The organism is Acinetobacter sp. OYA S30 (assembly GCF_033599315.1).
Taxonomy (GTDB): domain Bacteria; phylum Pseudomonadota; class Gammaproteobacteria; order Pseudomonadales; family Moraxellaceae; genus Acinetobacter; species Acinetobacter baumannii.
In genome coordinates, this window is record NZ_JAWVAV010000029.1 from 1 (window position 1) to 47586 (window position 47586).

Sequence of the window (47586 nt, forward strand, 5' to 3'; positions counted from 1 at the left end):
ATTCAAAAACCACTTAATTCGAAAGAATTAGGTGGTTTTTTATTGTTTATAGGTCAATTCAAAATTCGCATTAAAAAACGCTTTATATTTCCATTGCAGTACCATGAAATTTGGAGTGTTATTATGCAAAAGTCGGTTAAGCGCTGGGACGCGTGGCGCATCACTCTTCGTTACTTAGGCAAACGTTATACGGCTACTCGAGATACAGCGAATGAGTGTGAACAATGGGCCGCTAAAAAATTATTAGAATTAAAATCTGAACAGGCTAATCCTGAGTCTGAAAAATCCATATCTCCTTCTATGCCCTTTTTGAACAGTACTATCAAGAAGAAGGCAGAAAAATGAAGAGTGCCCGCTTAATTGTTCAAATGCTTAAATGCCTAAAGAAAAAAGAATAATGAAAATATAATTAATATTTTATGATTAAACCCATCATTAAGTTTTTATTGATATTGAAATTAAAAATTAGCTTAAAAGTATATTATCGCAAAGTCTCCCCCATTGAGGAGACTTTCTAAGTATTAAATGACTTAAGGATGAATTTTTTTCAATCCATCTTCTACAGCAAATTTAGCTTCCTCCCACTGTAAACGTGAACTGCCTTTAACTTGTTCCCATTTAGTTTTCAATTTAGATTCAACCTCGGAAAAATTAATTTCTGCATTATTATCTACACGATTTTCATAACCTAAACGATAAGCCGTCCGATAATCACGATCATATTCTAGATTCTTGTCTTCAATATAATATGGCATTTTTTTATAGTTTTCTCGCCAATAATTATCTTCTTCTTGCCAGTCATTACTATCATCTTTTTGATTATTTGTTTGAGCTATATCATTACCTGCTATTGCCCCTACCACACCACCAATAATCCCCCCAACAACAGCACCTGGAGGGCCGCCAACAACACCAAATGCAGCACCTACCGCCGCTCCTCCCAAAGTTCCTGCACCTGTAGCAACCAAATTCTCTCCCCCTTCATTCATATCGGGTACATGATTATTATTAATCGGTGGAGAGTTTAAATCTGGATGAGCATTATCAATTGTGGATGAAATGTCTTGTAATGGTTTGCTATTTGATACATTACCATTAGAAGATGGCTCTTTTTGAGTAGTATGACTACCAACTGAATTTGATTGTTTTGTATTTACCATTTTCTTACTCCCTATATTTTAAAATCTAGTGTCTTTCAAAAGAACTAGAATATTAAAAGAACTTTTGAAATATGCTTGACAATTATTATTATAATTCACCTTTAGGTTAGTTATGTTTCATAAACACCCCTATTAAGTAAGGAGATGTTATTAATTAAAGAAATTATTTCTCATCAATAAAAATTCTTATTCAAATAGTCTTCACAATTATATCATCCTTTACCCCATAATCATTATATTTCGCTAGATTAAATATTACCCATAACATTTTAGTTTTACACTGCCCTGCAGGAAATTATGATTTTATGTATATGCAATTTAAAAAGCCTAGTTAATTAATACTAGGCTTTTTAAATGTATTTTTAAAAGATAATAATTATATATTATTTCATATTTTTAAATATATCTTCAGCTGCTTTTAAGTGTTTCGCAACAGCATCACGTGTTTGTACGAGCATATTTTTTAATTCAGAACTTTTCGTGTTTGGTATTAACTGCTTATCAATTATCGTCAAAACTTTACGGTGAACTTTAACTTGACTCATCATATAATTTTTATCAGTATCTGATGTTATTTGATTAAGCTTATTAACAATTTTATCACTATCATTTTGCAATGATTTACTAAGATTACTGGTTTGTGAAATCAACTGTAACCGACTTGCCAACGCTTGTGCATTTTTTTCATTGGCTGAATGTTCTTTAATCATCATTTCAGCATATTTCTTAGCTTCATCCTTTTTTAATTTTGGCAATGCAGTTTTTGCCTGCTTAATTTCACCATTATTAGCTGTACTTAATATCTTGAAAATTTGACTATCAGTCAAATTTTCATGGTTTTCATTTAATATTTTAGAGTGATTCTTCCCATCATTTATAGTTTGTTGATTCGCTGCCATAATCTCAAATGCACTGAAACTTAAAACACCACTAATTGCGATACAGCTAATAATTTTCTTCGTTAAAATAGCTTTCATACCAATATCCTTTAACTTAATTCATGAGTATTTCTACCTATGGGTAGCTTTTTCACATTTCCAATCTATATCCCTACTTGTAAATTCAAGGTTGGGGTTATTTATTCATTATTTCAATCAACCATATTTATACCGCTCGTTGAATATTATTCGCAAAGGGTAAATAGCTTATTTAAAGTAGATGATATAAATTTAATAATGAATCATGCCTCTGTATCCAATCTTATTAATGTAAATATAAAATATATATAATTTTAAAAAACATTAACTTAAAAAAATTTTTATTTTTTATTTTTACGAAAATAACAATAAAGCTCGTTATATTAACTTATAGATACTAAAGCTAAAATTAAATATATTTAAAGAAAATTTAAACCAATTTAACTTATTCACCCATCTATAAAAAAGCGTTCTCCTAAAGACTTTAATTCACACACTGCACACAAACAGTGACATGCACTTTTGTAGATATCGTATGAGCTGTGCAACCTGAAAGTAGAATACACAGCGAAATCAGAACCTTCATAGTGAAACGCGGTTAGCGGATCCAACCATAAAAGAATTGCTCTTGGGTAGGATTTCGCTCACAAATTTCGATATAACATTGGCCTTGCATGATATTAAGAACCCGAACTAATACCTTCTCTCCTTCTTTACCGCGCTTAGCCAGTGTTAGTGAAGAGGTAAGTAAGAAATAAAGTTCTATCTTCCAACCTAAGCTAGCCATTTCCCCTAACACTCACATATTTTTAGCTAATTCTTTTGCCAAACATTGTTCATGCCACGTGGTTTGAAAATTCTCGACAGCTTTTGACTTAATGAGAGGGTCTTCAAATAGCTTTGAAGAATATGCAGATTTGATAAGCTCTTGATAAAGTTGTTTGGCTTGTTGCTCTTCAAGATGATTGGCGATGTCATGTAACTCTTTAGCTGGCACTTCATGTTGTCTAGCATCCATCACGCCACTCGCTGCTTTTTTCACAGTTTCACAGTAATGGAGTTCCATCGCTTCCGATGCTGCATAACATTGAATTGAAATTGCGCTTATAAAGAGGAATATAAATCTCATAATCTCACCTTAATTTGACGCGCAAGGTTAGCAACTAATCTCCCAAAATTTAAGTTAAAAAAGGTTAATTTTTCTATTCTCTTATTTTATTTGACCTTTTGCACATGGGTGTCAGAAGCATTAAGCACTTTTCCATCTGCTGTGACTGGTGCCATAAATGGAATTTGCTGACCTGTATTTTTATCAATTAATAGAGAATGGCGCTCACCACTTTCAAATAAGTTGTGTTCTCCCCATTGACGTAGAGCAACAATCACAGGAAATAAACTCTCCCCTTTAGTGGTCAACACATATTCCTGATAAGCCGTACCATCTGAAGCATCTTGCATTTCGAGAACACCTGCTTCCACCAACTTTTTCAGCCTGTCAGAAAGAATATTTCGTGCAACGCCTAAGCTCCGCTGGAAATCTCCAAAACGGCGCATTCCGTCAAATGCATCGCGCACAATAAGCAGTGACCAGCGATCTCCTATGAGATTGACGCAGCGTGCAACAGGACAAGGTTCTTCTTTCATCAATGTAGAGTTAGCCATTGAGTTTCCTTACCAATAATCAGTAACAAGATATCTAGTTGCATTTTAAAACCAGTCGATCTAACATTCAACTAGTTGCATTTTAAAACTAGATTGGATGGATTTAGAATAATGAAAGCCTCCCTTGTATCTTCAATGTCTCCGGTAGATAACAATAAAACGCATTCGAACCTACCTCGTAGCGTAGTTTTGCTATTTGCTATAGCAAGTGGTGCAAGCGTAGCAAACGTCTATTATGCACAGCCTTTGCTCGACATCTTGGCGAGTGACTTTAATGTGAGTCATGCCGCCATTGGTGGTGTGGTTACAGCCACTCAAATAGGTTGTGCACTTGCCCTCGTGTTTTTAGTGCCGTTAGGTGATCTTATAAATCGGCGTCGGTTAATGACACTGCAACTACTGGCTTTAATATCTGCATTGCTAATGGTTGCCTTTGCCCACTCTACGATTATTCTTTTGACAGGAATGCTTGCGGTTGGCCTACTCGGCACAGCCATGACACAAGGGCTTATTGCCTATGCTGCAAGTGCTGCGGCCCCACATGAGCAAGGGCATGTGGTTGGTACTGCACAGAGTGGTGTGTTCATTGGGTTACTGCTTGCCCGTGTATTTTCAGGAGGAATAAGTGATATAGGGGGTTGGCGCGGCGTGTACTTTTGCGCAGCTATCATTATGCTCATGATTACCTTACCACTTTGGAGGCGACTCCCTCATTTAAATGTTCAGCCCGTTACCATGCGCTACCCGCAACTTCTAGCTTCTATGTTAAAGCTATTGCGCCAAGAAAAAGTCCTACAAGTACGCGGTGTATTAGCCTTACTCATGTTCGCGGCATTTAATATTCTCTGGAGCGCATTGGTACTACCGTTAAGTGCACCACCCTATAACTTTTCGCATACTGTAATTGGGTCTTTTGGACTGTTCGGTGTAATCGGTGCTCTAGCCGCCACTCGTGCTGGCCAATGGGCCGACCGCGGCTATGCTCAGCGCACAAGCTTGGCAGCACTGTTAATATTGCTGCTCGCATGGTGGCCGCTTTCACTCATGACCTACTCACTTTGGGCGCTGGTGATTGGCATAGTATTGCTCGACTTAGGTGGACAAGCCCTGCATGTGACCAACCAAAGTATGATTTTTCGTACTCGCCCAGAAGCACATAGCCGGCTTGTGGGTCTATACATGCTCTTTTATGCAATAGGTAGTGGTCTGGGTGCAATCAGCACAACAGCGACTTATGCTTATGCAGGATGGCTCGGCGTATGTAGTCTAGGCGCATGTGTGAGTTTATTGGCATTATTATTTTGGTGGAGAACGATGAAGCTATAACCCAAGTATTTTAAAAGTTCGTTCATCTAATTCTCTCAATTCATCCAAAGTATAGAGCCGCCCCTTTGGATCAAAAAATTTATCAAAATCAAATTGCCCTTCTTTATATAACTTATAACGTTTAGGGCCTAACCATTCTTTTTGGAAAAAATTATCGGTCAGATTAAAAAATTCTTTGAAGGAGATATTTGCGTCTATTTGACCCATTAACTGAGTCCGCTCATCTTTAGGAATATCTCGTACTTTTCTTTCATCCATAACGAAAGATCTGTTCCCAATAAGCCTTCCATCCTTACTTACGGGAACCAGAATACTTCGGCAATTTGGATGCAAAGGTGGCACTCTTTTCGCCGAGTCATTCAGTTTCCAAATAGAACCATCAACGGCTGCACAGATTTTAGAAGTCCTGCCATCTAAAACACTCACGAACCTTACATATTCAAAATTAAAATTTTTGAAGTTATATAAATAGACCTGATTTGATATATGGCTACGTAGCGTTCTAATAATTCTTTCAATATCGATTTTGGTACTGTTGAGCAATCCATCTTCGTACTTAAGGCGTTTTGTACCAGTAATACGTTTGATGATTTGCTGAGGCGTCATTCCGGTATTCATACCATCCCGAATAGCATATTCAATGCGTTGAAGGGCATTTTCACTAATTTGAGCTAAGGATTCATCAACCAAGGCACCTCCAGCCAAAGGCACTCGTTTTATTGACTGATAAAGCCGCTCTCCCTTTAAATCTTTAATAACCTTACCAAATAATTTGGCAATATAGTTTGACTCATATATAGCCAAAGCAATTGCCGAGTGAGTAAACATTTCCGGTAAAACAGTATTAATTGAATTAAACCAGTTCGAAATAACAAGTTGGATGTTTTTTAGATGCTGAGTTGTATACTCACCACCAGCAAGAGCAAACCTCTCAGTTTCATTCAGCTCTTTCATTAAACCGCCTAACCGATCAAGCATAACCATCGTTTCACTATTAAAAAACTTATAAAGTTCATTTACCGATCGCGATGATGCTCGGTAGAGATAAGCTTGATGCTGAGTAAAAACATCAAAAAGTGATTTTTCAGTAATATTCTTCATGTAAGTTACCTCTACAAAGGTGCACTTTATTTTTCTTTTTATATCGCTGTTCTATAAAATTTATTAATAGTTTTGAGTAGTTAAAAAGTTTATAAAGCTAATTAAAATAGTACTTTTGTTTTACGAACTTTTTTTGCACACTAATATTTCTAATAAAATTAGTGAGCCACAAAATAAACTCATCTCTATACTCAAAACGAGGAAGTAGACTTAAGTCAACTTTTATCTCTCTTTCAGAAAGAGGCTTAGTTAAACATTCTTCAAAATCAATTTTGGTATATTTTAACTTTAAATCATTTTGTTCGGCTTCTTTTCTAATTTCTGCCATCACTCTATTGAGATTGGTTACAGGGTTATCCGTAATCTGGTACTTTTCATACATATTTTCGTATACATTTTCGGCAATATCTAAATATTTAATGAGTTCAGCATTCTCATTCATCTCTTCATCATCCTATTTTTTTGGAAATTATGTACCAGTAAATGTTTCTATACGTAATTTAAGATTATTTTTATGTGAAAAATATTTTAATAAGAATAATAATATAATCTCCAACTTATTATTTTTTATGTCATTATTAATTCTTTATAAAACATTTCCATATTTACTGACATTTTTGATAAGTTTTATATGCTGATCATTTAAGCCTGTTAAATAAAAAAACCGCCCCAGAAGGCGGTAGCTGAATATTATCAGCCAGATATAGAAGTAAGGTGGACAAATACTTCTATATTTAAGAGGATATTTTATTATTTTTAATGAAATCCTCAGATTTAAAGTAGTTAATAATCATCTCAGCATTTTCTTCTTTGCTTGGTTCAGCAGCCACAGGAATTTCGGCTTGATCAATTTTAAAGCCTTTTGGAATATAGTTTGAAATTGGAGGAAGCTTCTCTTTCCCTCCAATTGTCATTCGCTCAATAAAGCCTGCAAGCCACAAAATGAATTCATCTTCATTTTTAAACTTGGGCATAAGACTTAAATCAATATGCACTGATTTTTCTTTATTAAATTGATTTAAGCATTCTTCAAAATTTATAAAATTGTACTTAAGTTTGAACTCAGTACCTTTAATTGCTTTACGAATCAAGCTAATTAAACAATTTAAATTTTGAATGGTATCTTCAGTAAATAAATTATCTTTTTTAATTTCCTTGTATACTTTCTCCGCTATAGCTAAATACTTTGGCATTTCTTCCTCCTCAATATTATTATAAATAATTGAAAATAAAAAAATTCATCTTCTGATTATGAAGACTTAATTGTAATTGAGTGCAAATAAATTTAAAACAATGTAAGAACTACCCATATTATGTAAAATTGCACCATAACGGAACACAAATAGTCAAACTAATGTTAAATGTTTCACAATTTTATTTAATACTTTTAACTAATTGGAAATATTTTCTTTCAATTGTAAATGATTATTTTTCACACAACATGAGTAATAAATTATCATTAAAAAACAATGTAGAAATAATTTTTATAAGTACCTCTCATGCTTCTAGATTCACCATACTTTAGTCTTTTTTCAGTCATAAATTTGAAGAAAAACTTAATTAAAGATGAGGTTATAACACCTACCCATCTGTTATATTTTTTTGAAAAAATTCTGTATCTATGATTACACCTTGCCTTTCTTCATGATAGTAACTATCTAGACACGAGGTAGCTAACATGAGTTTTTTAAGAAAGAAAAATAAAGCTAGTTTTGTACTATTTATTATTACCCTCTATTCAATGCTAGGGTTCGGCTTAGGTTTTATTATTTGGGAGTATTTCCTACAAATTCCATAACTTGAGCTAATAATTAATTTTTAAAGTAGCCGTTTTGATGGTTCTTTGAAAGATAATGTTTGCTTTACCTTTATACGGCTAAACCAGGGTGGTTAAAAAAATACCTTCCAAATATAAGGTGTTAATATTTGGAAGGTACTTTGCAATCAACCAAAGCTAGTGTCTCGTAATTTCTGCATTAATTTCTAAGCTTATTTCTTTACTACGATGGTAAGCTGCTTTTAAAGCCAACCGAATATCATCAGAGAGGTTACCCAATTCAAACATTCGTAATGCAGACTCTGTAATACCATTCGCTAATGTGACCTTGCCACATAACTCACTAGGCTGAACATTACTTTTACGAACCATTTCTACAGCGCCTGATGCAGCTTGAAGTATTAGATCTAAAGCAAATTGCTTATCTAGCCCCATAGACACCCCTGTTTTCACCATACTGTCGAGAATATAGAAGAAGTAAGCTGGTCCTGAACCCGATAAAGCAATAATCGCATCACTTTGGGATTCTGAATTTGCCCAATAGGTTCGCCCTGTTGCTGAGTAAATTGTTTCTATCACTTCTTTATCTAAAGGCTCTAAATAGTCTGAACCAATTAACACATGAGTACCTGTATAGGTTAATACAGGGGGATTAGAAATGAATCTGATAATTTTTTTTGAACCCGTAATACTCATTAATTGTTTAATATTAACTCCGGCCATCATCGACACAATAGTTTTATCAGCTAACCATTTTTTTAAGGGCGCCAGTATAGCCTTTAAGTCTTTTGGGTCTAGTAATAGAACAACTATATCTGCCTTTTTCACCTCATGTTGCTTTTGCTTTAGAATGATTTGATTCTCAAATTTGACTTCCTCTATTAGATTAATTTTTTCTCTTTGAAAGCCTTTTAAAACTAAACCTCCAATTAAAGCTAAAGACAAATTACTGCTACCAATGAAGCAAATATTAGGCTGTACTATATTCAACATTTAGAATTATTTCCTTCCTTTAGATATACTACAAAAAGAAATATTATTTATGACGTAAGTCATGCACCGTTAAGACAAGAAAAATTTAATAAATTTTCATGAATGTTAAGTTTAATTTTACAACGATTTTAAATTCTGAGCTAAGATTACTCTTTACTTATGACTTTATGAATAACAAATTAATCTAAATTGTTAAAAATATGTAATTAAAAATAATTTTTAGCTTATCTCATTAAAGAAATAGACTTACCAGACTTAAAGTATTTAATTAAAATTTACTTAATAACAACTTTGCTCTTTTTTAAAGAAACTTTCAGCTATTCTGGAGGCTTCTTGAAAATTGATTTCATTACACACCCAAAATGATAAAAGCTTTCCATCCAAATGGAAATATTGCTTGTGATACTCCGTTACATCATCTGAATGAGGATTTCCTATAGAGAAATAATTTTCATTATTCTTTCTTACTTTACCGTTTAAAATACCGCCAATACAAATATCCATTTTTATACCAGTTATAAAGTCAACTTATACAACACAATTCTAATTTCTATATTATATAAAACAAATAATCAACTTATTTAATTATCCATATAAAAAACCCACAAAGGAAGAAGTGGGTTTTTTAACTATATTGATGATTAGAGCCGTTTAATTGAGCAAATCACTACAGATCAAATCGTCTAAAATCATCAAATTACTTTAGTTTAAGCATTCGTCACAATTGTGATATTCGAAGCTTGTGGGCCTTTTTTACCCTGTGTTACAGTAAACTGAACACGCTGACCTTCTAAAAGAACTTTAAAGCCTTGTGTTTGAATCTCAGAAAAATGTGCAAAAACATCTTTACCTTCATCAGTTTGAATAAAACCGAAACCTTTAGTTTCATTAAACCATTTTACTGTACCAGTAGTATTAGACATAAATTAATCCTAACTTTTAAAAACATTATAATTTATTATTGGGCAAACCAATAGAACTAAAAAATACACATTCTACTTAAATATCTAAAAATATACGGAGGATTATAAATAAAACTGCGAAAAGAGAGACTTTGGGTAACATGAATATTTTTGTAGTTAGTGTCGACTATACACGCTTCTTAACGAATTGCAATCGATATCTTAATTAATTCATTTCTTATTGAATACGAAGGTATCAAATTCTAACTTTCTATCTGATTTTCAATGATATTTAAATATAATTTTCTAACACTGTATCTATATATTAATTAAACATATTTAATGCTTTTTAAAGTATTGGATTTTTAATTTTCAAATTATTTAGAGTTAAAAAAAATAAGATTGTGTAGGAACTTTCAAATATTATCCTATTAATTTACTTTTTTATAAATTATACATACTTGTCTGTATACATAATTCCTATTCTGCTTTAAAGTAGGCATGCAATTAACATATTGATGATAAACAGGAAGTATCAACGTGAGCGGTCTTTTAGTTTTATAACCATTGCCTTTCTTACTTTATCAAGCCCAGGCCCAGGCGTTTTATTTACAGTAACAAATTCAATAAATTATGGTTTGAGAACAGCTTTATTTGGCATTAGTGGTTTAATTATTGGTATGTTTATTATCGCTGTGATTTCTGCAAGCGGTGTCGGACTTATTATTACTAGCAACCCTACTATCTTCACTGCTTTAAAATTTATTGGGGCCTTTTACTTAATGTACTTAGGTTATAAAAATTTTATTAAAAAATCCCCAACTCAAGACTTATTAGAAACTGAACATAATGAAAAAGATATAAGGAAATCAAAGCTTTTCTATCAAGGGTTGTTTGCCTCACTACTTAATCCCAAAACAATTGTCTTTTTTATTGCCCTTTTCCCACAGTTTATTGATATTAAAAAAGAAATATTAAATCAGTTTTTGATTTTATCTTTAACATTCTGCTTGATCGGATTTTTAATTCATTTAGTTTATGCCAACTTTTCCTCTATATTCAAAGAGAAGATGCTTGCCGGAAATAATTTTTCTAAGCTCAATAAAGTCAGTGGTTGTATATTTTTTCTTTTAGCAGTTTTACTTATTACTCAATAAAACTATTTTATGAAAGTGAGCCAACTTGTAAGGCTATAACTCAATAGCTTTAGCAAGTTGGCTTTTTTATAAGCTGATACGATTAGCAAGCCATCCATAAAAGAATTGCTCATGCTTCGGATTTGTTTCCGTAATTTCAATATAGCGCTGGCCTTGCATAATATTAAGAAGCCGTACCAGCACTTTTTCACCTTCCTTACCACGGTTTTTAATATATTTTATTAAAGCCTGCAAAGTGGCTGGCCCATATTCACCATCTACCTTAAGGTCTACCCAGCCTTCTTTGCCCTGCCTATTCAATAAATTTAATGCACGTTGTAAAAGTGGTTTTGTGAAACTAATACCACAATTCACACCCGTGTCGAATAACTCTTCAGCAACAAGTGCGCTGATCAAATTAACTTGATCAAATCGCGGCTCAAGCCAATATTGATTCCTATAAATTTCTCTGGCTGTCTCTAACGTTAAATTCTCCATTGCACCTTGATAACCATAACTACGAGCAACGGCTTGTGTAATTCCAAATTTAGTCGCATGTCCATGATCAAGCGGATCATTTACATAGCCACCTTCGCGTTTTATTAGTGCATCTAAATATTGCTCAATATTCATAAGAGTTGTCCTCGTCTTTATTAGGGCCAAATAGCTATTAGCTTTGGATATCATCTTTCGCTTTTTTTAGATCTTGCATGACTTCAACAATGGTTTTTCCTTCTTGTTTATTAATGAAATTAAATATCCACCTCACAATTGCCCAACCAGGTAAGCCACAAATAAAGAAGAATCCACCTAAAGTGATCATTCCCCATATATCTGTCACCCACTCATGTAAATTCCATTTCATGATAATGAATGAGCCACCAGTCAAGCTTGAAACAACCGTACAAATCAAACCCACGACCCATTCTTGAGGTGAACGTGGAAACCGCATAATTAAAACTACTGCAACAACTAAGCTCACTGCTAAAGCCACCATCATGACAGTGCCATAAAGGTTAAAAGCGGCAGCTAGCCCATTTGAAGTTAAAAAATTTTCCATATTTTAATCCTGCCTAAAGTGTAATTTTTTGAAAAATAATCATGGCTACTGCTTTGTTATTTTTCATATTTTTATATCTAACTCTGCTATGTACACAGATTTAATCTAGTCGATCTTGTTCTTTTTAAACCGCTATGAATGACATAAGCCTCAGTAAAACTGCACCGCTAGATAACCTCTCTTTTTTGACCAAAAAGTTGAGATAACACGTTGCCGTATATCGGAAACTTTTGTGACGCATTAAATTCTTTGTTAGATTCTTCATGTTCTTGATACCCTTTATCGACGAACATTAAGCCTGATCCACGGAATCGGGCTTTTTTTTATTCCATTTCTTGTTTTTAATAGTCGGTACAAACCACTCATCGACTATCGCCATTTTTATATTCTGTCGTCCATTGAGGCAGAATAATCGTTACTTTCTTAATAAGGTATTGATAAAATTAAGAAATCAATTTCAAATAAAATATTATTTTCGTTCTATCAAGATGCCCTTATAACTGATATTATAACTATAGTTATTATTAGTCAATAACTATAGTTGTTTTACTAAATATAACTTAAGTTATATATTTGTTATAAGTTAGCTGGTGCGATCATTATGGCTCTTAAAGACCGTTTAAAAGATTCAAGGATTAAAGCTAAAAAAACACAGGCAGAGGTTGCTGAAGCAGTAAAGATGTCTCAGCCTGCTTATCAAGCTTTAGAATCGGGGAAGAATTTAAAATCTGCTTTTCTTCCACTCATTGCACAGTTTTTAGGTGTAGATGCTTATTGGCTTACTACAGGAAACTCAGAAGACTCTTTTAGAGAAAGTGATGTATTTAGTCCTACTGTCGTGAATAACGATGCAGCAGACCAATATGTCTGGATCGAAGTAGTTGAAGCGAGTTTTTCTTGTGGTACAGGCGAATCTATTGAATTTCATTTTGATGCAATTAATGGGAAAATTCCTTTTCCCGCATCATTTTTTAAAGAAAAACGTGTTGCACAAGAATGCATGCGTATTATTAAAGCTAAAGGCGATAGTATGACCGATTACATCAAAGATGGTGATCTGGTCGGTATTGATATTTCTCAAACAGAAGTAATTGATGGTGAAATCTATGCCGTTTATTTTGCTGGTGAAGGCATGATTAAACAAATTTTTAAAGAGGCAGATGGCTCTTTAATTTTGCATAGTTTAAATGAAAAATTTAGAGACCGACGTGTCACCGAAGAGAACGGTAAAAACTTTAAGGTCATGGGGCGTCAGTTCTGGAGAGCGGGCTAATTTAGTTATTAAATATAGCTAAAATAATAATAAGACCTTTTTCATCACTTTCGTCTTTTTATAACTTTAATTATTTAGATTTCTTCACGATATAAAAAAACCTATCTCCTTTAAAAGAGATAGGTTTTTTTGCTTTATTACCATGATTTTATCAACAATATGTATTTAAACGATAAAGTTGATTAAACCCAGCATAAAAGCTTTTTCCGTCTTGGTTTAACTCAATTTCTTCACCAGTTTGAAGCTGAATTTTCTTTCCAACCTCAACCCAACGATAACCATCAAGCGAGTTTTGCTTACGGACGTGAGGAACAATCCTCACATTAATTTCATTACCATTTACGGCTGTGGCGATTTGCCACTCATTTACTATATTCACAATCATTCACTCATCACTGAGCTCATGTGATTTAACGGTATTTAATTAGAACGCTAGATTTAAGGTATGGACAATTCGTCTAGAATTTAATATTTAGCTTGATATAGGGTTATTTATAAGCTAATTGCTTTCCATGATTTCGTATCATGAAAAGTAGTACATCACAGAGCATAATATTTTGGATGCGGGGGTCGGATTTGAACCAACGACCTTCGGGTTATGAGCCCGACGAGCTACCAGACTGCTCCACCCCGCAATTGGAAGTAAGCTTTATACGCTTATATATTTTATAAAGCAAACTTTATTTTTTAATCGGTTGTAATTATTAAGAATTATCTTTTTATTAATTTTTCTTTTTATCCGCTCAAATTAAATAAGCCCCCTCAATTTCAATTTTAACGCTCTAAATTGTTGTATTTATTTTAAACAGAACCCGTTATTCATAGACAACAATTGCCATGCTTGGGTAGCTTTTATACTATCTAGTTTCAACCCATCATTTATAGTTTATATGTCTGATCCTCAGCTCTCTCTTAGTGAATATCTCGGTACAGTGCAGGAAGTCATACGCCTGACTTTTGACGAGCCTGTATGGGTGAGAGCGGAAATTCGGAATTTAAATGTTAAAGGTGGACATTATTATTTAGAGCTTGCAGAAAAAGATGCTGACACCGACAAGGTCATTGCAAGCTGTAAAGCAACCATCTGGAAATTTTCAGCCAGTAAAATTGTTCTAAAGTTTGAACGTGAAACAGGTATTGAGTTAGCTAGTGATTTAAACGTTTTAATCAAAATTAGAGCGCGTTTCGATCCACAATATGGATTTTCAGTCAATATTGAAGAAATAGACTCAAGTTTTACACTTGGAGAAATTGCAAAACGTTATCAACAAATTGTAGAACGTTTAACGCAAGAAGGTTTGATTCATAAGAATAAACTTCTCCCTACTCCTTTTGATATACAAAATGTATTAGTTATTGCTCCTCAAAATGCTGCGGGTTTAGGTGACTTTAAAAAGGATGCAGATGCTTTAGAGAGAAATAAGGTTTGTCATTTTGTTTATCAAAATGCGACTTTTCAGGGAAATACGGCTGCCGTCAGTCTTATGGAGTCGTTGGCAACAGGTTTAAAACAATGGGCAAATAATTTTAACTTTCCACCCGACCTGATTGTGATTATTCGTGGGGGTGGTGCTGTAAATGACTTAGCTTACTTAAATGATTATGAGCTTGCCGCCCTACTCTGTAAACGTAGCGTGCCGATTTGGGTCGGTATTGGACATGAAAAAGATCGTACTATCCTTGACGAGATTGCACACCGTTCGTTTGATACTCCAAGTAAAGTGATTGCGGGTATTCGCAACCATATTGTTGAACGTGTACAAGAAGCTGTAGACAACCTACAAACAATCAAACTCTTGTCACAACATCAAATTACGACCTACCAAAGTAAGAGTGATCAATATCTACAACATATTAAATCCTCTGCCCAAGCTCAGCTTAATTCAGCTCACCAGTTCCTTGAGCAGATAAAGGAACGCATTCAATTTGTTTCACAGCAACAAGTTAAATTTTCTCTATCGCAAACTGAATCTCTTATGCGAGAAATTCTTTTGCAAAACCCGAAACAAATTCAAGCAAAAGGTTATGCAATTGTAAGATCAGAAGGCAAAGCAATTCGTTCCATTCACCAAATCACTAGCTCTACCATTACTGTTGATATGCAAGATGGAGCAATTAACGCTAATATTACCGAGGTAATTCCAAATGAATGATAAAGAACTGACTTTTAAAGAAGGTCATGACATTTTAAAGCGAAATGCCGAATTACTTGAATCTCAGGAAAGCCCGGATATTGATAATTTGATGAAGATTGTTGAAGAATCCATTGGTGCTTATAAAGCTTGCAAAGCTCGCATTGAAGCAGTCCAGCAAGCTTTAGATGAAACTTTTAAAGAATAAATTTCCATAAAAAAAGCCCATTTCTACTTCTCATTGAAGAAATGGGCTTAGTGAACACCACTTAGTCCTGAAATACAAAAATGTGGATTAGGTCACATTTTTGCAGAAACATAGTCCCATAAGGACCCCTTGGTGTTCAAGATTTTAATTGTGTCTATACGTTAGTTTGCTTTTATTTTAAGCAACACTAAAACAGATGAAAAAATCAACTTTTCTTCGCCCCTCTATAATTCATCTTCATTAAACGGGCCAACTAATTTATAAATTTTTCCATCTTTTGGATTTTCATAGAGTAAATCCATATTCGGTAGAATAATATCGTCATCAATTTCGATATGCTCTACACTTTTATACAGCTCTAATTTCTGATCGTTCGCAGGCCTAACCTTTGCTAAAGCAATACTTTCTTGGTCAAACTGATCTTTAATAACGACTTTTAATCTCTTCATGAAACAACTCCTGTATATTAAATTTTTTAATATAAATTAATTTGTTAGGTCTAAAATGAGCTAATCGCTGAATAGCCGATTGGCATGGCAAAAAAAGTTAAAATAAATGCAGCAATACGTTGTAAGTTACGTTGATTTAACCAAGTGACTTTATTTGAGATTAATACTGTACCAAACATAATCCATAAAAAAGCAATTGGGGTAATTAAAGCTAAAAAGACAACAATGTGAATAAAATATAAATGAGGAACTTCCCACGCTGCATGGGGAAAAATCGCTGAAGCAAAAAGTAAAGCTTTCGGATTTAAAAGTGTCGCAAGAAATAAAGCTTTTGGCGTAATAAGCGGTCGGTCTAACTTAATATCTTCAGACGATGTCATCCAGAGTTTAAAAGCAAGATAGAGTATAAAGCCCGCACTCATCAGCTTTAATATGGCTGGAAGCCATGGAATGAAATGAGACACCGATTCAAGTAAAACACCCCATGAGGTAATTGCGATCAGGTAACCTATGACCTCTGCCGGAATCAACTTAAGAGAATGCTTTACCCCTGCTTGTATGCCAGCCGAGGCTAATAATGTATTTGTTGGTCCTGGAGTCAACAAAATAGTGACTACAAGTCCAATAAATAAAAATGACACCATAGGCAAAAAAATCTATTGATTACGCTAGGCGAAATATGTCAAAAACAATCCTGTATTGTCGACAAAATCGTTGTAACAAGAAATATTACAAATATTTTTTATTTTTTAAAATCAAATCATTAATAAAAAATGAACTCAAGCTTCACTATAAATTATTCAATTTTAAATTTGCACAATACGTCACATAAATTTTAAAAAAACCAAATTTAAGTTAAAAATAGACTTAATTTATCTATAAAAATGAAGTGGTTATTTTTGTATCTTTTTTAGTCAAATTCTCACGTTTTTCATCCCACAAAAAGAAAAATTACAGAGCTTGAAATTATCAAATTGATCAATATATATACACATGAAAATCGTGATTTTACTGAATAGATGTATCGTTCCCATCAATTCATTGATCGCCGCTTTCATCGAATTAAATAGTTGATGGAGGATGCATGATGAATGCTTATGTACGCCCTCATCCCGATGGTTTTAAATCTTATTTAGGAAAGGATCAGAAAACCGGCCTCTATACAGTACGGGTTGGTTGGACAGTATATGAAACCAATGCCAATGTTTCAGTTTTGTATATTGTTAAAGAGGAAAGTAAGATTCCACTGGATGTAGAAAAGTTTAAAACTGACCGACCTAAAATCTATGATGCGCTTTTAAATGAAGTGCAATTTCAACGCAGAAAACAATTGGCTATTGATCTTCAAAAGTCCAATATTCCCTCTTATGATCGTAAAGCCTACAAAAAGCGCCGCGGCTTTACAGGTTCTTAATTTAATCCTCCCATAGTCAAGTCATACAGAAAAAGCACCCGTGGGTGCTTTTTCTTTATCGACCAGTTGCAATTAATACAAACAAGCTCAGTATTAAAGTGCTTAATGATCGTTTGCAGTGTACGTGGACTTCATGCTCAGCTCCGTGAGCGTACTGTTCAATGTTTTCCATTACGTGTGCCCTTAAAGTTCACACTGATAATTTGCCTAATTTTCATACATTAAAAAATTAGCCAAAAGTATTATATCCAAACAAATTTTATTTTTTGTTTTTAGGTATCTCTTCTTAAGGTTTTACTGTCTTTTTAGAATTTAGCTAACAAAGTACCTGTAACATTCTTATACGAGGTTAATCTCGTATTGAGCATTTGTAGATCTTTCATTTCAAAGTGCCCGATAGGAAAAATGATTTTATAAAATGAAAAAAGATAACAATATTCGGTTTTTTAATAATGCCTTTCAAAAGGAGAATATTAAAATGAATAGCTCACAAGAACCAAATCAATCTCTGTTTAATCAAGCATCTACTTCTATTCAAGCCTGCATTGAATGTATGTTTGCTTGTAAGCATTGTGCCTCTGCATGTTTACAAGAAGAGCATGTGCATATGATGCGTGAGTGCATCAAACACTGCTTAACCTGTGTAGAAACCTGTCAGTTATGCACATCTTTAGAATTAAGACATTCCGAACTTGCTGAACAAGCCATGCAGTTATGTGCTAATGCATGTCAACTATGTGCAGCTGAGTGTAGTAAACACGAACATGAGCATTGCCAGGTTTGTGCAAAAGCATGTTTAGCATGTGCTCAAGCTTGTCAGGCATATCGTGCTTAATTTTTAGACGTGCTTAGAAACCTACGGCCTATTACATTCGTAGGTTTTTAAACTTTATAGAACAAAGAATTAAATTTTTAGATCAGATGAGTCATTACTTTTTTAGGCATAAAAAAAACCCGCATCTTGGGGAAAATGCAGGCTCTTAGATCTCCCACAACGACCATGAGTTCATTATTAAGCTTGAACTTTAAACCGTTAACTAAATGTACCCTTAATAAAAATAAATTGCAATACAGAATAGTCTGTATATTTGAAATATTTTATTATTTTTACATTACTTTTTCTTAAATAGTTTAAAAACATAAGCTATCCCACACTTAGAAATAACTTTTCATAGGCATTAAAAAAGCCCGTTTCACGGGCTTTTTTGCAACGTTGAGCACTCAAAAAATGTGTCTATCCATTTTTATTTGCTCTTTGCTAGCTGTTTATAAGGTCTTATCGTATCTTTTGCCCTGTCCCAAGTTTCCCTGTGGATCGAGGAGATATTACGATTACCTTAAATACATTTATAGCACATTATTTATTCATGGCTAGTGCTGTTCACGTTTTTTTACAAATGAATAAAATACTTCAAACCTTCATATTTCAAGGGTTTTCGACGCCATTTGGGTACTGGCGAGCCGTATCACAAATTGGATACCACTTCACTTGTGAATTGACAAAAGCATGAGAGATGACTGGCGTGGATATTTCTTCATTAATGAGCCCTACCCTTAAACGCACCACATCAGGTTTATCTAAACGTTCACTCCAGAGAGGTGAACCGCAGGTTTTACAGAACACTCTCTTTTTATTAAGCGATGCAAAATACGCTTGCAAAAGATTTTCCCCCTGTACAATCTCTAAATCGCTTTTTTGTACTTGAGTGATGGCCGCAAAAGCAGCCCCTTGTGCTTTTTGGCATTGCTTACAGTGACAAACCATGATGGGTTCTAATTCGGCATTAATACGAAGTTGAATCCCATTACAAAGACAAGAAACTGAATAAGCCATGATTTTTCCTTTTTATTTTTATAAGGTTTAACTTACGCCTACACCTTTTTCAATGTGGTCTAAAATCGCACACGAAGCCTGCTGGTCACCACAGCAATCATCAGCTGAAGCCTGCAAAATATTAACCATTTCCTGTAAATGAGCAATTTTTTGCTTTAATTCGGCAATGTGTTTTACGGTTAAAGCTTTCACCTCTGCACTATGCCGATCGGTATTTTTCCAAAGCGAAATAAGCTCTTTCATCTGTTCGGATGAAAAACCTAACTCTCTGGCATGTTTTAAAAAGTTTAAAGTTTTAAGGTCTGTTTCTGAATAAATACGATAGCCAGAAGCAGAACGCTGAGCTGCTTCAAGTAAACCGATTTCTTCATAGTAGCGAATCATTTTCGCCGAAATACCCGAATGTTTGGATGCCTGACCGATATTCATCTCACACCTCAAATACTAAATTTGGTTTAAGACCTGCTGTCATGATCTTAAACCAAAAGTTGATTTTCAGCACGCTTACTGTACTGGCGCATGAAAACGTTTTAAGCGTAACGCATTGCCTAAAACAAAGACCGAAGAAAGTGCCATCGCACCTGCTGCAAACATCGGTGAAAGTAACACACCAAATGCTGGATATAAGGCACCTGCTGCAATTGGAATTAGAGCTACGTTATATACAAATGCCCAGAACAGGTTTTGACGTATGTTTCGCATAGTTGCTTTACTTAGCGCAATTGCGTTCGGTACGCCTTTTAAACTACCTGACATCAGCACCACATCGGCAGCTTCAATAGCAACATCTGTTCCTGTACCAATGGCTAAACCGACATCTGCTTGCGCCAAGGCTGGTGCATCGTTAATACCATCACCAACAAAAGCCAAACGACCATACTGTTCTTGCAGTTGGCGAACTGTATCCACTTTGCCTTCGGGTAAAACCTCGGCCACGACTTCATCAATGTTCAGCTTTTTGGCAATTGCTTGCGCCGTATGACGGTTGTCTCCTGTAATCATGGCCACTTTGAGACCTAATTTATGTAAGGCCTCAATCGCAGCATAGGTTGTTTCTTTAATTGGGTCTGCCACGGCAATAATTGCTGCAAGTTGCTGGTCAATGGCAACATAGAGTGGTGTTTTGCCTTCTTCACCTAACTGAGCAGCAATCGCTTGGAATGAGCTGGTGTCTAAACCAAGTTGGTGCATATAACGGTCTGCGCCAATTTGTACTTTTTGACCTGAAACTTCCGCTTCAATACCTGAACCTGTAATCGAGTTAAATGCTGTTACTGGTAATAAGTTTATGCCTTCACTTTCTGCTGCTTGCACAATAGCTAAAGCAATTGGATGTTCAGACTTGGCTTCGACTGAGGCAACTAAAGTCAGCACTTGGTTACGTTCAAAGCCAGATTGCACATTAAAGTCTGTCAGTGTCGGTTTACCTTCGGTGAGTGTACCCGTTTTATCAACGGCAACGACTTGCGCTTCTTGTAAAAGCTGCAAAGCTTCACCTTTACGGAACAAGACACCTAGCTCAGCACCACGTCCAGTACCGACCATAATAGAAGTTGGTGTTGCAAGCCCCATCGCACAAGGACAAGCAATAATCAGTACCGCAACAGCATTCACCAAGCCAAAAGTTAGCGCAGGCTCTGGCCCAAAAATAAACCAAACCAAGAAAGTAATTGCAGCAATTAGCATGACAGCCGGTACAAACCACATAGTGACTTTATCGACTAAGCCCTGAATCGGAAGTTTAGAACCTTGGGCTTGCTCAACCATGCGAATAATTTGTGAAAGTACAGACGAAGAACCAACAGCGGTTGCCCGAATGTTTAGAGTACCGTTTTGATTAAATGTACCCCCAACTACTTGTTGCCCTATTATTTTTTCAACAGGAACAGGCTCACCCGTAATCATAGATTCATCAATATAGCTGTGCCCTTCAACCACCTCACCATCGACTGGCACACGCTCACCCGGACGAATTTCTACAATAGTCCCACTGACCACTTCAGCAACAGCAACTTCCACTATTTGCCCATTACGCTGAATACGAGCTGTTTTGGGTTGCATTCCCACTAAATGTTGAATCGCTTGTGAAGTACGCCCTTTAGCTTTGGCTTCAAAATAACGTCCGAGTAAAATTAAACTGACAATTACAGCAGCCGCTTCAAAGTAAACATTGACCGTGCCTTGTGGTAAAACCTGCGGCATAAAGGTTGCCACGACTGAGAAACTGTAGGCAGCTAAAGTTCCAACAGCGACCAGCGAGTTCATATCTGGCGCCAAACGCCATAAGGCTGGAATCCCTTTTTGGTAAAAACGGCGACCAGGAAAAACGAGTACTAATGTGGTCAAAACAAACTGTAAAAGCCAGCTATTGTATTGACCAATGGTGTGCATGACCCACATGTGAAAAGCTGGAATGAGATGTGAACCCATTTCCAAAATAAACACAGGTAAGGCTAACACAATCGAAATGATCAGATCTTTTTTAAGCTGATCTAACTCTGAAGCTTTTTTATCGAGTTGCTCATCTTGATTTTTTTCAGATGCTTTCGCGTCATAACCTGCTTTTTTAACAGCACGAATTAAGTCTTCAACATTGACTGAATTATCTGCCTGTACCCAAGCCTGCTCTGTTGCCAAGTTGACGGTTGCCTCTTGAACGCCGTCTACTTTTTTGAGGGCTTTTTCAACACGTGCAACACAAGATGCACAGGTCATGCCCTCAATAGACAACTCCACTGGCGCAGCTTTTGGAACATCATAACCTGCTCGTTCAACTGCTTTAACCAGTGCTTCGCGCTGAATCGGTTGATTGGAATAAACAACAGCTTTCTCTGTTGCCAAATTAACGTTAGCAATTTCTATATTTTCAACTTTCTTAAGTGCTTTTTCGACACGTCCTACACAGGAGGCACAAGTCATGCCTTCGATTGGAAGTGTTTCACTATATGCTGGCAATTTTGTGGTTTTTGAGTCCATCAAACACCTCTGCAAATCTGCAAAATTTAATATTCTGTATTGAGCATACAGATTCCCATCATGGGAAGGTCAAGCATATTTTTTTAAAAATTTGGTCTTGACCTTACAATCATGACAAGGTTTAGACTCAATGTTATCCAAACAAACATCTCATTCTTGATGGAGTATGAATATGAAACTACTTATTGAAAATATGACTTGTAGTGGCTGCGCACGTGGTGTGACAGCAACGATTCAGGACATCGATCCAAATGCAAAAGTAGATGTAGACTTAGCGAGCAAAATTGTGACTGTTGAAAGCAGTGAAAGTATCGATAAAATTACCGAAGCACTTGAAGAAGATGGTTTCCCAGCGAAAGTGCAATAGTCGATAAGGCCTAACGTTTAAAGTTAGGCCTTTATTTTTGAGCTTATTGATATTGACTCAAAGCTGAAATTTTTTAATTCGATAATCCAGTGCTGCCCGAGTTAGCCCTAATAAACGTGCCGCTTCAGACACATTATGATTGGCTTTTTTTAAGGCTGTTAAAATTAACTGCTTTTCGTGTTCTTCTAAATTAAACTCTGCCTGTAATAATTGCTCAAAGTCAGTTTTAACAGCTACAGCCTGCTCTGGGTCATGCTTAATCTGTGGGAAAATGGCATTTAACTTTATCAGTTGCTGATCGTCCGTTAATAAAACCGCCCTTTCTAATAAATTTTCCAACTCGCGAATATTGCCTGGCCATTCATATTGCTGCATAAAAACTTTGGTCTTTTCACTTACACCCTGAATGGTTTTGCCGTACATTTTTTCAAAGCGATGAAGAAAGTGTTCAACCAATAAAGGAATGTCTTCACGGCGCTCTCGCAAAGGCGGAATCTGCACTGGGAAAATATTTAAGCGATAATATAAATCTGCCCGAAATCGCCCTGTTTTTACAGCCTGCTCAAGATCTTCATTGGTTGCTGTAATTACACGGACATCTAAAATACGTGTCTGTGAATCTCCTACTCGCTCAAATTCACCTTCCTGCAAAATGCGTAATAGTGCTGCTTGTGCACGAGGAGAAAGCTCAATCACTTCATCTAAAAAAATCGTACCACCGTTGGCTCGTTCAAACTTACCCAAGCGAGATTGATGCGCTCCTGTATAAGCACCCTTTTCTACCCCGAATAATTCAGACTCAATTAACTCTGGTGGAATCGCTGCACAGTTTACCGCAACAAAAGGTTGGTCTTTCCTTTGGCTATTTTCATGGACACCTCGTGCAAAAGCTTCTTTACCAACGCCTGTTTCGCCTTGTAGCAAAATAGAAACTTTCGAACCTGCCGCCTTTGTTAATAATGCACAGACCTGTTTATAAGATGCTGACTTACCCACAGAACTAAATAATTGGTAATCGGCTTCACTATCGCTATAAATTGATTTTTTAAGCTCAAAAAGTTCAGACTGCAACGCAATCAGTTCTTTTTCCATAGGTTCGGGTGACATGAACTGAATCAGCTCATCTGCATTTTCCCACTCTTCTAAAGGCTTACCGATAATACGGCAATGCTCATCGCCACAAGCCTTACACTCTATTTCTTGATAAATAATGGTCATGCCCGTCGCAAAACTGCTATATCCGCATGCATAGCCAAGTAACATCCAACATGAAGGTACATCACTCGGACCAAAATGCTCTAAATGCACATCAGCTTCAAAAGAGTTAAGCCAGTTTAAATCGGCATAAAATTGTTTTTTATCGTGGCTTAAATTGAGCTGATTGGCCTGTACTTGTACCATTCCACGAATGGCGTGCATTTGTGGACCCGCCATAAAAGCATCGTGTTCATTTAAATCGGGACGCATTTTTGTTGTAACTTCTGCATCTTTTAACCCAGCTTGATACCCTAAACGAATAAAGAAACGCTTGGTCCGCTCAAGCCCAATCATGTGCGCTAAGTCTTTACGCAAATATCCCATAATGCTGGTGTGTAAAAGCAGCATTCGATATTCATCAAACCAGATTTGGCCGTGGGCAGTATCAAAGTGCAGTTTAGACAGCAAATCATGAATTTCTTGCGGATGATCTGCGTATCGTCCCGTTGTATCGTATTTTACTCGAGCCATGAGTGATCTGTTTTAATCCATTAAACACATTTAGGTGTTATCTCATCTTATCGAAGAACCTGATAAATGTCCTAGTACCTTAAAGACATAACTTCATACTAAAAAAGTATTTCTAAATCTCTCCATTTAAAGCCTCAAACATTCTAAAAATAAATTTTTACGGCCCTCTTCATCAAATCATGAATATCTCTATTTCACCATTCAAAAAAATTCATGAAATGGTGAATTTTAAAAATGCTGCACTTTTAATAAAAATACTAACCAATTGTTTTTAATTATAAAAATAAAGTTGGCATAGCTTTTGTAAAGCTTATAGCGAGAGCAAGGAGCATTCATCAATTTCAAGACCATGTCTTGATGGAGTACAGCATGACGCAACCTCAAGTCGAAGCATTAACCAAATATATTCGGGTCACTGGTGACTTAAACGCAGAGTTTATCGAATTCGATTTTGCCATTCACGACCCAAGTCTATTTGTAGAACTGGTTTTGCCTAAACATGCATTTAATGATTTTTGTAAGACCAATCAAGTAGTTGAAATGACCCAAGAGCAACAAGCTTTTAATGATGCTCAGGAAGAAAAATGGCGCTATGGGACTGAAGCAACCTTAGTCGGCACGCAACGTAATAGCAACGATCAAGATGATCTGATGTAAAAATATAAGGAGATAAAGCCATGACTTTAGAAATCAAAACTTCAAATGTCGAACCCATCCGCCAGAACTATGCCTATATCGAAAGACGATTTGGCAGTAAGCCAGCAACTCGATATCAAGAAGTAAGTTTCGATGTACAGGCAGAAACTAACTTTCACTATCGTCCTTTGTGGAAACCTGAAAAGACTTTAAATGACAAAACCCATACTGCCCTGCAAATGCAAGACTGGTATGCATTTAAAGATCCACGTCAATTCTATTATGGAACTTATGTTCAGCACCGTGCACGTTTACAAGACACTGCAGAAAGTAATTTTGCTTTTTTTGAAAAACGTCAGCTTGCAGAACATCTGTCTGATGAAGTCAAAGCTAAGGTCATTGAGTGCTTATTGCCATTTCGCCACGTTGAACAAACTGCAAACTTACACATGATGTCTGGCAGTGCCTATGGATATGGCACGGTACTTACCCAAGCTTGTATTTATGCGGCAATGGATCATTTAGGGATAGCGCAGTACATCTCACGCATTGGTCTAGCTTTAGATGGTAATAGCGGCAATTCATTACAACAGGCAAAACTGGCTTGGATGCAACATCCTGCATGGCAAGGCTTACGCCGTCTGTGTGAAGAAAGTCTCACCGAGCAAGATTACTTCAAACTTTTCTTATTACAGAACCTTGTGATTGACGGCTTTGTGACAGAGCTTGTTTATCAACAGTTTGATCAGTGGTTAGTCACTCAAAATGCTCGTGACTTAGCCATGTTGACCGAGTTTATGAAAGATACTTTAGGTGATTTACGTAAGTGGTCAGACACCGTCATTAAAACTGCGGCAGCAGAATCCGATCACAACAAACAGCTATTAAATGAATGGTTCACTCAGTCTTTAACTCAAGTAAAAGCAGCTTTTACAACGTGGGCAACAGCAGCCTTATCAGCAGATGCAGTCAATCAAGCAGAACATGCCGTTATTGAACGCGCAAAAAAACTCGGCCTACAACCTGAACTGGCAAATGCTTAAGGAGCAGCAACATGACTAAAGTCTATCTCGCATTACAAGACAACGATACTTCACGCTACATCATCGAAGCGATTGAAGAAGATAACCCAGAAGCTTCAATTCAATATTTACCCGCCATGATCCGAATTGAAAGTGAAACTGATTTGGTCATTAAAGCCGAAACCGTTTCTGAAAAACTAGGCCAAGATTGGGACATCCAATCGTTACAACTCAACATGATTACGCTGGGTGGCAACGTCGAAGAAGATGACAATACTTTCCGGCTTCACTGGAATTAATCACAACATAGATGTTGTTTAACAAAGATTTAAGGATGATCAATCATGACAAATCAAACGAAAGAAACCAGCAAAAAGTTAAATGCGAAAGATCGTTATCGTGCATTAACGCGTGATCTGGACTGGGACTTTTCCTATGCTGACCGTAAAGACGCCTTTCCTTATGAAGAATTTGAAGGTATCAAAATTACAGACTGGTCTAAATGGGAAGATCCATTCCGTTTAACCATGGATGCTTACTGGAAATATCAGGCAGAAAAAGAGAAAAAACTTTATGCCATTTTTGATGCCTTTGCTCAAAATAATGGTCAGATGAATGTCAGCAATGAACGTTACTTAAATGCGATCAAACTCTTTTTAACAGCGGTGACCCCACTTGAATATCAGGCCTATCAAGGCTATGCCCATGTAGGTCGCCAGTTTAGTGGTATTGGAGCACGTATTGCTTCTCAGATGCAGTCAATTGATGAGCTGCGTCATGTACAGACTCAAATTCATGCCATGAGCCATTACAACAAGTTCTTTGATGGTTTTCAGGACTGGGCACATATGCATGACCGCGTTTGGTATTTGTCTGTGCCTAAATCATTTTTTGAAGATGCCCGTTCTGCCGGACCTTTCGAATTTTTATTAGCGATTAGTTTTGCTTTTGAATATGTACTTACCAATTTGCTATTTGTGCCGTTTATGTCGGGTGCAGCTTATAACGGCGATATGGCAACCGTGACCTTTGGTTTTAGTGCGCAGTCAGATGAAGCTCGTCATATGACGCTTGGTCTTGAAATCGTAAAATTCTTGCTCGAACAGCATGAAGATAACGTACCGATTGTGCAGGAATGGATTGATAAATGGTTCTGGCGTGGGACGCGTTTGCTTTCAATTGTGGGCATGATGATGGATTACATGCTGCCAAATAAAGTGATGTCGTGGAAAGAAGCTTGGGAAGTTTATTTTGAACAGGCAGGCGGTGCGTTATTTAAAGATTTAAGCCGTTATGGCATTCGTATGCCGAAATATAGCGATGTGATTGTGAAAGAAAAAGAGCATGTCTCACATCAAGCATGGTGGATTTTCTATAACTTTGGTCATGCTGCCGGTTTCCATACTTGGATTCCAACCGACGAAGAAATGGATTGGTTATCTGCTAAATATCCAGACACTTTCGATAAATACTACCGTCCAAAATGGGAGTTGGCTCGCAAAATGGAAGCTGAAGGTAAACGCTTCTATAGCGCAGGTTTACCACAGCTTTGTCAGGTTTGTCAGATTCCAATGACCTTTACCGAAATGGGCGATGATCCGACTCAGTTTAGTTATCGCCATAGCATCTACCAAGGCGAACGCTACCACACCTGTTCAGATGGTTGTCATGACATTTTCGAACGCGAGCCTGAGAAATATATACAAGCATGGCTACCTGTAAATCAAATTTTGCAAGGTAACTGTGGTGGCGGTGACCTCGAAACCATGCTCCGCGATTATTACCGCATGAATGTCGGTGCCGACAATCTGGATATTGAAGGTTCTCCAGACCAACAGCGCTGGAAAAAATGGAAAGGCAACGCAGCTTAAGCACAAGGAATTGTTCAGGCAGTCATCAAGCTGCCTGATAGGAAATAAGGAGATTGAACATGACTGTTCGCGCGATACACAACAACTATCAATTTGAACCGCTTGATCTGCAAAAAAATTATGGCGATCAATTCTTACTTTACGTGGGTTGGGATCATCACACCCTTTTTTGCTCGGCACATGCCATGCTTGCCTCGCCTCAACAAACTTTTGGACAGTTGATTGAGCAACAAATTACAGGTGGTTTTGCCCAACATCCAGATTTTTCCAAAATTGATTGGTCAAAAGTGCAATACACCTTAGATAGTCAAACAATTAGTCCTGAGAGTACAAAAACTTTGGTAGAGCTTGGTTTTGGGCATAAGTCATTACTTCGTTTCGTTACGCCAGAGTTAAATGGCTATAACGACAGCTACGTTTAATTCGGAGGTGTGTCATGAGTTATCAAGTCACCATTGAACCGATCGGAACAACGATTGAAGTAGAAGAAGACCAGACCATTTTAGACGCCGCTTTACGTCAAGGCGTTTGGTTACCCTTTGCTTGTGGTCACGGTACTTGCGGGACATGCAAGGTTCAAGTCACCGACGGTTTTTACGATGTTGGTGAAGCTTCACCATTTGCGCTCATGGATATTGAACGCGATGAAAATAAGGTGCTTGCCTGCTGCTGCAAACCACAGTCTGACATGGTTATTGAGGCCGATGTCGATGAAGACCCAGATTTCTTAGGTCATTTGGTTCAAGACTATCAAGCAACTGTCATTGAAATAAAAGACCTGTCGCCAACCATTAAAGGAATCCGACTACAACTAGATCGCCCAATTGAGTTCCAAGCTGGCCAATATATCAATGTCCAATTTCCAAACATTGAAGGAACTCGTGCATTTTCAATTGCCAATTCACCAAGTGAAGTCGGCATCGTTGAGCTGCATATTCGTAAAGTTGAAGGCGGTGCAGCGACGACTTATGTACATGAACAGCTTGCCACAGGTGATCAACTTGATATTTCAGGCCCTTATGGTCAATTTTTTGTACGCAAATCAGATGATCAAAATGCCATTTTCATTGCAGGTGGCTCAGGTCTTTCAAGTCCACAATCGATGATTTTAGATTTACTTGAGTCCGGAGATAGTCGCACGATTTACCTCTTCCAAGGAGCACGAGACTTGGCAGAACTATACAACCGAGAATTGTTTGAACAGCTCGTAAAAGACTATCCGAACTTCCGCTATATCCCTGCTCTCAATGCACCAAAAGCAGAAGACCAATGGACTGGATTTACCGGATTTGTGCACGAGGCCGTTGCAGATTATTTTGAAAATCGATGTGGTGGACACAAAGCGTATTTGTGCGGCCCACCCATCATGATCGACTCGGCAATTTCAATACTCATGCAAAGTCGCTTATTCGAACGAGACATTCACACTGAACGCTTCTTAAGTGCAGCCGATGGTGCTGCTGGACAATCGCGTTCTGCTTTATTCAAACATATTTAAAAATAAATTATTCAACAATCCACTTTTTCAAATGAGCTTTGTATTTGCAATTTAGAAAACCAATACAAAGCTCACAAGAGTTCTGTATTCAAAATTTACAGGTTAAATAGACTCAAATTTTTAAAGACCGTTAAGGAATAACGTTTTTTTAGTGACAAGCCAAACAACACAGAATAGGACATTCTATGAATAACAAAATTGCTGCAATCATATGTGGTGTAATCAGCGCCCTTTACCTTCCTTCTGCATTTGCGACAGAAAACGGCTCAGACTCTTTTGCCTTAGGTGCCGAAGGTATGATGGCGGGTGCCCTACCGCCTGCTGGGGTTTATCTACTCGGTTATTATCAAAATTATCACGCATCAGAGTTTCAAAATGGTCCCGATCAGTTCCATGTTGATGTCAACGCCTTAGTTCCGCGGTTGGTCTGGATGACCGATCAAAAAATTATGGATGGACAACTCGGTTTTTATGCAGCCCAACCATTGGTTTATCAAAGGCTTAAAATAAATGGAATGGCTGACTCAAACCAAGGTCTCGGAGACTTGATTTTGGGTGGCATGCTCGGCTGGCATCAAGGAAATCATCACTGGATTGCAGCCCTAGAAACTGTGCTCGGGACAGGTGAATATGACACTCCAAGTGCGACACATCCAGTTGAAGCCAATCTCGGGAAAAACTATCACACCATTCGACCAATTATTGCCTATAGTTATGCCAACGCGGCAGGTTTAGATCTATCTACTAAATTGTCTTATAGCTGGAATACGCGTAATGACGCGACCGACTACCAGTCTGGACAATACATTGCGGGTGACTATAGCTTGGGTTATCGCATTAACCCAAAACTCAAAGTTGCAGTTGAAGGCTATGCCTTTAAACAAACCACAGATGACAAAGTAAACGGAAGTGACATTGGGTTTAAAGGACAGGCTTTTGCAATTGGGCCAGGCATTCAATATGCCGATAAGAATTGGTCTATTGAAGCCAAATTTCTAAAAGAAACCGAAGTCGAATATCGCCCCGAAGGCCATACCAGCTGGCTAAAATTAATTTGGGCTTTCTAAAACACATCAACGCATAGCTTCAACCTTTGAGGCTATGCACCTCCCTTATTTAAGAGTCGATACCATTTGAATCATCTATCGGGTTCTGGTCAAGTGTAAAAACAGTTCGCTGATAAGGTATCCCTTCCAAGTCATAAACCTGATAAATACAATCGAACAATGATTGTAAGTCTTCACTTCGGTCCATTGCCCGTGCAGTAATAAAAATTGGGCTGACCGCGCCGTTATCTAAAATCGGAATATAGTTTAAGTGTGGAAATCGAATGGTATCAGCACTTGCTGGAATAATGCAGATCCCTTCCCCCGCTGCGACTAAGCCCAAAGCCAATTGAATTTCCCGTATCTCATGCATATTTTTGGGAACCAAACTATGTTCGGCAAAAATATTTAAAAGCTGGGTCGAAAAATTGGGTTTCGGTGAAGTGGGATACATAAACATCTTTTCATCAATCAAATCGGCCAGATATACCCCTTCTGTGCGCTGTGCAATTGGATGACTGGTATGCGCGGCAACGACCAAACGCTCTTTACGTAAAAGAATTCGTCTCACGGCAGGATCACTAATTCTTAAACGCCCAAACCCGACATCAATACGACCTTCTTTTAATGCCTGTAACTGTTCGGTTGTACTTAATTCCATGAGCTGAATATTTAGATGCGGCTGCTGCTGACGAAATAAATAAATGATTCGAGGCAACAAACCATAGAGTAAAGACCCGACAAAACCAATGGTCATGCTTCTTTCGATGAGACCAATACGCTTGGTCATACTTTTTATTTCTTCAGCATTCGACAAAAGTTTAACAGCGTGCTGATAAAAGAAATGCCCTGCTGGTGTGGTCTGTAAAGGGCGGCTTCCTCGCTCAAAGAGTTGAATTCCAAGCTCACTTTCCAAATTTTGGATTTGCCGACTCAAAGGCGGTTGAGCAATAAATAATTTTTCGGCTGCCTTGGTGAAGCTCTGTTCTTCTACAACAGCCACAAAATACCGTAAATGTCTTAGTTCCATCAGGTTTCCATACCTTTAAGATATATTAAAATGCAAATTCAGTCTTAGACACAGTTTAACCATTCTTTTAAGGTATATACAAGCAATAACCCGATGAAGTTATAGATCACTTGTATAGCACCGATTGAAATCATACTGGCCAACATTCGATCTATCTTTATCCATTCGCGGTTAAACACCCGACGCGTTTATACGCTTCATTGACATATTAGGATATCAAGACCTTTTAAATCGTAGCGAAGGTCTTGATGACTTCCACCCTTTGGAAAGTCGGAGAACGGACATGCCACGTATTCCTGTAATCAATACCAGCCATCTTGACCGTATTGATGAATTACTTGTAGACAATATCGATACAGGTGAATTTAAACTTCACCGCTCAGTTTTTACTGATGAAGCCTTATTTGACCTCGAAATGAAATACATCTTCGAAGGTAACTGGGTTTACTTGGCACACGAAAGCCAAATTCCAAATAATAATGACTACTACACGACTTATATTGGTCGTCAGCCGATTATCATTGCCCGTAACCGTAACGGTGAACTTAATGCCATGATCAATGCATGTTCACACCGCGGAGCACAACTTTGCCGTTACAAGCGTGGTAACAAAGCAACGTATACTTGCCCTTTCCACGGCTGGACTTTTAATAACTCAGGTAAATTGCTCAAAGTAAAAGACCCAACTGACGCAGGTTACTCTGACTGCTTTAACCAAGACGGCTCACACGACCTTAAAAAGGTAGCTCGTTTTGAGAGCTACAAAGGCTTCTTATTTGGTAGCTTAAATTCCGATGTTCCTTCGCTTGAAGAATTTTTGGGTGAAACCACCAAAATCATCGATATGATTGTTGACCAGTCTGAACATGGTTTAGAAGTTTTACGTGGTTCATCTACCTATACCTACGAAGGCAACTGGAAACTCACTGCTGAAAATGGTGCCGATGGTTATCACGTTTCTGCTGTTCACTGGAATTACGCAGCAACGACTCAGCACCGTAAAGAAACTCAAGCTGCCGATAACATTCGTGCCATGAGTGCAGGTTCTTGGGGTAAACAAGGCGGTGGCTCGTATGGCTTCGAAAATGGTCACATGTTGCTGTGGACACAATGGGCAAACCCAGAAGACCGTCCTAACTTCCCAAAAGCAGACGAATACACCGAAAAATACGGTGAAGCGATGTCGAAATGGATGATTGAGCGTTCACGTAATCTTTGTCTGTACCCAAACGTTTATTTGATGGATCAATTCGGTTCACAAATTCGTGTACTTCGTCCACTTTCGGTCAATCGAACCGAAGTCACCATTTACTGTATCGCGCCTAAAGGTGAAGCACCTGAAGCTCGTGCACGCCGTATCCGTCAATATGAGGATTTCTTTAATGCTTCAGGCATGGCAACACCAGACGATTTAGAAGAGTTCCGCGCTTGTCAGGCAGGCTACGCAGGTATTGCCCTTGAATGGAATGACATGTGCCGTGGTTCAAAACACTGGATTTATGGACCGGACGATGCAGCAAACGAGATTGGTTTAAAACCAATGTTAAGTGGTATCAAAACTGAAGATGAAGGCCTGTATCTGGCCCAGCATCAATATTGGTTAAAGACCATGAAACACGCGATTGCATCAGAGAAAGAAATTGCTGATCAGGGAGAAACAGCATGAGTACTCAAGACAAAGCAACTTTAGAAAATATTGCTCAGTTTCTTTATCGTGAAGCTCGCTTTTTAGATGATGAACAATGGGATGACTGGCTTGAATGCTATGCGCCAGAAGCTTCTTTCTGGATGCCAGCTTGGGATGACGACGATAGATTAACTGAAGATCCGCAATCTGAAATTTCACTTATTTATTATCCAGACCGTCAAGGTTTAGAAGATCGAGTGTTCCGTATTAAAACCGAACGCTCATCTGCAACCATGCCAGACACACGCACAAGCCACAATATTGCCAACGTTGAAGTTCTCGATCGCGATGGAGATAAAGTTACTGTTCGCTTTAACTGGAATACCTTGAGTTTCCGTTACAAGACAAATTACAGCTATTTCGGTATGTCACGTTATGTGATCGATTTTTCAGGTGATCAACCAAAAATCTTGAGCAAGTATGTCGTTTTGAAAAATGACTACATCAATCAAGTCATTGATATTTATCACCTCTAAGACATACCCCCTCAGCTAAACGGACTGTTGGCTGAGGGTAAAAGTTTCAAATATTTTGTAGGATACATGCCATGTCAAACCACAATGTTGCACTTCAATTTGAAGATGGTGTTACACGTTTTATTAACGTAGCTCAAGGCGAAACCCTATCTGACGCAGCCTATCGCCAAAAAATTAATATTCCTTTGGATTGCCGTGATGGTGCATGTGGAACTTGCCGCGCATTTTGCGAGTCAGGTCATTATGACATGCCAGAAGAAAGCTATATTGAAGATGCATTAACACCAGAAGAAGCTGAGCAAGGCTATATTCTTGCTTGCCAATGTCGACCAACTTCAGACGCCGTATTTCAGATTCAAGCATCTTCAGATGTTTGCAAAACAGAAATTCATAGCTTCCAAGGTACTTTAGCCCGCGTTGAAAACTTATCAGACTCAACCATCACATTTGATATTCAACTTGATGATGGCCAACCGGATATTCATTTCCTTGCAGGTCAGTATGTGAATGTTGCAATTCCAGAAACTGGCGAAACACGTTCATATTCATTTAGCTCAAAACCGGGTAATCGTTTAACGGGCTTTGTGGTACGTAACGTACCAAATGGCAAAATGAGTGAATTCTTAAGTAAGAATGCAAAAACTGGCGACAAAATGACTTTTACCGGTCCATTCGGTAGCTTCTACTTACGTAATGTAGTACGTCCAGTGCTTATGCTGGCAGGCGGTACTGGCATTGCCCCATTTATGTCGATGTTACAAGTGCTTGAAGAAAAAGGATCAGAACAGCCAGTTCGCTTAGTCTTTGGTGTCACGAATGACTTTGATTTGGTTGCTTTAGAAAAACTCAATGAGTTGCAGGCGAAATTCCCATGGTTTGAATATCGAACTGTAGTTGCAAGCCCTGAGAGCAACCATGAACGCAAAGGCTATGTGACTGGTCATATTGAATGTGAATGGTTAAATGGCGGTGACGTCGATGTTTATCTATGTGGCCCAGTACCGATGGTAGAAGCTGTACGTGGCTGGTTAGAAACTGAAAATATCAAACCTGCTAATTTCTTGTTTGAAAAATTCTCTGCGAATTAACAGGTGGAGAAATTATCTATGTCAAACCGTCAAAGATTTACCGATAAAGTTGTGATTGTTACGGGTAGTGCCCAAGGTATTGGCCGCGGCGTGGCATTGCAAGTCGCGGATGAAGGTGGACAAGTCGTCATGGCTGACCGCTCTAAATATGTTGAAGAGGTACTCACAGAAATTCAGCGTACAGGTGGTGATGCTGTCACGGTTAATGCTGACCTAGAAACCTATGCAGGTGCACAAGCGGTTGTTGCAAAAGCCATCGAACATTATGGTCGGGTAGATATCCTGATTAATAACGTAGGTGGCGCGATCTGGATGAAACCTTTTGAAGAGTTTTCCGAAGAAGAGATCATTAAGGAAGTAAATCGTTCATTGTTTCCAACGTTATGGTGCTGCCGCGCTGTGTTGCCTGCCATGATTAAGCAACAAGCGGGTGTGATTGTAAATGTTTCTTCAATTGCCACCCGTGGTATTAATCGTATTCCCTACTCCGCATCTAAAGGTGGGGTAAATGCCCTAACAGCGTCTCTTGCTTTTGAACATGCTAAAGACGGGATTCGAGTTAATGCTGTTGCGACTGGTGGAACCGAAGCGCCACCTCGCAAAGTACCACGCAATGCCAACCCGTTAAGTCAAAATGAAAAAGACTGGATGCAACAAGTAGTTGATCAAACAAAAGATCGAACATTTATGGGTCGTTATGGCACAATTCAAGAACAAGTCAATGCAATTTTATTTCTTGCATCAGACGAAGCATCGTATATGACGGGATCGGTCATTCCGGTCGGAGGTGGAGATCAGGGTTAACCCTGATCTTTTTATATATTTGGATAAATAACATGATTTGCATGGAGGCAATCAGACATGGCAACCCTGTTCAAGACATTAAAAAATGACTGGTCCATATCAGCAACAGTTGCGGGCTTTCTTGCAGTTTTAATTTCTTACTCAGGCCCACTGATTATTTTTTTCCAAGCTGCTCAGCGTGCCCATGTGTCCACAGATATGATGGTGTCATGGATTTGGGGAATTTCAATTGGCGCTGCCGTTTCAGGTATTTATCTTTCGATTAAATATAAGACTCCTGTGATTACCGCGTGGTCTGCACCGGGTACTGCCCTGTTAGTTACCCTATTTCCAAACATCTCATTGAATGAAGCAGTAGCCGCCTATATTACTTCTGCCATCGTTATTTTCTTAATTGGCATTACAGGTTATTTCGACAAATTACTGAAGTGGATTCCACAAGATGTTGCTGCGGGCATGATGGCAGGTATTCTTTTTCAGTTTGGTATTAGCCTATTTACCGCATCTGATAGCATGCCTTTGATTGTCTTTAGTATGCTCATTGTCTTTTTAGTTGCCAAACGTTTAATGCCTCGCTACACCATGATTTGGGTGTTAGCTGCCGGAGTTTTATTAAGCCTCATTTTAGGCAAAATGAATCCGGTTGATGTGAGTTTTAATTTAGCAATCCCCCAGTGGATTAGCCCGGAATGGACTTGGAACTCAACACTCAACCTCGCCGTTCCTCTTATTTTAGTCAGTCTAACTGGCCAATTTTTACCGGGTATGGCGATTATGAAACTTAGCGGTTATGACACGCCAGCCAAACCTATTATTACGGCCACCAGTATTGCCTCGTTAGCCGTTGCCTGTGTCGGTGGTATTACCATTGTACTTGCCTCGATTACCGCGGCTTTATGTATGGGTAAAGATGCACATGAACTTAAAGAAAAACGATATATTGCAGGGATTGCCAACGGAATTTTTTATATTTTAGGAGGCTTATTTGCTGGCAGTATTGTCATGCTATTTAGCTTACTTCCTAAAGAGTTGGTGGCAGCACTGGCAGGTTTAGCTTTGCTTGGTGCAATTGCTACCAATATTTCTGTTGCCATGAAAAATGATGGTCAACGTGATGCTGCACTTATTACCTTTTTAGCTAGCGCATCAGGTATGCATTTTCTTGGATTAAGCTCAGTTTTCTGGGGTATTTGTATTGGTGTAATCGCCCATTTCATTCTTACCCCACGCTCAACTCCAGCCACAAATTAAATTTTTATCTAAGTGCCCACCACTAAAATAAAGCTTCAAACGCCAAATCAGGATACAAATAATTCGCTATCCCTGATTTGGCAATTTTTATTTAATATAAATTAAATTTCATTTTTAAGATGAGTTTTTAAAATAATTGACTTTAATATTTTTTATTTATTTTCACTTTAATTCCTAATATAAATTTAGCTATATTTCTAGCTATGATTCTCAGCAATAAAATCTATAAAAAGATATCTATAAAATCCTTAAAATTCTCACAATACAATATTCAACCCTATTTTAAACACAACAAAAGCAACAACCAAAATTATTAAAATAAATTATAATTTTCAATATCTTAACCAAGTAAAAAGACAATACCTTAAAGACATAAAGATATATCAATTAGGTTTTTGACTCTATTCCAATAACAAAATAGTTTATTAAAAAATAACGCGATGTTCCACAAATTGGAGGTGAAGAAAATGGACACAAACAAGGTTAATATTAATGAGTTAATTGATAAAGCCCGTTTTACATCTTTTCATTGGAAAGTTTTAATCTGGTGCTTACTTATTATTATTTTTGATGGATATGATTTAGTTATTTATGGGGTTGCTCTTCCTCTGTTAATGCAGCAATGGTCGTTAACTGCTGTTGAAGCAGGCCTGCTCGCCAGTGCTGCACTATTCGGCATGATGTTTGGTGCCATGATTTTCGGCACACTTTCAGACAAACTTGGACGTAAAAAAACCATCCTGATTTGTGTCACCTTATTTAGCGGATTTACCTTTATAGGTGCCTTTGCCAAAGGACCAACTGAGTTTGCCATTTTGCGCTTTATTGCAGGTCTTGGGATTGGCGGTGTCATGCCAAACGTTGTGGCACTTATGACCGAATATGCACCGAAAAAAATCCGCAGTACATTGGTCGCAATTATGTTTAGTGGCTATGCAATTGGCGGCATGACATCTGCTCTACTCGGCGCATGGCTGGTGAAAGATATGGGCTGGCAAATCATGTTTTTAATTGCTGGTATTCCCTTGTTACTGCTCCCACTCATTTGGAAATTTTTACCAGAGTCTCTCGCCTTTTTAGTGAAATCTAATCATAGCGAACAGGCAAAAAATATAGTGAGTAAAATTGCGCCTCAAACTCAAGTCAATGCCAATACTCAACTGGTGTTAAATGAAAGTACAACAACAGATGCACCTGTCCGTGCACTTTTCCAACAAGGCCGTACCTTCAGCACGTTTATGTTCTGGATTGCTTTCTTTATGTGCTTACTCATGGTGTATGCCTTAGGAAGCTGGTTACCTAAACTCATGCTGCAAGCGGGCTACTCATTAGGTGCAAGCATGTTGTTCCTCTTTGCACTCAATATTGGCGGTATGGTCGGTGCAATTGGTGGTGGTGCTTTAGCAGACAGATTCCATTTAAAACCTGTCATTACCATTATGTTTATTGTGGGATCAGCAGCTTTAATTCTGCTTGGTATTAATAGTCCACAATTTATTTTGTATAGCCTGATTGCGATTGCCGGCGCTGCCACAATTGGCTCACAAATCTTACTCTACACTTTCGTTGCGCAGTTCTATCCGACGGCACTTCGTTCAACTGGTATGGGCTGGGCATCGGGAATTGGCCGTATAGGCGCGATTATCGGACCAGTTTTAACAGGTGCTTTGCTTTCATTTGAGCTTCCTCACCAAATGAATTTCTTGGCGATTGCAATTCCGGGTGTGATTGCTGCACTTGCAATATTTATGGTCAATCTAAAAGCCTCTGTTGCTGCACAAACGCCATCAACTTTTAACCCTCAAAACACGCTTACCCAGCAGTGAACATAAATGCGCCGAGGACTGGCGCATCTTTTTGGAAATGGATTATGGAATTTTTACACCGTTTTAAACCATGTAATTTAGCAATAGCCACATTATTCGGTTTATTAACTAGCTCAAGTTTATGGGCAGCAGACACCACCCAACAAAGTGAAGATGAATGGAAATTCACGCTAAAGAATGCCTATATCAACCGTAATTTTGATAATGATGCACTCAAAGATACTGGCAGTTGGTCTCAAGCCGCATCGCTATTTTATAAGTCGAAAATGCATGACACTCCCTTAGTCATAGCAGATAAGCCAATCGCGATTGGGGCTGATGCTTCTGTCCAATACGCCGTGCGCTTGAGTTCAGACAAACATGTTGCGGATACAGTTTTGCCTTTTAATAAAGAAACGCAATCTCAGGCATCCGACTTTTTAAAATACGGCGCGACCTTAAAACTGGGCTATGACAAAACCCTGTTGAGTGTGGGTGAACTCTGGTTAGACCTGCCTGTAACGGCTGTGGATGCCAGCCGACAATTACTTGCCTCTTATTGGGGAACCAATCTTAAGTCGCAACTTTCAGATCAGCTCTATGCCGAAATTGGACGAGTTGAAAAAGTGTCGCCACGCAATGAAGAGGACTTTAAAAAGTTTTCCTTTACGGCAAATGGGATTACTAAAGAATCCGATGGCCTGAACTACATTGACCTACGTTATCAATTTACGCCGTCACTCAAGGGTGAATATTACTTTGGTAACTTAGAAGACCTCTACAATAAACACTATGTAGGACTTGAGCATAATTGGAAACAACCTAATTTTGCCCTCACCTCTAAGTTTAAATACTTCAATGCAAAAGATGATGGCCATACTTTTGATATCGATGCGCAAAACATTGGGGTATTAGAGACACTTAAAGTAAAAAACCATACCTTTGGCTTGGGCTACCAACAAATTATTGGTGAGTCGGCGTACCCATTACCAGATGGTTTTTTACCAGAAACCTATTTCATTAACTGGAATGCCACTGGCTTCTTTAAAGAAGACGAAAGGTCTTATCATGTGATGTACGGCTACGACTTTAAAGACTATGTGCCTGGCCTAAATGCAATGGTGAAATATGTTTACGGTCATGACTTTAAAGCAGCAAATGGCGAGAAAAACCACGAAACCGAGTCGAATGTGATTTTAAACTATACGTTTCAACAGCCTTTCTTAAAAGGCTTTGCCCTGCAATATATTCGAATTGATTACAACGTAAAACATGGCAATGACTTTGGTGAAGATCGCTTGTTTGTAAACTACACTAAAAAGTTTTAATCATTTTTGATTCAAATGAAGCGGGCTAATTTTGGCTCGCTTTATTATTTTTGTGCCATAAAAAAACGCTCTTACGAGCGTTTTTAATTAATCTAGTAACTTAAGCAACATGCTTTTGTACAACAATCGAACCTACTGAATAACCAGCACCGAAAGATGAAATCACGCCATATTCACCATCATCTACTTCGTGGCCTGTACGATGTAAAGCAATAATTACACCTGCTGAAGAAGTATTGGCAAACTCATCTAGAATAATTGGTGCACGGCTTAGATCTGCATCTTTACCAGCCACATATTTCAAGATTAATTCATTCATGTTGGCATTGGCTTGGTGTAACCAGAAACGCTTAATATCGTTTGCAGTTAACTGCATTTTTTCCAACTGCGCATTAATGATTTTTGCCACCAACGGACAAACATCTTTAAATACTTTGCGGCCATCTTGACGGAATAACTTGTCGTCAACCACTGCATCTTCGCTACGGTTTAAGAAACCAAAGTTATTGCGAATGTTATTTGAAAATTGAGTAAATAAATGAATATCTAAAATTTCAAAACCAGTTTTAGTAGTGGTTTCTTCAATAATAGAAGCGGTCGCCACATCACCAAAAATGAAGTGACAATCACGGTTACGGTAGTCTAGGTGACCAGATGTAATCTCAACATTCACTAATAAAACACGGCGAGCACCTGAACGAATTGCATCTGCCGCTTGTTTCAAACCAAAAGTAGCAGCTGAACACGCAACGTTCATGTCGTAAGCATAACCTTGAATACCAAGTGCTGACTGGATTTCAATTGCCACAGCCGGATAAGCACGCTGCATGTTTGAACAAGCCAAAATCACAACATCAATATCTTCAGCAGTTACACCTGCATTTTCCATTGCCTGTTTTGCAGCAATAACGCCCCACTCTGCTTGAATTGAAAGTTCATCATTTGAACGTTCAGACAAACGCGGACGTAAACGTGTTGGATCAAGAATACCTGATTTCTCAATCACGTAACGACGCTTAATACCAGAAGCTTTTTCAATAAATTCAGCACTTGAACCACGTAATTCTTCTAGTTCGCCTGCTGCAATTTTCTCTGCATTCTCTTGGTTATATTGTTCCACATAAGCATTTAAACTGTCGGCCAGTTCTTCATTAGAAATGATTTCTGTTGGGTGAAATAGCCCAGTACCTGTGATACGAATGCCCATGTAAAACTCCTAAAAAAATGAATAGGGTCTGTTAATCTTTCATTTATAAATTGCGTTGCCAGCTAAAAACAACATAAACAGACCCCGATCTATTTTAACTGATTCCCAAACGATCCCATAACTTTTGTAGTCGAGTTGGCGAAATAGGCATCTTGGTTTTCATCGGCTGAGAAAATAAAGAAATCCGTAATTCTTCCAGCATCAAATACAATTCTTTGATTCTTGGATCATTTTTGAACTTAAATACCTTGTCCATCCATGGATCGACATCGTCAATAGCAGCATGATCTCGCTGTAGATTATTTGGCAATCGATCTAAACGCAATAGCAGCGCTTTTAAATAACGTGGATATTCCTGCCAAAGATCAACTGGCTGACAATAGACAAAATTGCCAAGTGACATTAAATCTAACTGGTCTTCAATATCATCGATACTGCGTCCAAATACGTCCGGATCAAGTACTAAAAGTTGACGACGGATTTGTTGCCACTGAATATAAATATCACTTAATTGCTCAAGTGCTTGCTGCCCATAGCTCAAAAATTGTTTTTTGACCTGTTCTAGCAGTTGATTAAATTCATTAGCATTGATTGGCAAAGTCGTAATTGCCATTTGTAAAGTCGCGTATACCAGCATTTGCTCAAGTTTAGCTTTATCGCCTAATGGTGAATAAGCCAACGCAAGCGGTTTCGAGATCTGCTTTTTCAACTGACGAACCAAATCGCCAAGTTGCATATGGACCAGACGAATAATACCTTCGCGATGTTGTTTAATCGCCTCTGCCTGATCGTTAAATGTTTGTATAACCACGCCGGACTCATCTTTCGCCTCAAGTTCGGCAAAATTTTTAGTTGGCACTAAAGCTTGATATTGTTTAACAACAACACCTGTCACCTTCTGTGAAGCTTCAAAGGTAAAGTTTTCAGGGAAAGTTTTAAATTCACCTTTTTGCTGTTTCACCGGACGATGCGTTTCTACGCGACAACAAGCCTTCAACTCAGCCAAGTCACGGCCTTTGGCGATCAATTTACCTTTTTCATCAATCACCTTAATAAAAGGCACCAAATACGGATCTATGCGTTCAAATGAAAAATCTTTTTCCGTAATCTGCTCACCACGTAAAGCAAATGCCAGATAGCTAAAGATATGTTGTCGCAAATGTACAGCATCAATACCTTGCATGAGCTTACGCGCCGTATCTGGAATCGGTACAAGGTTACGACGTTTATCTTTTGGTAAGGCTTTCAATAATGCTTCAATGAGATCTAAACGCCAGCCTGGAATCCCCCACGACCAAATATTTTCATCTACCTGAGGCAATGCCTGTACCGGAATTTGGACCGTTGCGCCATCTTCATCATGGCTTGGGTCAAAACGATAAGTAGTTGCCAAGCGTAACTGACCATTATGTAAATGATCAGGGAATTGCTGCGTGGTCGGACGGTCATTGAGCCAAAGCGCATCATCTTCTACATATAAATAACGTGGATTCTTTGCTTCTACAGTTGCACGCCAGTCTTCAAAACTACGACGACTCGCAATTTCTTCAGGAATTTTCGACGCATAGAACTGATAAATCGTTTCTTCATCGACCACCAAATCGCGGCGACGTAATTTATCTTCAACTCGCTCTACTTCTTCAAGTTTAAGCAAGTTGTGTTTTAAAAATGGTGGAACTGTACCCAGATTTCCCGTGGTTAATGCATCACGTAAGAAAATCTCATGTGCAGCAGGTTGATCAACTTTTTCAAAATTAACCAAACGCTTCGGTTCAATAATTAAACCAAACAATGAAATTTGTGCATAAGCATTTACAATACCGGCTTTTTTAGACCAATGTGGTTCGAAATAGTGATATTTCAATAAGTCGCGTGCAGCAAGCAAAATCCATTCAGGATCAATTTTTGCTAATGTACGTAAATAGACTTGAGAGGTTTCCACCATCTCAAAAGCCATCACCCACGCAGTATTGGTTTTGTGCAATGTGCTGGCTGGAAAAACTTTTGCCTTCTGCTGACGCACTGCCATAAAGGTATTACGTTCATCAGTTTTATTGGCAATAAAAGACAATAAACCAGTCAGCAACGCACGGTGCAAGTTTTCATAATTTGCAGGCTTTTCATTAAAACTAAGTTTTAAACCTTCGGCCAGCTCAACCAGCTGCTGGTGTGTCTGTTTCCATTCACGTAACCGTAACCAGCTTAAGAAATGCTGCTTAGCAAATTGACGACGCTTGTTTTCCGACATTCCTGCTTCACCTTTAGGATTTAAAGTATCCCAAAGTTTTAAATAAAACAGAAAATCTGAATCTGCCTCTTTGAATAATGCATGCTTTTGATCAGCTTGCATTTGTTTATCTGCTGGACGTTCACGCGGGTCTTGAACTGCAAGTGCACTGACCACCACCAAAATTTCTTTGAGTACACCAAAATGAGCCCCACCCACAATCATACGTGCGAGTCTTGGATCAATCGGCATACGTGCCATCATTTGGCCGACTTTGGTCAGTTCGTTTTTCTTCTCGTTCAGCGCACCTAACTCAATCAGCAACTTACGACCATCATTGACTAGACGGAAATCTGGCGGCTCAATGAAATCAAAGTTTTCCAGCTCACCTAAACCTAAGCTCTGCATTTGCAAAATAACCGATGCCAAGTTGGTTCGCTTAATTTCAGGCTCGGTAAACTCAGGACGACTTAAAAAGTCTTCTTCGCTATATAAACGAATACACACACCTGGAGCAACACGACCACAACGCCCTTTACGTTGATTTGCTGCAGCTTGTGAAATTGCCTCAATCGGTAAGCGTTGCACGCGTGAACGGTAGTTATAACGAGATATACGTGCAAAGCCGCTATCAATCACGTAGCGAATATTAGGAACAGTCAGTGCAGTTTCTGCAACGTTCGTCGCAATAATAATACGGCGGCCCTTTCCACTTGGGCTAAAAATCTTTTGTTGCTCAGAAACGGCTAAGCGTGCATACAAAGGTAAAATTTCGGTATGTCTCGGCCCGTACTTTTGTAAGGTTTCCTGCAATTCTCGAATTTCTTGCTCTGTACTTGAGAAAATCAGAATATCTGCATGTTCTGGATGGCCTTTTTCTTCGGCATCAGCAAAGCATTCCTCTACAGCTTGTACGACTGCACGCGGCAGGTTTTCTTCAAAGTCATCGAACTCGTCGTCATCACTACCACCAATATTCATTTCTGAAATTGGGCGATAACGCACTTCAACCGGATAACTACGCCCTTCTACTTCAAAAATTGGTGCATTATTAAAGTAGTTACTAAAACGATTTACATCTAAAGTTGCCGAAGTCACGATGACTTTTAAATCTGGGCGTTTTGGCAGTAACTGCTTTAAATAACCCATAATAAAATCGATATTGAGTGAGCGCTCATGCGCCTCATCAATAATAATGGTGTCATATTTAGACAAGAAGCGGTCATTGCCTAACTCGGCAAGCAAAATACCGTCGGTCATTAACCGGACAATCGAATCTTGCGAACCTTGTTCATTAAAACGGATTTTAAAACCAATTGACTCGCCAAGTTTTTCGCCGACTTCTTCTGCAATACGCTGCGACACACTACGTGCAGCTAAACGACGTGGCTGGGTATGACCAATCATACCAGTCAAGCCACGCCCTGCTAACATTGCAATTTGGGGGAGCTGAGTAGTTTTCCCTGATCCTGTTTCACCTGCCACAATAATGACCTGATGCTTTTGAATCGCTTCTATTAAACGGTCAGCATATTGGGTTACAGGAAGATCCTGATTTAATTTGATTTTTGGCAAGCGTTCAAAACGCTGTCTAACTTTTGCATTAGACTGTTCAAATAATTTTTCAATCTCTGCAGTATTGGCTTTTTTATCTTTACGTAAACGATTTAAACGGTAACGATCTCTCGCCATCACCCATTGATCTATATTTAAACCATTCAGCACAGATAAATTTTCCTGAAAATTCAACAATCCTCTATTTTACGCCTTAATGACCATAAGGTAAAACAATTGGTTTTTTATATATTTTTAATTTTTTTACATTTCACCCTTGAATTTTTAATATGTAAGCTTCATGTTGTTAGGCAAGTTTCTTTTACTATAACTGTCATTTGATTTACATGTTTTTGCAGTCAAATCGAATACAGTATTTGGGGACTTAAAAATCGAAAATTTCATACTTATTCAATTTTCCGATTTTAGTCATGTAAAAATACTATTTCCCCAATAAAGAATTTTTATTTATTCTACATCTCGTAAACAAGTTTAAATATAAACCTCAATCATGGAGACAATGATGAGCTTGATTAATACTGAAGTTAAACCTTTCCAAGCAACTGCTTACCACAACGGCCAATTCATCGAAGTGAACGAAACTAACCTTAAAGGTAAGTGGTCTGTTGTATTCTTCTATCCTGCTGACTTCACTTTCGTATGTCCTACTGAGCTTGAAGACTTAGCTGATAACTACGCTGAATTCCAAAAATTAGGCGTGGAAATCTACGGTGTTTCTACTGACACTCACTTCACTCACAAAGCTTGGCACGACACTTCAGACGCGATCAAGAAAATCCAATACCCATTAATCGGCGATCCAACTTGGACTCTTTCTAAAAACTTTGACGTTTTAATCGAGTCTGAAGGTTTAGCTGACCGTGGTACTTTCGTTATCGATCCAGAAGGTAAAATCCAAATCGTTGAAATCAACGCTGGCGGTATCGGTCGTGACGCATCTGAACTTCTTCGTAAAGTAAAAGCTGCTCAATACGTACACTCTCACCCAGGTGAAGTTTGCCCAGCTAAATGGAAAGAAGGCGAAGCAACTCTTGCTCCATCTATCGACCTAGTTGGTAAAATCTAATCTCTCTTAGATTTTAAAAACCTAAAGAACCATCCTTTATCGGATGGTTCTTTTGTTTTGAATAAGCACATCACATTTTCTACTGATACTTTTACAATTCTGCCCTTCCCCGTTACCTAAACATTGAGTAATGTCAAATAAACAACTGGTTAATTTTTGAGTACGTTTGATATGAAATAAAGGGGTACATTTATGGCGAATACAGCGGTCGTCACTTCATGGAAATACAATGCGACATCGCGTCATTTAAAAATCTTTTATAGCGATGGCTCAGGAGATCTTTATCATCCTGTTCCTGAGTTTGTTTATGACAACTTATTGCGTTCAACTGATAAAGCCGCTTTTGTACACAAATACTTAGAATTTAATTTGCACTTTACCCGACTCTCTTTGGTGATTGCCTCATAAAATTATAAAAAAGGCCTGTTCGAAAACAGGCCCCAACTGGAATATGAAAAATTATTTCAGCATAACTATTTTGTGACCACTAAACACAAACCTGCGCCGACAGGCAAAATGCTACTCATGTAATCCGGATCTTTTTTAATTAAGGCTATAAATCGATTTACTTCTGCCGCATGGGATATCACATTATCGACAACTAAAACCCCACCTTTAGGCTTCATTAGGCGTTTTAAATCTGGCCAATAATTTTCATATGCATCGCGTTCAGCATCTAACAAAATAAAATCAAATTTTTCCTGAGCTGCTTTTAAGTAATCGGCTGCATCTCCTACCCAAAATTGAACAATCTCACTGAGCTCTAACTCAGCTACATGACGTTTTGCCTCTGCACTTCGCTTTGCATCAATTTCAACTGTAATGACTTGCCCACCAGTCGCTTGGGCAGCTTCGGCAAGCCACAAAGTTGAATAGCCTGTTGAAGTGCCAATTTCCAAAATAGACTTGGCTTGCTGCATACGAATAAGCTGGGAAATTAACTGGGCAGATTCTACTTCTATATTACGATATCGTTGTAAACGATCGGATTGCTGTGAGTCATGCTGTTTAAAGGTGTCATATAAATCAGCAACTCTTTGTAAGAAAATAGTATTTGGCATCTATTTTACTCCTTCTTTATATGACAGCCATTTTATTTAAGTACTTTGTATTAATTTAAAACGCGGTACGATGCTACCATCACTCATTTGCACAGTTTCAGTAAACATATCAAGTGGTCGAACCCAAGTTGAATAATCACCATATAAACATTGATAAACGACCAATTCCTCTTCAGTTTCACTGTGTTTTGCTACAGAAAAAACTTGATAGAGATTACCTTTATAATGCTGATAAATGCCGCGTTGCAATGACATGAAAGTACCTTTTAATGTTATGACATAAAATCTTTACAGCCATATAACATATATAAATTTTCAAACACTTTCACTTTAAAATACTGCAAAACTAAAAATGAAATTAAGATGCTCTTTTGTACTTTCTTAACTTACGCGTTGTTGCAAATCAACATTCAAAAAAACGATTAAATTCATAAAAACATACTGTTTTACCTATTCATTGTTTTAACGTACTATGCATCTATTGAAAGAATTC

General features: G+C 37.9%; 47 protein-coding genes, 1 tRNA gene and 4 pseudogenes. 26 read left to right on the forward strand and 26 right to left on the reverse strand.

Annotated features, from left to right (window positions below):
• Positions 1–123 precede the first annotated feature (123 nt).
• Positions 124–389: pseudogene (locus R5R67_RS13725) on the forward strand (site-specific integrase); the annotation flags it as partial.
• A 141-nt stretch (positions 390–530) separates the two neighbouring features.
• On the opposite strand, the gene R5R67_RS13730 reads toward R5R67_RS13725, so the two are convergent.
• From R5R67_RS13730 to R5R67_RS13750, 5 genes and pseudogenes are all read right to left on the reverse strand, one after another.
• Positions 531–1160: a hypothetical protein gene (locus R5R67_RS13730; protein ID WP_000248357.1), complete on the reverse strand. Its 630-nt coding sequence runs from the start codon at positions 1158–1160 to the stop codon at positions 531–533.
• 383 nt (positions 1161–1543) lie between these two features.
• Positions 1544–2137 carry a DUF4142 domain-containing protein gene (locus tag R5R67_RS13735; protein WP_000644332.1) on the reverse strand — a complete coding sequence of 198 codons (594 nt, stop codon included), beginning with the start codon at positions 2135–2137 and terminating at the stop codon, positions 1544–1546.
• Positions 2138–2659: 522 nt separating this feature from the next.
• Positions 2660–2807, reverse strand: a pseudogene (locus R5R67_RS13740) (putative peptidoglycan-binding domain-containing protein); the annotation flags it as partial.
• Positions 2808–2876: 69 nt separating this feature from the next.
• Positions 2877–3206 (reverse strand): hypothetical protein, encoded by a 330-nt coding sequence (locus R5R67_RS13745; protein ID WP_001210983.1) that lies wholly within the window; start codon positions 3204–3206, stop codon positions 2877–2879.
• 86 nt (positions 3207–3292) lie between these two features.
• Positions 3293–3739, reverse strand: a complete 447-nt coding sequence (locus tag R5R67_RS13750; RefSeq protein ID WP_000024027.1) for a winged helix-turn-helix transcriptional regulator — start codon at positions 3737–3739, stop codon at positions 3293–3295.
• 111 nt (positions 3740–3850) lie between these two features.
• Here R5R67_RS13750 and R5R67_RS13755 point away from each other — a divergent pair, with 111 nt between their 5' ends.
• Complete coding sequence (locus R5R67_RS13755) at positions 3851–5065, forward strand: MFS transporter (RefSeq protein ID WP_000648027.1); 1215 nt, start codon at positions 3851–3853, stop codon at positions 5063–5065.
• Here the strand turns inward: R5R67_RS13755 and R5R67_RS13760 are convergent.
• The 3 genes from R5R67_RS13760 to R5R67_RS13770 all read right to left on the reverse strand — a co-directional run bounded on the left by R5R67_RS13760 (position 5060) and on the right by R5R67_RS13770 (position 7359).
• Complete coding sequence (locus R5R67_RS13760) at positions 5060–6166, reverse strand: minor capsid protein (RefSeq protein ID WP_000790412.1); 1107 nt, start codon at positions 6164–6166, stop codon at positions 5060–5062. The genes R5R67_RS13755 and R5R67_RS13760 overlap by 6 nt on opposite strands.
• A gap of 97 nt (positions 6167–6263) precedes the next feature.
• Positions 6264–6608 (reverse strand): hypothetical protein, encoded by a 345-nt coding sequence (locus R5R67_RS13765; RefSeq protein WP_001004676.1) that lies wholly within the window; start codon positions 6606–6608, stop codon positions 6264–6266.
• Positions 6609–6900: 292 nt separating this feature from the next.
• On the reverse strand, positions 6901–7359 hold the full coding sequence (locus tag R5R67_RS13770; protein WP_001127325.1) for a hypothetical protein: 459 nt from the start codon (positions 7357–7359) through the stop codon (positions 6901–6903).
• Between the two features lie 485 nt (positions 7360–7844).
• Between R5R67_RS13770 and R5R67_RS13775 the strand changes: the two genes are divergently transcribed.
• A complete protein-coding gene (locus R5R67_RS13775; protein WP_001982898.1) occupies positions 7845–7964 on the forward strand; it encodes a hypothetical protein in 120 nt (39 codons plus the stop codon).
• Positions 7965–8120: 156 nt separating this feature from the next.
• On the opposite strand, the gene R5R67_RS13780 is transcribed toward R5R67_RS13775, so the two are convergent.
• The 3 genes from R5R67_RS13780 to R5R67_RS13790 all read right to left on the reverse strand — a co-directional run bounded on the left by R5R67_RS13780 (position 8121) and on the right by R5R67_RS13790 (position 9859).
• Positions 8121–8936, reverse strand: coding sequence for a pyrroline-5-carboxylate reductase family protein (locus R5R67_RS13780; RefSeq protein WP_000932368.1), 816 nt, complete (start codon positions 8934–8936; stop codon positions 8121–8123).
• Positions 8937–9215: 279 nt separating this feature from the next.
• Entirely contained in the window at positions 9216–9440 is a 225-nt protein-coding gene (locus tag R5R67_RS13785; protein ID WP_000350297.1) for a hypothetical protein, read from the reverse strand.
• A gap of 203 nt (positions 9441–9643) precedes the next feature.
• Entirely contained in the window at positions 9644–9859 is a 216-nt protein-coding gene (locus R5R67_RS13790) for a cold-shock protein (protein ID WP_000072673.1), read from the reverse strand.
• Positions 9860–10378: 519 nt separating this feature from the next.
• Between R5R67_RS13790 and R5R67_RS13795 the strand changes: the two are divergent.
• A pseudogene (locus R5R67_RS13795) lies at positions 10379–10995 on the forward strand (LysE family translocator).
• 66 nt (positions 10996–11061) lie between these two features.
• On the opposite strand, the gene R5R67_RS13800 reads toward R5R67_RS13795, so the two are convergent.
• Both R5R67_RS13800 and R5R67_RS13805 read right to left on the reverse strand, forming a co-directional pair.
• The gene (locus tag R5R67_RS13800) at positions 11062–11607 is read right to left on the reverse strand and encodes a glycoside hydrolase family 108 protein (RefSeq protein ID WP_001019688.1); all 546 of its coding nucleotides are present in this window, start codon (positions 11605–11607) and stop codon (positions 11062–11064) included.
• Positions 11608–11644: 37 nt separating this feature from the next.
• A complete protein-coding gene (locus tag R5R67_RS13805; protein ID WP_000427182.1) occupies positions 11645–12034 on the reverse strand; it encodes a hypothetical protein in 390 nt (129 codons plus the stop codon).
• Between the two features lie 601 nt (positions 12035–12635).
• On the opposite strand from R5R67_RS13805, the gene R5R67_RS13810 reads away from it, so the two are divergent.
• Positions 12636–13307, forward strand: coding sequence for an XRE family transcriptional regulator (locus R5R67_RS13810; RefSeq protein ID WP_001185369.1), 672 nt, complete (start codon positions 12636–12638; stop codon positions 13305–13307).
• A 151-nt stretch (positions 13308–13458) separates the two neighbouring features.
• On the opposite strand, the gene R5R67_RS13815 is transcribed toward R5R67_RS13810, so the two are convergent.
• Together R5R67_RS13815 and R5R67_RS13820 are read right to left on the reverse strand one after the other, a co-directional pair.
• Positions 13459–13692, reverse strand: coding sequence for a transposase (locus tag R5R67_RS13815; RefSeq protein WP_000636785.1), 234 nt, complete (start codon positions 13690–13692; stop codon positions 13459–13461).
• 173 nt (positions 13693–13865) lie between these two features.
• Positions 13866–13942 (reverse strand) — tRNA-Met (locus R5R67_RS13820).
• Positions 13943–14197: 255 nt separating this feature from the next.
• Between R5R67_RS13820 and xseA the strand changes: the two genes are divergently transcribed.
• Both xseA and xseB read left to right on the forward strand, forming a co-directional pair.
• Positions 14198–15460 (forward strand): exodeoxyribonuclease VII large subunit, encoded by a 1263-nt coding sequence (gene xseA / locus R5R67_RS13825; protein ID WP_001283233.1) that lies wholly within the window; start codon positions 14198–14200, stop codon positions 15458–15460.
• The gene (xseB, locus tag R5R67_RS13830) at positions 15453–15647 is read left to right on the forward strand and encodes an exodeoxyribonuclease VII small subunit (RefSeq protein ID WP_000998195.1); all 195 of its coding nucleotides are present in this window, start codon (positions 15453–15455) and stop codon (positions 15645–15647) included. Before xseA ends, xseB begins: the two co-directional genes overlap by 8 nt.
• 224 nt (positions 15648–15871) lie before the next feature.
• Here xseB and R5R67_RS13835 read toward each other — a convergent pair whose 3' ends face one another.
• Together R5R67_RS13835 and R5R67_RS13840 are read right to left on the reverse strand one after the other, a co-directional pair.
• Positions 15872–16096, reverse strand: a complete 225-nt coding sequence (locus R5R67_RS13835; RefSeq protein WP_000825869.1) for a hypothetical protein — start codon at positions 16094–16096, stop codon at positions 15872–15874.
• Positions 16097–16146: 50 nt separating this feature from the next.
• The gene (locus R5R67_RS13840; RefSeq protein WP_000253369.1) at positions 16147–16740 is read right to left on the reverse strand and encodes a LysE family translocator; all 594 of its coding nucleotides are present in this window, start codon (positions 16738–16740) and stop codon (positions 16147–16149) included.
• Between the two features lie 440 nt (positions 16741–17180).
• On the opposite strand from R5R67_RS13840, the gene R5R67_RS13845 reads away from it, so the two are divergent.
• Both R5R67_RS13845 and R5R67_RS13850 read left to right on the forward strand, forming a co-directional pair.
• Positions 17181–17510: a hypothetical protein gene (locus R5R67_RS13845; RefSeq protein WP_000980496.1), complete on the forward strand. Its 330-nt coding sequence runs from the start codon at positions 17181–17183 to the stop codon at positions 17508–17510.
• Between the two features lie 478 nt (positions 17511–17988).
• Positions 17989–18345 (forward strand): four-helix bundle copper-binding protein, encoded by a 357-nt coding sequence (locus R5R67_RS13850; RefSeq protein WP_001088962.1) that lies wholly within the window; start codon positions 17989–17991, stop codon positions 18343–18345.
• 591 nt (positions 18346–18936) lie between these two features.
• On the opposite strand, the gene R5R67_RS13855 is transcribed toward R5R67_RS13850, so the two are convergent.
• The 3 genes from R5R67_RS13855 to R5R67_RS13865 all read right to left on the reverse strand — a co-directional run bounded on the left by R5R67_RS13855 (position 18937) and on the right by R5R67_RS13865 (position 22320).
• On the reverse strand, positions 18937–19344 hold the full coding sequence (locus R5R67_RS13855; RefSeq protein WP_009520428.1) for a GFA family protein: 408 nt from the start codon (positions 19342–19344) through the stop codon (positions 18937–18939).
• A gap of 27 nt (positions 19345–19371) precedes the next feature.
• Positions 19372–19773 (reverse strand): Cu(I)-responsive transcriptional regulator, encoded by a 402-nt coding sequence (gene cueR / locus R5R67_RS13860; protein WP_001020650.1) that lies wholly within the window; start codon positions 19771–19773, stop codon positions 19372–19374.
• 75 nt (positions 19774–19848) lie between these two features.
• Positions 19849–22320 carry a heavy metal translocating P-type ATPase gene (locus R5R67_RS13865; protein ID WP_009520464.1) on the reverse strand — a complete coding sequence of 824 codons (2472 nt, stop codon included), beginning with the start codon at positions 22318–22320 and terminating at the stop codon, positions 19849–19851.
• 166 nt (positions 22321–22486) lie between these two features.
• Between R5R67_RS13865 and R5R67_RS13870 the strand changes: the two genes are divergently transcribed.
• The gene (locus R5R67_RS13870; RefSeq protein WP_085943502.1) at positions 22487–22687 is read left to right on the forward strand and encodes a heavy-metal-associated domain-containing protein; all 201 of its coding nucleotides are present in this window, start codon (positions 22487–22489) and stop codon (positions 22685–22687) included.
• A 57-nt stretch (positions 22688–22744) separates the two neighbouring features.
• Here the strand turns inward: R5R67_RS13870 and mobR are convergent, their stop codons facing one another.
• Positions 22745–24415, reverse strand: coding sequence for a phenol degradation transcriptional regulator MobR (mobR, locus tag R5R67_RS13875; RefSeq protein ID WP_009520490.1), 1671 nt, complete (start codon positions 24413–24415; stop codon positions 22745–22747).
• A gap of 369 nt (positions 24416–24784) precedes the next feature.
• On the opposite strand from mobR, the gene R5R67_RS13885 reads away from it, so the two are divergent.
• The 7 genes from R5R67_RS13885 to R5R67_RS13915 all read left to right on the forward strand — a co-directional run bounded on the left by R5R67_RS13885 (position 24785) and on the right by R5R67_RS13915 (position 30509).
• On the forward strand, positions 24785–25072 hold the full coding sequence (locus R5R67_RS13885; RefSeq protein ID WP_000193472.1) for a phenol hydroxylase subunit: 288 nt from the start codon (positions 24785–24787) through the stop codon (positions 25070–25072).
• Between the two features lie 20 nt (positions 25073–25092).
• Positions 25093–26094: an aromatic/alkene monooxygenase hydroxylase subunit beta gene (locus R5R67_RS13890; RefSeq protein WP_009520435.1), complete on the forward strand. Its 1002-nt coding sequence runs from the start codon at positions 25093–25095 to the stop codon at positions 26092–26094.
• 11 nt (positions 26095–26105) lie between these two features.
• Positions 26106–26372 (forward strand): MmoB/DmpM family protein, encoded by a 267-nt coding sequence (locus R5R67_RS13895; protein WP_009520431.1) that lies wholly within the window; start codon positions 26106–26108, stop codon positions 26370–26372.
• Positions 26373–26417: 45 nt separating this feature from the next.
• The gene (locus R5R67_RS13900) at positions 26418–27944 is read left to right on the forward strand and encodes an aromatic/alkene/methane monooxygenase hydroxylase/oxygenase subunit alpha (RefSeq protein ID WP_009520440.1); all 1527 of its coding nucleotides are present in this window, start codon (positions 26418–26420) and stop codon (positions 27942–27944) included.
• A gap of 59 nt (positions 27945–28003) precedes the next feature.
• Positions 28004–28366 carry a phenol hydroxylase subunit P4 gene (locus tag R5R67_RS13905; RefSeq protein ID WP_004887996.1) on the forward strand — a complete coding sequence of 121 codons (363 nt, stop codon included), beginning with the start codon at positions 28004–28006 and terminating at the stop codon, positions 28364–28366.
• 14 nt (positions 28367–28380) lie between these two features.
• The gene (locus R5R67_RS13910) at positions 28381–29442 is read left to right on the forward strand and encodes an NADH:ubiquinone reductase (Na(+)-transporting) subunit F (protein ID WP_009520482.1); all 1062 of its coding nucleotides are present in this window, start codon (positions 28381–28383) and stop codon (positions 29440–29442) included.
• A 185-nt stretch (positions 29443–29627) separates the two neighbouring features.
• Positions 29628–30509, forward strand: coding sequence for a transporter (locus R5R67_RS13915; protein WP_009520502.1), 882 nt, complete (start codon positions 29628–29630; stop codon positions 30507–30509).
• Positions 30510–30558: 49 nt separating this feature from the next.
• Here R5R67_RS13915 and R5R67_RS13920 read toward each other — a convergent pair whose 3' ends face one another.
• On the reverse strand, positions 30559–31518 hold the full coding sequence (locus tag R5R67_RS13920; RefSeq protein ID WP_000423281.1) for a LysR family transcriptional regulator: 960 nt from the start codon (positions 31516–31518) through the stop codon (positions 30559–30561).
• A gap of 283 nt (positions 31519–31801) precedes the next feature.
• Here R5R67_RS13920 and benA point away from each other — a divergent pair, with 283 nt between their 5' ends.
• The 7 genes and pseudogenes from benA to R5R67_RS13960 all read left to right on the forward strand — a co-directional run bounded on the left by benA (position 31802) and on the right by R5R67_RS13960 (position 39957).
• A complete protein-coding gene (gene benA / locus R5R67_RS13930) occupies positions 31802–33184 on the forward strand; it encodes a benzoate 1,2-dioxygenase large subunit (protein ID WP_009520430.1) in 1383 nt (460 codons plus the stop codon).
• Positions 33181–33700: pseudogene (benB, locus tag R5R67_RS13935) on the forward strand (benzoate 1,2-dioxygenase small subunit). The gene benA and the pseudogene benB overlap by 4 nt, the downstream one beginning before the upstream one ends.
• Before the next feature lie 52 nt (positions 33701–33752).
• Positions 33753–34769 (forward strand): benzoate 1,2-dioxygenase electron transfer component BenC, encoded by a 1017-nt coding sequence (gene benC / locus R5R67_RS13940; RefSeq protein WP_009520462.1) that lies wholly within the window; start codon positions 33753–33755, stop codon positions 34767–34769.
• Between the two features lie 18 nt (positions 34770–34787).
• A complete protein-coding gene (locus R5R67_RS13945) occupies positions 34788–35573 on the forward strand; it encodes a 1,6-dihydroxycyclohexa-2,4-diene-1-carboxylate dehydrogenase (protein WP_009520434.1) in 786 nt (261 codons plus the stop codon).
• A gap of 57 nt (positions 35574–35630) precedes the next feature.
• A complete protein-coding gene (benE, locus tag R5R67_RS13950) occupies positions 35631–36824 on the forward strand; it encodes a benzoate/H(+) symporter BenE (RefSeq protein ID WP_002048035.1) in 1194 nt (397 codons plus the stop codon).
• A gap of 467 nt (positions 36825–37291) precedes the next feature.
• Entirely contained in the window at positions 37292–38650 is a 1359-nt protein-coding gene (locus tag R5R67_RS13955; RefSeq protein WP_009520456.1) for an aromatic acid/H+ symport family MFS transporter, read from the forward strand.
• 44 nt (positions 38651–38694) lie between these two features.
• Positions 38695–39957: an OprD family outer membrane porin gene (locus R5R67_RS13960; protein ID WP_009520438.1), complete on the forward strand. Its 1263-nt coding sequence runs from the start codon at positions 38695–38697 to the stop codon at positions 39955–39957.
• Positions 39958–40057: 100 nt separating this feature from the next.
• On the opposite strand, the gene R5R67_RS13965 is transcribed toward R5R67_RS13960, so the two are convergent.
• Together R5R67_RS13965 and hrpA are read right to left on the reverse strand one after the other, a co-directional pair.
• The gene (locus R5R67_RS13965; protein WP_000512836.1) at positions 40058–41164 is read right to left on the reverse strand and encodes a beta-ketoacyl-ACP synthase III; all 1107 of its coding nucleotides are present in this window, start codon (positions 41162–41164) and stop codon (positions 40058–40060) included.
• 94 nt (positions 41165–41258) lie between these two features.
• Positions 41259–45116 carry an ATP-dependent RNA helicase HrpA gene (hrpA, locus tag R5R67_RS13970; protein WP_318754908.1) on the reverse strand — a complete coding sequence of 1286 codons (3858 nt, stop codon included), beginning with the start codon at positions 45114–45116 and terminating at the stop codon, positions 41259–41261.
• 352 nt (positions 45117–45468) lie between these two features.
• On the opposite strand from hrpA, the gene ahpC reads away from it, so the two are divergent.
• Together ahpC and R5R67_RS13980 are read left to right on the forward strand one after the other, a co-directional pair.
• Entirely contained in the window at positions 45469–46032 is a 564-nt protein-coding gene (ahpC, locus tag R5R67_RS13975; protein ID WP_000052794.1) for an alkyl hydroperoxide reductase subunit C, read from the forward strand.
• 192 nt (positions 46033–46224) lie between these two features.
• Positions 46225–46440, forward strand: coding sequence for a KTSC domain-containing protein (locus tag R5R67_RS13980; RefSeq protein WP_000024050.1), 216 nt, complete (start codon positions 46225–46227; stop codon positions 46438–46440).
• A gap of 65 nt (positions 46441–46505) precedes the next feature.
• Here the strand turns inward: R5R67_RS13980 and R5R67_RS13985 are convergent, their stop codons facing one another.
• Together R5R67_RS13985 and R5R67_RS13990 are read right to left on the reverse strand one after the other, a co-directional pair.
• The gene (locus R5R67_RS13985; RefSeq protein ID WP_001133993.1) at positions 46506–47093 is read right to left on the reverse strand and encodes an O-methyltransferase; all 588 of its coding nucleotides are present in this window, start codon (positions 47091–47093) and stop codon (positions 46506–46508) included.
• 36 nt (positions 47094–47129) lie between these two features.
• Complete coding sequence (locus tag R5R67_RS13990) at positions 47130–47348, reverse strand: DUF1653 domain-containing protein (RefSeq protein WP_000058244.1); 219 nt, start codon at positions 47346–47348, stop codon at positions 47130–47132.
• Positions 47349–47586: the final 238 nt, after the last annotated feature.

Coding starts and splice junctions, on each gene's coding strand:
- R5R67_RS13730 (WP_000248357.1), bottom strand. CDS start 1,160: ATGGTAAATACAAAACAATCAAATTCAGTTGGTAGTCATACTACTCAA.
- R5R67_RS13735 (WP_000644332.1), bottom strand. CDS start 2,137: ATGAAAGCTATTTTAACGAAGAAAATTATTAGCTGTATCGCAATTAGT.
- R5R67_RS13745 (WP_001210983.1), bottom strand. CDS start 3,206: ATGAGATTTATATTCCTCTTTATAAGCGCAATTTCAATTCAATGTTAT.
- R5R67_RS13750 (WP_000024027.1), bottom strand. CDS start 3,739: ATGGCTAACTCTACATTGATGAAAGAAGAACCTTGTCCTGTTGCACGC.
- R5R67_RS13755 (WP_000648027.1), top strand. CDS start 3,851: ATGAAAGCCTCCCTTGTATCTTCAATGTCTCCGGTAGATAACAATAAA.
- R5R67_RS13760 (WP_000790412.1), bottom strand. CDS start 6,166: ATGAAGAATATTACTGAAAAATCACTTTTTGATGTTTTTACTCAGCAT.
- R5R67_RS13765 (WP_001004676.1), bottom strand. CDS start 6,608: ATGAATGAGAATGCTGAACTCATTAAATATTTAGATATTGCCGAAAAT.
- R5R67_RS13770 (WP_001127325.1), bottom strand. CDS start 7,359: ATGCCAAAGTATTTAGCTATAGCGGAGAAAGTATACAAGGAAATTAAA.
- R5R67_RS13775 (WP_001982898.1), top strand. CDS start 7,845: ATGAGTTTTTTAAGAAAGAAAAATAAAGCTAGTTTTGTACTATTTATT.
- R5R67_RS13780 (WP_000932368.1), bottom strand. CDS start 8,936: ATGTTGAATATAGTACAGCCTAATATTTGCTTCATTGGTAGCAGTAAT.
- R5R67_RS13785 (WP_000350297.1), bottom strand. CDS start 9,440: ATGGATATTTGTATTGGCGGTATTTTAAACGGTAAAGTAAGAAAGAAT.
- R5R67_RS13790 (WP_000072673.1), bottom strand. CDS start 9,859: ATGTCTAATACTACTGGTACAGTAAAATGGTTTAATGAAACTAAAGGT.
- R5R67_RS13800 (WP_001019688.1), bottom strand. CDS start 11,607: ATGAATATTGAGCAATATTTAGATGCACTAATAAAACGCGAAGGTGGC.
- R5R67_RS13805 (WP_000427182.1), bottom strand. CDS start 12,034: ATGGAAAATTTTTTAACTTCAAATGGGCTAGCTGCCGCTTTTAACCTT.
- R5R67_RS13810 (WP_001185369.1), top strand. CDS start 12,636: ATGGCTCTTAAAGACCGTTTAAAAGATTCAAGGATTAAAGCTAAAAAA.
- R5R67_RS13815 (WP_000636785.1), bottom strand. CDS start 13,692: ATGATTGTGAATATAGTAAATGAGTGGCAAATCGCCACAGCCGTAAAT.
- xseA (WP_001283233.1), top strand. CDS start 14,198: ATGTCTGATCCTCAGCTCTCTCTTAGTGAATATCTCGGTACAGTGCAG.
- xseB (WP_000998195.1), top strand. CDS start 15,453: ATGAATGATAAAGAACTGACTTTTAAAGAAGGTCATGACATTTTAAAG.
- R5R67_RS13835 (WP_000825869.1), bottom strand. CDS start 16,096: ATGAAGAGATTAAAAGTCGTTATTAAAGATCAGTTTGACCAAGAAAGT.
- R5R67_RS13840 (WP_000253369.1), bottom strand. CDS start 16,740: ATGGTGTCATTTTTATTTATTGGACTTGTAGTCACTATTTTGTTGACT.
- R5R67_RS13845 (WP_000980496.1), top strand. CDS start 17,181: ATGATGAATGCTTATGTACGCCCTCATCCCGATGGTTTTAAATCTTAT.
- R5R67_RS13850 (WP_001088962.1), top strand. CDS start 17,989: ATGAATAGCTCACAAGAACCAAATCAATCTCTGTTTAATCAAGCATCT.
- R5R67_RS13855 (WP_009520428.1), bottom strand. CDS start 19,344: ATGGCTTATTCAGTTTCTTGTCTTTGTAATGGGATTCAACTTCGTATT.
- cueR (WP_001020650.1), bottom strand. CDS start 19,773: ATGAATATCGGTCAGGCATCCAAACATTCGGGTATTTCGGCGAAAATG.
- R5R67_RS13865 (WP_009520464.1), bottom strand. CDS start 22,320: ATGGACTCAAAAACCACAAAATTGCCAGCATATAGTGAAACACTTCCA.
- R5R67_RS13870 (WP_085943502.1), top strand. CDS start 22,487: ATGAATATGAAACTACTTATTGAAAATATGACTTGTAGTGGCTGCGCA.
- mobR (WP_009520490.1), bottom strand. CDS start 24,415: ATGGCTCGAGTAAAATACGATACAACGGGACGATACGCAGATCATCCG.
- R5R67_RS13885 (WP_000193472.1), top strand. CDS start 24,785: ATGACGCAACCTCAAGTCGAAGCATTAACCAAATATATTCGGGTCACT.
- R5R67_RS13890 (WP_009520435.1), top strand. CDS start 25,093: ATGACTTTAGAAATCAAAACTTCAAATGTCGAACCCATCCGCCAGAAC.
- R5R67_RS13895 (WP_009520431.1), top strand. CDS start 26,106: ATGACTAAAGTCTATCTCGCATTACAAGACAACGATACTTCACGCTAC.
- R5R67_RS13900 (WP_009520440.1), top strand. CDS start 26,418: ATGACAAATCAAACGAAAGAAACCAGCAAAAAGTTAAATGCGAAAGAT.
- R5R67_RS13905 (WP_004887996.1), top strand. CDS start 28,004: ATGACTGTTCGCGCGATACACAACAACTATCAATTTGAACCGCTTGAT.
- R5R67_RS13910 (WP_009520482.1), top strand. CDS start 28,381: ATGAGTTATCAAGTCACCATTGAACCGATCGGAACAACGATTGAAGTA.
- R5R67_RS13915 (WP_009520502.1), top strand. CDS start 29,628: ATGAATAACAAAATTGCTGCAATCATATGTGGTGTAATCAGCGCCCTT.
- R5R67_RS13920 (WP_000423281.1), bottom strand. CDS start 31,518: ATGGAACTAAGACATTTACGGTATTTTGTGGCTGTTGTAGAAGAACAG.
- benA (WP_009520430.1), top strand. CDS start 31,802: ATGCCACGTATTCCTGTAATCAATACCAGCCATCTTGACCGTATTGAT.
- benC (WP_009520462.1), top strand. CDS start 33,753: ATGTCAAACCACAATGTTGCACTTCAATTTGAAGATGGTGTTACACGT.
- R5R67_RS13945 (WP_009520434.1), top strand. CDS start 34,788: ATGTCAAACCGTCAAAGATTTACCGATAAAGTTGTGATTGTTACGGGT.
- benE (WP_002048035.1), top strand. CDS start 35,631: ATGGCAACCCTGTTCAAGACATTAAAAAATGACTGGTCCATATCAGCA.
- R5R67_RS13955 (WP_009520456.1), top strand. CDS start 37,292: ATGGACACAAACAAGGTTAATATTAATGAGTTAATTGATAAAGCCCGT.
- R5R67_RS13960 (WP_009520438.1), top strand. CDS start 38,695: ATGGAATTTTTACACCGTTTTAAACCATGTAATTTAGCAATAGCCACA.
- R5R67_RS13965 (WP_000512836.1), bottom strand. CDS start 41,164: ATGGGCATTCGTATCACAGGTACTGGGCTATTTCACCCAACAGAAATC.
- ahpC (WP_000052794.1), top strand. CDS start 45,469: ATGAGCTTGATTAATACTGAAGTTAAACCTTTCCAAGCAACTGCTTAC.
- R5R67_RS13980 (WP_000024050.1), top strand. CDS start 46,225: ATGGCGAATACAGCGGTCGTCACTTCATGGAAATACAATGCGACATCG.
- R5R67_RS13985 (WP_001133993.1), bottom strand. CDS start 47,093: ATGCCAAATACTATTTTCTTACAAAGAGTTGCTGATTTATATGACACC.
- R5R67_RS13990 (WP_000058244.1), bottom strand. CDS start 47,348: ATGTCATTGCAACGCGGCATTTATCAGCATTATAAAGGTAATCTCTAT.